The following is a 56,666-nucleotide window of genomic DNA, read 5'->3' on the forward strand; positions in this document are numbered from 1 at the left end:
ACCGGGGGCGGGTGGACGCCGGGGTGGGCGGGGGAGTGACGTCGGGTGCGGGCTCGTCCGGCCCGGTGGGCTCCTCCCGCCCAGTGGGCTCGTCCGGTGTCTCGGCCGTCTCCGCCGGAGCCTCGGTGCGTTCCGCCGATGCCGATGCCGATGCCGATGCCGATGCCGGTCGCGGTTCTGGCGCCGGTAGCGGTGCCGGCACCGGCGCGCGTTCCGGGGCATCGCTGGCCGGCTTCGCGCCCTGGGTGCGCGCCCGCTGACGGGCCGCCACCGCGAGGATCCACAGCCGGTGCAGCTCCAGCCTCTCCTCGGGGGTCGCCGCGCACAGCGCCGCGAACCGCTCCACGGGCGCGAAGTCGAGCGGGACGGCCTCACCGGCGCAGTAGCGGTGCAGCGTGGAGGTGTTCATCGCGAGACGGCGGGCGAGCTGACCGTAGCTGCGGTCGGTGCGTTCCTTGAGCCGTCTGAGCAGCGCCGCGAACTCCTGGACGTCGTCCCGCACTTCCGACACCGTTCCCCCGTGTCCTGTCCGTCCCGGGACGGCATCCCAGGCACTCCCTGTATGTGCACGTCACAGGGGCTGGGATGGTTCCACCGTCGCGGATCGGCGTCCGGCGCTTGCGGCCGCCCGCTGTGACGGCTGATGCTTCTGGTGCCGCACCGACCGGGCCGCGACGACCGAACGGCGTCGGGGGCGGCCTCTTCCGCGGTCGTCACGCACCGACTCATCCCACGGGGGGACACCCATGTCCAGGACCATCCGCACCGGCGTGCTCGCCGTGCTCGCCGTCGCGGGCCTCACCGCCGGCTCCGCGCTCACCGCCGCACCCGCCGGCGCCGCGCCCAAGAAGCCCGCGCCGAAGTTCCTCTCGGCGTCCCAGCTGCCGCCGCACCCCACCGGCTGGACCGCGGGACCGGTCTCCGACGGGGTGCCGGAGGAACTGGAGTTCTGCTTCGGCGAGGCGCTGCTCGCCTACGACATCCGCCACCGCGACTTCCGCACCGACCTGGAGACCAACGCCCAGCAGATCGTCGTCGTGGTCGGCGACAACGCCAAGGCGAAGGCCCTCGCCCAGCGGCTCGACCAGGAGGTCCGGCGCTGCGCGCTGCGCGCCGACGCCGACCCCGAGATCAAGGCCGAGTACCGCGCGTACGGCACCCTGCCGGTGGAGGAGGGGGCCCGGGTGCACGGGGTGCACACCCGGACGGCGTGGGGCGCGACGGACATCGACCTGACGTCGGTCGGCCGGGACGGCGGCACCGTCACCCTCGTCCGGTGGGGGCAGATGGGGGGCTTCGCGGACGCGCCGGTGAAGGCGTTCAAGAAGACGACCACCACCGCGGTCGACAAGCTGTACTGACCGCACGGCCGGCCCGTCACGGGGGCCGCCCTCCCGCACGGGGGTCGGGCGGGCGGCCCCGGCGGGCGCGGGCCGGCGTCCCGTTTCAGCCACTTTCCCAGGACGGGGGCGTCGGCGCCGAGGGGTCTCGGCCGCCGACGCCCCCGTCCACCCGTGTGTCCGCACCGGCTACGCCGTCTTCGGCAGGGACGGGTCGGCGTTCCGTGTGATCCCGCCCGGTTCCGCCGCCCTCGCGCCCCTCGGCGCGGCGGCCGCGCGCCGGGGCGCCGTACGGCCCTCTCCTGCCCGCACCGGAGGACGGCCCCGCCTCACGCCGCCGCAAACCCCGTCGCGTCCCGACCTGGACGTGCGGCGGGTGACGGTCGCGGCCCGGCCGTCCCGCCGGACGGCCGCCGTGCCGTCTTCGGCCCTTCACCCACCTGTGAGGACCGGCCGCCGATGGCCGAACACCTGGCCGTCGCCGAGGGGACATGACTGTTCGCCACCGGGACCGGGGAATGGTTCCCGTGAACGTGTTCGAGCCAGGAGGGGAACCGACATCGGCACGCAGGCGGGGGTCATGAAGAGGCAGGCACGGGGAGGCGGTCCCACGGCGTACGGGGCCTCCTCGGCGAAGACGGTGGAGGACGGGACCGCGGGCGCCGGGGAACACACGCGGACCTCCCAGCTCAGGCGCAGACTCGGCCGGGCCGACCTGCGGGCGGTACCGGAGGCGCGCAGGGCGCTGCGCGAACTGCTGCGGCAGTGCGGCTCGACCGGCGGCTCCGACACCGCCGAACTGCTCACCAGCGAACTCGTCACCAACGCTCTCGTGCACACCGACCGGGACGCGGTCCTGACCGCCACCGTGGGACCGCACGGACTGCGCGTGGAGGTACGGGACTTCACGTCCCGGCGCCCCAGGATGCGCGTACCGGACGCCGACACCGGTACGAGCGGCCGCGGCCTGCTGCTCGTCCAGTCCCTGGCGGACGCCTGGGGCGTGTGCGTGCACGGCGTGGGCAAGGTGGTGTGGTTCGAGCTCGGCGCGGACGTGTGACGCCCGGCGAGACGGGAAGGGGCGCGACCCGTGCCGTGGGTCGCGCCCCTTCCCGTGGTCAGGACCGGCTCAGCCGAACTGCTGCTCCAGGTCCTTGAGCTTGCGCTCCAGCGAGTCCAGCCGCGGCAGCGCCATCGTGTCGTCCTCCGCGGTCAGGTCCACGGTCACCGGCTCCGAACCGGTGCGTACAGGCTCAAGAGAAGGGCGCGTGCGCACGGGAAGCGGTTCCGGCGCCGATATGGCAGGCTCCGCGGTGACCTGGGAGGAGGCCGGCTCCAGGGCCTGCGGCTCGCCCTGCCGGCCGGTGCCGCGGCCGATGAACCCGCGGTGGCCGCGGCTGATGGCCTTGAGCTGGGCGCGCTCCATGCGCTCCTGCTCGCGGCGGCGCAGCCGGGCCGCATCCTTCTGCCGCTTGTCCTCGCGGACCTCGTCGACCGCCTCGTCCAGGCTGCGCACGTTCTCCAGCAGCATGAGCGACCACGCCCTGTACGTCTCGCGCGGGGCCCGCAGCCAGCGCACGATACGGATCTGCGGCAGCGGGCGGGGCACCAGACCCTGCTCGCGCAGCGCCGCCCGGCGGGTCTGCTTGAGGGCGCGGTCGAACAGCACGGCCGCCGACAGGGACATGCCGGCGAAGAAGTGCGGGGCGCCGGCGTGGCTCAGACCACGGGGCGCGTGGACCCAGTTGAACCAGGCCGCGGCACCCGCGAACGTCCACACGAGTATCCGGGAGCCGAGCGCCGCGTCACCGTGGCTGGCCTCGCGCACGGCGAGCACGGAGCAGAACATCGCCGCGCCGTCGAGACCGAACGGCACGAGGTACTGCCAGCCGTCGCTGAGGCCCAGGTTCTGCTCGCCGAAGCCGACCAGGCCCTTGAAGGAGAGCGCGGCGGCGACGGCGGCACAGCAGAAGAGCAGCACATAGGAGGCCGTGCCGTAGATGGCCTCCTTGCGCCTGCGGCGCTCCTCGCTGCGCTCCCAGGAGTCCTCGGCCGCGTGCTCCCCGGACCGCTTGCCGCGCGCGAGCACCGCCACCGCCGCCAGCATGCCCAGGAGCAGCACGGCGCCCGGAAGCAGCCAGTTCAGCGATATGTCGGTCAATCTCATCTGGGGTCCCTTGCATTGGGATAGGGCGTAACGCCCGCCATAGTGGCCCAATCCCGCTGGCCCTCAGGGGGTTTCGGGGCAAGAGGCCGCCAAGGAGGTGCAAGGGGATGCCCAGGGCGGCGTTCTGCTCGAACTGCCGCTTGAGGGGCGGGAGTTGAGTTCGAACAACACTACCCGTGCGGGTGGTTCCACGGAAAGTTCCCGCGCGAAGTGAGGGAGCTGTGAAGCGAGTGTGACCGACGCGGGGGTGCCGTCCGTCGGTGATCTTAAGGCACGCGGCGGTGGAACCGCTCCCGAGGGGGCGTCAGTTCCCCTTCGGGGGGCGGGAATCGGGCTCCGCGCGCCCGCTCAGGCCGTCGTCGCCAGGAGCTTGGCGAGGCGGTCGGCGTCACAGGTGCGCGGGCAGGTCGCACACGTGTCCTCGGGGCGCAGCGTGTAGAACATGCAGCAGCTCGCCCGGTCGCGGGTGGGCAGGGACTCGCCGTCCGGACCGGTCAGCTCACGGAAGGCGGCCGAGCCCACGTACGGCGTCGTCGCCCCCGGCAGCAGCAGCTCCAGCTCGTGGCGGGCCCGCTCCTGCTCGCCGTCCCCGAACAGGTGCGCCACGTACCACAGGCCCTCGACCACCTCGTCCGTCGCCATGCCCCACAGGGCGCGCCCGCGCCGCCGCATCCGGGGGCCGAAGCCGCCGAGGACCGGCTCCAGGTGCTCGGCGACAGCCGCGCGCACCTCGGCCCGCAGGGCCTCCTCGTCGGGGACCACGCGCGCGCCGGGCAGGCCGGCCGCCGGGTCGCCGGGCAGGCAGGCGAAGGAGGCGGGGCGCGCCGCCAGGCGGCCCAGGGGCGCGCCGGGGTCGGTGCGGTCGTACGAGACATGCGTCACGGGGAAGCGCGGGACGCGGCGCAGCAGGAACCACGGCACGGTGATCAGCAGGCACGCCGGCCAGGCGTAGCGGTGCAGCCCGAAGCTGGCGACGACGTCCGGGCGGGCGGACTGCCCGTAGTCCCTCAGCACCTGGGCGTCGTCCCAGGCGAGGAACGCGTCGAGCCCGGCGCCGCCCTCCGCCAGCGCGCTCGCGGTGACCCAGCCGCCGTGCCGGGGCAGCGCCGCGTCGGTGACGGGCTGGGTGATGTCGAGCCCCGGGAGGACCTCGGCGAGACGGGCGTAGGCGTGCGCGAGGGCTGAGGAGGGCACGGGCATCGGAGCCGCCAATCCGCGAGGCATTGAAGGTAAGGCTTACCTTACCCCTAGCTCGGTGAGGTTTGAACTGTCGCGTTCTCCGCCTAAGGTGCTTGACGGGTGAGTAACAAGCCGCCGTAATACCCCACGTACCGACCGTCCCGGAGGAGGACCCGTGAAGCAGGGCGCGCGAAGCTCCGCGACGACGGGGACCCCGGGGACGCCGCACGTCCAGGAGGCCGCGGCGGCCGCGCCGGAACCCCGTGTCCCGGCACAGGGCACGCCGTCCGCCGCCGTGCGCGGCGAGCACACCCACAGCGAGCGGCCCATCCCCGCCCCGCGCCCGGTCGTGCAGCGCGCCTCCGTGCGGGGGCAGATCCTCGACGCCCTGCGCACCGCGCTCGTCACCGGTGAGCTGGCGCCCGGCGCCGTCTACTCGGCCCCCGCCCTCGGCGAACGCTTCGGCGTCTCGGCGACCCCGGTGCGGGAAGCCATGCAGCAGCTCGCCCTTGAAGGCGCCGTCGAGGTGGTGCCCAACCGCGGTTTCCGGGTCGTCGAACGCGGCGCCCGGGACCTGGCCGACCTCGCCGAGGTCCGGGCGCTCGTCGAAGTCCCCGTCATGCTCCGGCTCGCCCGCGCCGTCCCCGCCGAACGCTGGGCCGAGATGCGCCCGCTGGCCGAGGCGACCGTCCGCGCGGCGGCCACCGGATGCCGGGCCACCTACGCGGAGTCCGACCGCACCTTCCACCGAGCCGTGCTGTCCCTCGCGGGCAACGCCCAGCTCGTGCGCATCGCCGACGACCTGCACCGCCGCGCCCAGTGGCCGCTGACCGGCCCGTCCCGCCCGCAGGGCCGCGGCCACGCCGACCTGTTGGCCGACGCAGCCGAGCACACCGCCCTCCTCGACGCCCTGATCGCCCGCGACCTGGAGGTCGTGCGGGCCCTGGTCGACGAGCACTTCACCGGCGCCCGCTGAGAACGCCCCTCACGCCCCCGGGCAGGGCGCCCTCAAGCCCCCTCAGGTCGTCGCCGCCGGTGGCAACGGGGCCAGTTGGTCCGCCAGCCAGGTGGGGACTCCGCCGAGGAGGCGGAACAGGCGGCGGGCCTCCTCGCGGAGGCGGGACGCCTCCGGTTCGGTCTCCGTGTCGGCCAGGGACGCCAGGGCCGGGGCGGTGCCGACCAGATAGCCCAGTTCCTCGCGGATGCGCAGGGATTCGGCGAAGCCGTGCCGTGCCTCGGCCAGTTCCCCGTCGCGCAGCGCCAGCCCGGCCAGATGCCGCCAGGTGAACGACAGCAGCAGCGGGTCGGCGTGCGCCGTGGCGCCCGCGTGCGCCCGGCGGTAGGCCGCGCGGGCCGCCTGCGGCGAGCGCGCCAGGTTCTCCGCGAGGAGGCCGCGGCGGAAGTCCAGCAGGGCCCGGCCCGGCGCCCCCGGCGCGATCAGGGCCGCCGCCCGGCCCAGCGCCGCCCGCGCCTCGTCGGCCCGGTCGCGCACGGAGTGCAGCGTCGCCGCGTACGCGAGCTGCCCCCGTTCACAAGCGGCCGCGCCGCGTTCGTCGTCGGTGTGGGCCAGCGCCTCGGCCGTACGGAGCGCGTCCTCGGCCTCCTCCCAGCCCCGCTCGGTGTACAGGCACCGTTCCACCAGCAGGGCCGCGCGCTGGAGCGCGGCCGGTGCGGTGACCGGCTGGAGCAGGGCCGCCGCGTCCGCCCAGCACGCGCGCGAGCGCAGCCGCCATACCGCGGTCTGGAGTGGATCGTCGCCGGCGGTCGTTCCGTTACCAGACATGGCGGTATACGCCACCTCGCCCTCCCCGAGCACGCCATCGAGCTGTTGAGTGGTGGCGGCATCTCAGCACGAATCATCGCGCCCGGCCAAGAGGGTGGGTGAAGGATTTCACAAAGTCGTGGGACACGAGCGGCACTTGGTGCCACCCCGTGCGCCCCCGCGCCGGGTTCAGCTCATCCGCAACGCCAGGAAGAAATCGAGCTTGTCCTCCAGCCGGGACAGGTCCCGGCCCGTCAACTGCTCGATCCTGCCCACGCGGTAGCGCAGCGTGTTGACGTGCAGGTGCAGCCGGGTCGCGCACCGCGTCCAGGAGCCGTCGCAGTCGAGGAACGCCTCCAGCGTCGGGATCAGCTCCGCGCGGTGCCGGCGGTCGTAGTCCCGCAGCGGGTCCAGCAGCCGGGCCGTGAACGCCCGCCGGACGTCGTCGGGCACGAACGGCAGCAGCAGGACGTGCGAGGCGAGCTCCTGATGCCCTGCCGCGCACACCCGCCCCACCCTGGCCGCCGCGACCCGGCGCGCGTGCCGGGCCTCCTCCAGGGCGCCGCGCAGCCCCTCCGCCGAGTGCACCGCCGCGCTCACCCCGAGCGTGATCCGGCCGTCGTCGCCGAGCCCCGCCGACAGGGGCTCGGCCACCGCGTCCAGCAGCGCGTCCGCGAGGACGCCGGCCTCCGAGCCGTCGTGCTCGGCGGAGACCGCGGGCAGCGGCACCAGCGCGATCGCCTCCTCGCCCGTGTGCGCCACCGCGATGCGGTCCGACGGCTCGGGGCCGGTCGCGCGGGGATCCACCAGGATCTCCTCCAGCAGGGCCTGCGCGGCCGGACCGGGCTCGATGGCGCCGTCCGCCCACTCGACCCGGGCGACCACCACCTGCCAGTGCGGGGCCGCCCCGAGGCCGGGCAACAGCACCGGGGCCGCCACCCGCAGCCGGGCGGCGATCTCGGCGGGCGCCGCGCCCGTCTGGACCAGTTCCAGGACCTCCTGCGCGAGCCGGCGCCGTACCGTGCGGGCGGCGTCCCGGCGGTCGCGCTCCACCGCGATCAGCTGGGTGACGCCCTGCAGCAGGTCCAGCCGCTCCGCGGGCCAGTCGCCGGCGTCCGCCTCCACGGCCAGCAGCCACTCGGACAGCACCGTCTCGCGGATGTCCCCGGCCGGGCGCCCGCCGCCGCGGACCGGGAAGAGCGAGTACACCGTCGTCCCCAGCGTCACCCGGTGCGGGCCGCGGCGGCCCGAGCGGGCGGCCGCCAGATGCCCGGCCGCCAGCCGTGCGCACAGGTCGGGGGGCAGCGCAGGACCCGCCGCCTTGGAACCGGCGATCAGCCGTCCCGCGGGCGACAGCACCCAGGCCCGCAGGTCCAGGTCGGAGCCGAGCAGGTCCAGGACCACGTCCGGGCCGCCGCCCGCCGGGCCCGACGTCATCAGCCGGCGGTGCCGGTCGACCACGGCCGCCAGGTCCCCGGCCCGCTCGCCGCTGACCTGCCGGACGACATGCTCGGTGACCGTAGCGAACGCCACCGACTCGTGCACGGCGAACAGCGGCAGCCGGTGCCGGGCACACGCCACCACCAGATCCTCGGGGATGTCGCCGAGCTCGGCCTCACCGGCCGCCAGGGCCGCCACACCGGCCTGCACGAGGATGCGCACGAAAGGATCGGAGTCCGCGGCGTCCCGGCGCCACGCCAGCCCGGTGAGCACCAGCTCGCCGCCGGAGAGATAGCGGCTGGGGTCCCTCAGATCCGTGGTCATCACACCGCGCACCGTGCGGTCGAGCTCGTCCTCGCCGCCGAGCAGCTTCAGGCCCAGCGCATCAGTGTCCAGCAGTGCGCGCAGCCGCATTCTCGTCGCCGCCGTTCCTTGTCTCGAAAACTACGATGGATCATGAGGGGTCCGTGGCAGGCCCGGTCACGGGCGGCGAGCGGCCCCCCACGGGCGGCGCGCTCGTCGTCTTTCGGACGGTGTCCCAGGTCACAGAGCCGTGCCGGATGTTTCCCCGGGAAAGCAGGGAGGTTACGGGTGTCCTCCGTTCATACGAATCTACAAGATGCCCGCCGTGGCCAGCCAACTCCTTCATGGTTTCCGTGACTGACCCCGCTGGAGCACGGGCCTGTGTACTGAGGCCATTCCGCGTGAACAGCACATGAACGAGCCGGGACCGCCGCACCCGATCTGGCTCGATCCGTTCGACCCACGAGACGAAGAAGAGAGCCGGTCATGGACTTCCTTCGCCCCGCCAGCTGGGAGGAGGCGCTCGCCGCGAAGGCCGAGCACCCCACCGCTGTGCCGATTGCGGGCGGCACCGATGTGATGGTCGAGATCAACTTCGACCACCGCCGGCCCGAGTACCTCCTCGACCTGAACCGGATCGAGGACCTCTCCGCGTGGGAGGTCGGTGAGGACAGCGTGCGGCTCGGCGCCTCGGTGCCGTACACCAGGATCATGGAGGACCTGCGGGCAGAGCTGCCGGGCCTCGCCCTGGCCTCGCACACCGTCGCCTCCCCGCAGATCCGCAACCGCGGCGGCGTCGGCGGCAACCTCGGCACCGCGTCCCCGGCCGGTGACGCCCACCCCGCCCTCCTCGCCGCCGGCGCCGAGGTCGAGGCCGAGTCGGTGCGCGGCAGCCGCCGTATCCCGATCGACGACTTCTACACCGGCGTGAAGCGCAACGCGCTCGCGCCCGACGAGCTGATCCGCGCCGTGCACATCAAGAAGGCGGACGGGCCCCAGCAGTACTCGAAGGTCGGCACCCGCAACGCCATGGTCATCGCGGTGTGCGCCTTCGGCCTCGCCCTGCACCCCGAGACCCGGACCGTGCGCACCGGCATCGGCTCCGCCGCGCCGACGCCCGTCCGGGCGAAGGCCGCCGAGGAGTTCCTGAACGCCGCGCTGGAGGAGGGCGGCTTCTGGGACAACGGCAAGATCATCACCCCGTCGGTCGCCAAGCAGTTCGCGGACCTGTGCGCCGCCGCCTGCAACCCGATCGACGACGTCCGCGGCACCGCGAGCTACCGCCGGCACGCGGTCGGCGTCATGGCCCGCCGCACCCTGACCTGGACCTGGGAGTCCTACCGCCGCGCCGACGGCACGACCGATCAGGAAGGGAGTGTCGCCTGATGCGCGTCAACTTCACCGTCAACGGACGCCCGCAGGAAGCCGACGACGTGTGGGAGGGCGAGTCCCTGCTCTACGTCCTGCGCGAGCGGCTCGGCCTGCCCGGCTCCAAGAACGCCTGCGAGCAGGGCGAGTGCGGCTCCTGCACGGTCCGCCTGGACGGCGTCCCGGTGTGCTCGTGCCTCGTCGCGGCCGGACAGGTCGAGGGCCGTGACGTCGTCACCGTCGAGGGCCTCGCGGACCACGCCCGGCAGCGGTCCTGCGGCGGCTCCTCGGGCAACTCGCTGGACGAGGCGAAGGCCTGGCAGGCCAAGGGCACCGACTCGCAGACCGGCGAGGGCACCGAACTCGCCCCGATCCAGCAGGCCTTCATCGACGCCGGCGCCGTCCAGTGCGGCTTCTGCACCCCCGGACTGCTCGTCGCCGCCGACGAGATGCTGGAGCGCAACCCCAACCCGACCGACGCGGACATCCGCGAGGCCCTCTCGGGCAACCTGTGCCGGTGCACCGGCTACGAGAAGATCATGGACGCGGTCCGCCTCGCGGCCGCCCGGCAGGGAGAGGCGGTCTGACGATGGCGTCCCCCAGCGGAACCCCCACGAAGATCACCCAGGGCGCGCAGACCAAGGGCGGCATCGGCGAGTCCACGCTCCGCCCCGACGGCACCCTCAAGGTCACCGGCGAGTTCGCGTACTCGTCCGACATGTGGCACGAGGACATGCTCTGGGGCCAGATCCTGCGCTCCACCGTCGCGCATGCCGAGATCGTGTCCATCGACACCGCCGAGGCCCTGGCCACCCCGGGCGTGTACGCCGTCCTGACCTACGACGACCTGCCGACGGAGGTGCGCAACTACGGCCTGGAGATCCAGGACACCCCGGTCCTCGCCCACGGCAAGGTCCGCCATCACGGCGAGCCCGTCGCCCTCGTGGCCGCCGACCACCCGGAGACCGCGCGGCGCGCAGCCGCCAAGATCAAGGTCGAGTACCGGGACCTGCCCGTCATCACCGACGAGGCGTCCGCGACCGCCCCCGACGCGATCCTCGTCCACGAGAACCGCGACGACCACCACGCCGGGCACGTGCCGCACCCGAACATCGTGCACCGGCAGCCGATCGTCCGCGGCGACGCGGCCCGCGCCGCCGGACGGGCCGACGTGATCGTCACCGGCGAGTACACCTTCGGCATGCAGGACCAGGCGTTCCTCGGCCCCGAGTCCGGCCTCGCCGTGCCCGAGGAGGACGGCGGCGTCCACCTCTACATCGCGACCCAGTGGCTGCACAGCGACCTGCGCCAGATCGCGCCCGTCCTCGGCCTGCCCGAGAGCAAGGTCCGGATGACGCTGTCCGGTGTGGGCGGGGCCTTCGGCGGCCGCGAGGACCTGTCCATGCAGATCCACGCCTGCCTGCTCGCGCTGCGCACCGGCAAGCCCGTCAAGATCGTCTACAACCGGTTCGAGTCCTTCTTCGGGCACGTCCACCGCCACCCCGCCAAGCTGTACTACGAGCACGGCGCGACCCGCGACGGCAGGCTGACCCACGTCAAGTGCCGGATCGTGCTCGACGGCGGCGCGTACGCCTCCGCCTCCCCGGCCGTCGTCGGCAACGCGTCCTCGCTGTCCATCGGCCCCTACGTCGTCGACGACGTCGACATCGAGGCCATCGCGCTCTACACCAACAACCCGCCCTGCGGCGCCATGCGCGGCTTCGGCGCGGTCCAGGCGTGCTTCGCCTACGAGGCGCAGATGGACAAGCTGGCCAAGGAACTCGGCCTGGACCCGGTGGAGTTCCGGCAGCGCAACGCCATGGAGCAGGGCACGATCATGCCGACGGGCCAGCCCGTCGACTCGCCGGCGCCGGTCGCCGAGCTGCTGCGCCGCGTCAAGGCCATGCCGCTGCCGCCGGAGCGCCAGTGGGAGTCCAGCGAGGGCGCCGACGTACGGCAGCTGCCCGGCGGCCTGTCCAACACCACGCACGGCGAGGGCGTCGTCCGGGGCATCGGCTACGCCGTCGGCATCAAGAACGTCGGCTTCTCCGAGGGCTTCGACGACTACTCGACGGCCAAGGTGCGCATGGAGGTCGTCGGCGGCGAGCCCGTCGCCACCGTGCACACGGCGATGGCGGAGGTCGGCCAGGGCGGCGTCACCGTCCACGCGCAGATCGCCCGCTCCGAGCTCGGCGTCGCCCAGGTGACGATCCACCCGGCGGACACCCAGGTCGGCTCGGCCGGCTCCACCTCGGCCTCCCGGCAGACGTACGTCACCGGCGGCGCCGTGAAGAACTCCTGCGAGCTGGTCCGCGAGAAGGTGCTGGAGATCGGGCGGCGCAAGTTCGGCTCGTACCACCCGGCCTGGGCCACCGCCGAACTCCTCCTGGAGGGCGGCAAGGTCGTCACCGACGGCGGCGAGGTCCTCGCCGACCTCGTGGACGTCCTGGAGGACGAGAGCGTCGAGGTCGAGGCCGAGTGGCGGCACCGCCCCACCGAGCCCTTCGACCTGCGCACCGGGCAGGGCAACGGCCACGTCCAGTACTCGTTCGCCGCGCACCGCGCCGTCGTCGAGGTCGACACCGAGCTCGGCCTGGTGAAGGTGATCGAGCTGGCCTGCGCCCAGGACGTCGGCAAGGCGCTCAACCCGCTGTCCGTCATCGGCCAGATCCAGGGCGGCACCACCCAGGGACTGGGTGTGGCCGTCATGGAGGAGATCATCGTCGACCCGAAGACGGCGAAGGTGCGCAACCCCTCCTTCACGGACTACCTGATCCCCACGATCCTCGACACGCCGACCATCCCCGTCGACGTGCTCGAACTCGCCGACGACCACGCGCCGTACGGGCTGCGCGGCGTCGGCGAGGCCCCCACCCTGTCGTCCACCCCGGCCGTCCTCGCGGCGATCCGGGACGCGACGGGGCTGGAGCTCGACCGCACGCCGGTCCGTCCGGAACACCTCACCGGCACCTGATCCTCCGGGGGCGAACCGGCTGTCTCCTGGGGGGATCCGTCCCCCCAGGACCACCCCACATGTTCGTCTCGGGCCGTCCCCCGGGTCGTGCACCTCCCCAAATCCCGTGCTCCACCGCCGCCGGCGGCCGCGGGTGCCCCTTTGAACCTTGGGAGCAGGCCCACATGACCCAGCAGTCCCTCAAGCCCACGGTCACCGCCGACGACGCGGGTGAAGGAACCCGCGTCCCGGCCGGCCGGTCGTGGCTCGACCGGTACTTCCACATATCCCACCGAGGATCCACGGTGGCGCGCGAGGTGCGCGGTGGCGTCACGACCTTCATGGCGATGGCGTACATCCTCCTGCTCAACCCCCTGATCCTGTCCGGCAAGGACGCGGCGGGGAACACCCTCGCGCAGCAGGCGCTCATCACCGCGACCGCGTTCGCCGCGGCCTTCTCCACGCTGCTGATGGGCTTCTTCGGCAAGGTGCCGCTCGCCCTCGCCGCCGGCCTCTCCGTCTCGGGCGTGCTCGCCTCGCAGGTCGTCCCGCAGATGACCTGGCCGCAGGCCATGGGCATGTGCGTGATGTACGGCGTCGTCATCATGCTGCTGGTCGTCACCGGCCTCCGCGAGATGATCATGAACGCGATCCCGCTCGCCCTCAAACACGCCATCACCATGGGCATCGGCCTGTTCGTCGCCCTGATCGGCTTCTACAAGGCCGGCTTCGTGCACCAGGGCGAGGCCACCCCGGTCACCCTCGGCCCCGCCGGTGAACTGGCCGGCTGGCCGGTGCTGCTGTTCGCCGTCACCCTCCTCGCCATCTTCATGCTCCAGGCGCGCGGCGTCCCGGGCGCCATCCTCATCGGCATCGTCGGCGGCACGGTCCTCGCCGTCGCCTTGAACGCGCTCGACGTCGTCGACCCGAAGCAGTGGGCGGGTGGCGCCCCCGAACTGCACGGCGGCGCGGTGTCCATGCCGGACTTCTCCCTCTTCGGACACGTCGAGTTCGGCGGCTGGGGCGAGGTCGGCGCGATGACCGTCGGCATGATCGTGTTCACGCTGGTGCTCGCCGGGTTCTTCGACGCGATGGCCACCATCATCGGCGTGGGCACCGAGGCCAAGCTCGCCGACGACAAGGGCCGGATGCCGGGCCTGTCCAAGGCGCTGTTCATCGACGGCGCGGGCGGCGCGATCGGCGGGGCGGCCGGCGCCTCGGGCCAGACCGTGTTCGTCGAGTCGGCGACCGGCGTCGGGGAGGGCGCCCGCACGGGCCTGTCCTCCGTGGTCACCGGGCTGTTCTTCGCCGCCTGCCTGTTCTTCACCCCGCTCACGGCGATCGTGCCGGGCGAGGTGGCGGCGGCCGCCCTGGTCGTGATCGGCGCCATGATGATGATGAACGCCCGGCACGTCGACTGGTCCGACCGGGGCACCGCGATCCCGGTCTTCCTCACCGTCGTGATCATGCCGTTCACGTACTCGATCACGGCCGGCGTCGCCGCCGGCGTCATCTCCTACGTCGCCATCCGCGTCGCCCAGGGCAAGGCCCGCGAGATCGGCGCCTTCATGTGGGGCCTGACCGCGGTCTTCCTGGTCTACTTCGCCCTCAATCCCATCGAGAGCTGGATGGGCGTGCACTAGCCGGCGCCCGCACGCCCCCCTCCCCGCAACCGCCTTGAGGAGACTGACAGATGCTGGACATCGCCGAGGAACTGCACCGGTGGGTCGAGCAGGGACGTGACTTCGCCGTGGCCACCGTGGTGGCGGTCGGCGGCAGCGCCCCCCGCCGGCCCGGCGCCGCGCTCGCGGTGGACGCCGACGGCACGGCGATCGGCTCGGTCTCCGGTGGTTGCGTGGAGGGCGCGGTGTACGAGCTGTGCGAGCAGGCGCTGCGGGACGGCGAGACCGTCCTGGAGCGCTTCGGCTACAGCGACGAGGACGCCTTCGCGGTCGGCCTGACCTGCGGCGGGGTCATCGACATCCTGGTCACCCCGGTCCGGTCCCAGGACCCGGTCCGCCCTGTGGTGGCGGCGGCGCTGGCCGCCGCCGCGGCCGGTGAGGCGGCCGCCGTCGCCCGGATCGTCTCCGGGCCCGCCGAACTCGTGGGCCGCGCGCTGCTCATACGCCCCGACGGCGGCCACGAGGGCGGCTACGGCGGCCACCCCGAGCTGGACCGCACGGTGGCGGCGGAGGCGGCCGCGTTCCTCGACGCCGGACGCACCGGCACCCTGCAACTGGGTGAACAGGGCTCGCGCTGCGGGGAGCCGCTGACCGTGCTGATGGAGTCCTCGGTGCCGCCGCCCCGCATGATCGTCTTCGGCGCGATCGACTTCGCCTCGGCGCTGGTCCGTGTGGGCGCGTTCCTCGGCTACCGCGTCACGGTGTGCGACGCCCGCCCGGTCTTCGCGACGAAGGCCCGTTTCCCGGAGGCCGACGAGGTCGTCGTGGAGTGGCCGCACCGGTATCTGGAGCGCACCGGGACCGACGCGCGCACGGTCCTGTGCGTGCTCACCCACGACGCCAAGTTCGACGTGCCCCTGCTGCGGCTCGCCCTGCGCCTGCCGGTCGCCTACGTCGGCGCGATGGGCTCGCGCCGCACCCACCTGGACCGCAACGAGCGCCTGCGGGAAGTCGGCGTCACCGAACTGGAACTGGCCCGGCTGCGCTCCCCGATCGGCCTGGACCTCGGCGCGCGCACCCCCGAGGAGACGGCCCTGTCCATCGCGGCGGAGATCGTCGCGAACCGGCGCGGCGGCAGCGGGGTGTCACTGACCGGGGCGCACACGCCGATCCATCACGACGCCGCCTCCGCCTCCGCGCCCGCCGGAAGGATCGGCTCGGTGGCCTGAGTCCGGGGCACCGGCTGGTCGGGCCAGGCGACGGCGTACGCCGGGTCGCCGCCGCGCACGATCCGTACATGGCGCAGGAGTTCGCGCACGATGCCCGCGCCGCCCATCGCCCAGCCGCACTCCGGTTCGAGGTCGCTCGCCGTGGCGCGGTGCTCGACGTTGGACCAGCGCGCGCCGTCGGCGTCCCGTACGGCGTTCGCGGCGAGCGCGGCCACGAGCGTACGGGCGAAGCCGGGGGAGTCGCCCTGCTCGGCGATCCGGTCGCCGGCGAGGGCCAGGACGCCCGCCGTGCCGCAGCAGCGCCCGTGGTTGTCCCAGAAGCCGGGGCGCAGCCGGCTCGGCAGCCCGGAGCGGGTGACGGTGTGCCAGCAGCGGTCGGCCAGCGCCGCCCACGCGGGGTCGCCGGTGACGTCCCGCAGCAGCCGGAAGACCTGTGCGTCGCCTGCCGGTCCGTGGCACCAGCCGTAGCTGTAGCGCGGGGTGACGTCGGGGCGGTGCGGCGGGTCGGAGTGCGGGACGAGGAAGCCGTCGGGCCCGTCCTCGTCGCGGGCGACCACGTCGGCGGCCCCGGCGAGGGCGAGGCCGAGCAGATCGGACCGCCCGGTCGCCCCGCCGACCGCGGCCAGTCCGTACACGACACCGAGGGTGCCGTGCGACACGTGGTGCATACGGCCCTCGACGCCGGGACGGAACGGCCACCGCACGCCGGCCGCCGTCGGCTCGGCCGTACGCGCGTACGGCTCCACGGCGAGCACGGCCAGGTCGTCCTGCCCGGCGAGGAGCGCGCCGAGGCCGATGCCCGCGTTGCCGCCCATCAGTTCGTACAGCTCGCCCCAGCGCTCCCCGTCGAAGGCCGCCCGCACGCCCTCCAGGGCCCGCTCGGCGGCGGATCCGGCCCGGGCGTCTCCCAGTTCGCGGTGGACCGCCCGCAGGGCGAGCGCGATGCCGGTGCGGCCGAAGTACAGGGAGTGGTCCTCCCACGATCCGGCGAACTCCTCCAAGGCGCGGGCCGCGCGCACGGCGGTGTCCGCGTAGACGTCGTCCCCGAAGTGCCGCCACGCCTCCAGCAGGGTGGGGACGACACCGGCCGTGCCGTTGTAGAGCATCGGGTCGACCGCCTCGTCCGAGGGCCGGACCGGCCATCCCAGCCCGTCGCCGCCGTCCGTCTTCCGCCCGGCACCGATCAGCCAGCGCAAGCCGTCCACGGCGAGCGCCTCGGCCTCGTCGGCCGTCGGCGCCTCCACGTCCGCAGTGGTCATGCCCGCGTCCCCCCCGTCGTCTCCGCCGAACGCCAACCCTACGCAACGGCGCGGGCGTCGGGCCGGGTCAGGGGGTGCGCAGCAGCCGGTTCATCGCCTGTCCGAACAGGTACCGGCCGGCCAGCCCCACCACACCGTCCAGGGGGCGCGGCACGAACCGGACACGGACCTCCTCGTGCCACACCGCCCGGGTACGGCCGCCGGGTCCCGGGCCCACCTCGATCTCCGCCCAGCCGGTGATCACCCGGCCCCGCTTCTCCAGCCTGCACCGGCCCGGAGCGGTGGCGCCGGGCGGCTCCCACCGGGTGACGTCCATCGGGTCGTCGAAGCCGAGCGGGCCGAGGCCGGTGCGGGCGACGAAGCGGGTGCCCTCCCGGGTGGGCCCGGCGGTGACGACGCGGATCCGGGTGAACGGGACGACGTCGCCGTGGCGGTGCCACTCCGTCAGGCGGCGCCACGCCTCGTCGAGGGGGAGCGGGACCGTGCGCTGGAGGAGGAAGGTGGCCACGGGGCGATCCTACGGAACGTCCTCGCCCGATCGGCGCTGGTCACGCCCGGCTCACCGGTACACCTTGCCGGGCTCCGCCTGTCCCGGGGCGAGCAGCTGGGGAACGGTGACGAACGAGTATCCGCGCTTCTTCAGGCCCTCGATGATCCCGGGGACCGCCGGCACGGTGCCGTCGTAGAGGTCGTGCAGCAGGATGATCCCGTCGCGTTCGGTCTGTTCGAGGACGCGCTTCTGGATGAGGGCGGAGTCGTCGGTGCTGTAGTCCTTGGCCGTCACGCTCCACAGGACCTCCGACATCCCGAGCTCGCGGCAGATCTCGTGCACGGTGTTGTTCGTGCGCCCCTGCGGCGGGCGCATCAGGGTGGGGCGCCGCCCGACGAGCGCCGCTATCTCCTTGTTGGGCCGCTCTATCTCCTCGCGTATCTCGTCGGCTCCCATGTCCGTGAGCCGCTTGTGGTCCCAGGTGTGGTTGGCCAGCTCGTGGCCCTCGTCCGCCATCCGCCGTACCAGGTCCGGGTACGTGTCGATGTGGCGCTTGCCGAGGAGGAAGAAGGTCGCCGGGACCTTCTCCTCCTTGAGGATGTCCAGCAGCCGCGCGGAGTGCTCGCTGGGCCCGGCGTCGAAGGTCAGCGCGACGCACTTGGCCTCACGGCAGTCGACGCTGCCGAACGAGGCGTGGGCGGCGCTCCGCGAGCGGGCCGTGGCGGGTGACGTGGTGTCCAGGCGTACGTACTGGTTGAAGGCCACGAGACAGGCCGCCGCCGTCACGACGGCGGTGGCGGACAACCAGATCCAGGTTTTTCTCATCTTCTGGGGCAGTAGGCGCATGCCCGGACTATACATAGCGTGTATACGCCCGGTGTATAGGGGGTCCTCGTAGCCTCTGGGCAGACGTTTCGCCGCCGCCTCGGAGCGGGGCGGCGGCGAAAGGACCGAAGGGTCTCAGGCTGAGAGGCTGCTGACGCGCCCGGCTTCCTGCGGGGCGGTGGGAGCGCAGGCGGTCTGCTCGGCCGGGACCGGCTTGCGCAGGAGCAGCAGGGCCGCGTCGTCGTGCAGATGCCCGCCGACGTGGTGCAGCAGCTCGTCGTGCAGCGCGGTGACGGTCCGCGCCGGATCGTCGCAGATGTGCCGCGCGAGGCCCTCGGCCAGCGGATAGAACTCGCGGTCGTGGTCGCGCGCCTCGGTGACGCCGTCGGTGTAGAGCAGCAGCTGGTCGCCGTCGGCGAAGGGCAGCACGTGCAGCTCGGGCGTCTCGCCGGACAGGGCGCGCAGCCCGAGGGGCGGCGCCGGCCGGTCCGGCTCCACCGGTACGACGGCCGAGTCCCGCACCAGCAGCGGCGGGGCGTGCCCGCAGTTGACCACTTCCAGTTCCCCGGGCCGGGGGTGTCCGGCGACCACGGCGGTCACGAAGTCGTCCGGCCCCAGGTTCCTGGCCAGGCTGCGCTCGATGCGGGCGACCACGTCCAGCAGGTCGGGCTCGTCGTGCGCGGCCTCCCGGAACACCCCGACGACCAGGGCCGCCGTGCCCACGGCCGGCAGACCTTTGCCGCGGACGTCGCCGACGATCAGCCGGACCCCGTGCGGTGTGGACACCAGGGCGTACAGGTCGCCGCCGATCCGGGCCTCCGCCGCCGCGGCGCTGTAGCGCACCGCCACCTGGAACGGGCCGACCGTCGAGGGGACCGGCTGGAGCAGAGCGTGCTGCGCGGCCTCGGCGACGGAGCGCACCGCCTCCAGCACCCGCTCACGGCGTCCGCCCAGCACGGTGGTCAGTCCGCACGCCAGGGTGACGACCGCGAGGGACGCCAGCGTCATGCCCAGGACGCGGCCCGGGGCGTCGTGATGGAAGGCGAGGGCCAGCCCGAGAGCGCCGGCGAAGAGCCCTCCGCACAGGACCGTGCGAGGGCCGCCGGCGGTGGCGGCGAGCGCCGGCACCGTGGCGAGCAGGGGCACCCAGGCCGTCCTGGAGCCGCCGAGCAGGTCGGCGAGGGCGAGCCCGGTGACGATCAGTATCAGCAGTACGGCCACGGCGACGACCCATCGCCGCGACCAGTGGTCAGGTCCGTGCTCGGGGGCCTGGCTCATTCTTGTCCGCTGTCCTCGTTCTGTGCGTCCGGAGCCGAAGATCACCCCGGGAACCTGATATGTCCTATTTATTAGGAAACGGGTGCGAGGTGTGTCAGGGCAAGCGGCGGGATTTCAGATAGTGAGCGACAGGCTCCGCGTCACCCGGTCCGCCGTCGGCATCAGCAGCGCGGTGACGTCCTCCAGACGCCGGCGCCGGTCCGCCCGCAGCGACACCCCCAGCGAGCCCAGCGTGCCGCCGCTGTACACGGGCACCGCCACACAGACCGTGCCGAGCGCGTACTCCTCCATGTCCGTGACCGCGGGGGCCAGCGGCGAGGTGTCCAGCCGCCGCAGCAGCTCGGGCGGGTCCGTGATCGTCCTCGGCGTCAGATCGGCCAGGTGGTGCCGGGACAGGTACTCCCGCCGCGCCTCCTCGTCCAGCTCGCGCAGCACCGACTTGCCGAGCGCCGTGGCGTGCCCGGCGTCCTCGAACCCCACCCACAGGTCGACGCGCGGGGCCCGCGGACCGTCGACGATCTCGGCGACCCGGATCTCCCCGTCCTCGTAGAACGTCAGGTAGGCGGCGCTCGACAGCTCGTCCCGCAGCGCGGCGAGCGCCGGACGCACCCGGCTGAGCAGCGTCTGCGCCCGGCCCGAGGAGGTCCGCAGCGTCCCCAGCCGGTCGCCCAGCACGAACGCGCCGTCGTCGAGCTTGCGCGCATAGCCGTCGTGCACCAGCGTCCGCAGCAGGTGGTAGGCCGTCGCCAGCGGCAGCTCCGTCTCCCGCGCCAGCTGCTTGGCGGGCGCGCCGTTGTCGTGGGCGCTCATCGCCTCCAGCAGCCGGAAGGCCCGCTGTACGGAGCCGATGAGGGTGGGACCGTTCGGAGCGTCACCCATACGGACCAGGGTGCGCCCCGCAGCCGCCCCGGGCAAGGCGGCTCCGGGGCCGCGATCACACCATCCGCGCCACGAGCAGCGCCACGTCGTCGTGGTCGTCGGGATGGCGCAGGCCGTACAGGAGCAGGTCGCAGGTCTCCTCCAGGGGCCGGCGCGGCTCGTCCAGGAAGCCGAGCATCACGTCCAGCCGGTCGTCGATGGAGTGGTGCCGCGTCTCCACCAGCCCGTCCGTGTACAGGACCAGCAGATCGCCCGGCACCAGCTCGACCGTGGTCGTCTCGAACGGCACACCCCCCACCCCCAGCGGCGCCCCCGACGGCAGCCGCAGCAGACGCGGCTTCCGGCCCGGACGGGACAGCGCGGGCGGCATGTGCCCGGCGTTCGCGACCTGGAGCTGCCGGGTGCGCGGATCGTAGACCGCGTACAGGCACGTCACGATGTAGTGCTCCAGATCGCAGGTGATCTTGTCCAGATGGTGGAGCACCGCGCCGGGATCGAGGTCGAGGTCCGCGTAGGCGCAGGTCGCCGTGCGCAGCCGGCCCATCGTGGCGGCCGCGTCGATGCCGTTCCCCATCACGTCCCCCACGACCAGCGCCGTCTTGTCGTCCTCCAGCGGCAGCACGTCGTACCAGTCGCCGCCGACCTCGCTGGTCGCCTGCGCCGGCTGGTAGCGGGAGGCCAGCTCCAAGCCCGTGTGGTGCGGCGCGTGGTCGGGCAGCAGGCTGCGCTGCAGGGTCAGCGCCGTGTTGCGCACGCTCTGGAACCAGCGCGCGTTGTCGATGGCCACGGCGGCCCGCCCCGCCAGCTCGCCGGCGAGCACCACGTCGTCCTCGTCGAACGGCACCGGATTGCGCGTCCGCTTCAGGTCCAGCGCCCCGAGCACCTCGCCGTGCGCGATCAGCGGCACCGCCAGGTACGAGTGCACGCCCGCCCGCGCCAGCAGCTCCGTGGCCTGTGCGTCCCGCCCGATGCGCGGCAGATCCGCCTCGCCCACGTGCCGCACCAGGACCGGCCGCGCCGTGTGCACGCACAGCGTGACCAGCCGGTCCCCCTCGTACGCGGCGAGATCACCGGGCGGGTCGGCGGCCCGCAGCGCGGCGCTCGGATACGCCGACTTCAGGGCGAGGGCGCGGAACAGCTCCGGGCCGTTCTCCGGCCTGCGGGTGCGCCGGCATGCCAGCGCCGCGTCCAGCACGTCCACGGCGACCACGTCGGCCAGCTCGGGCGTGGCCACGTCCGCCAGCTCGTCGGCGGTCCGCTCCACCTCCAGCGAGGTGCCGACCCGCGTGGACGCCTCCGCGATCAGCGCCAGCCGGCGCCGGGCCCGGTCGGCCGCGGCGGCGGCCCGGTGCCGCTCGGTGACGTCGACGAACGAGATGGCGGCGCCCAGCACCCGCCCGCCCGAGTCCTCCAGCCGGTAGAAGGACAGCGACCAGGCCCGCTCACGGTCCGTTTCGTCCGGCGGACGGCCCACGTGGTACTGGTCGAGCAGCGGCGTCCCGGTGGTGATCACCTGACGCACGCACGCCTCGATGGTGTCGAGGTCGGACAGCGGCAGCGTCTCCCGCAGCCGGCGGCCCACGTGCTCACCGGCCGGCGTGTTGTCGACGCGCTCCAGCGCCGGGTTGACCAGCAGGAACCGCAGATCCGGGCCGACCAGCGCGATTCCGATGGGGGACTGGTTGATCAGCCGCTCGCACAGCGCCAGATCCGTCTCGACCCGCTGGAGCAGCGAGTGGTCGGCCGCGATGCCCAGGGCGTACACGTCCCCGAGGTCGTCCAGCAGCCGCATGTTGCGGAACTCCGTCATGCGCGTACTGCCGTCCTTGTGCCGCACCGGGAACGTGCCGGCCCAGCTCTGGCCGGTCCGCAGCACCTCGGCGAACAGCTTCGTCACCGACGGCAGATGCTCGGGGTGGATGAAGAGCCGGGCCGCGTGCGTGCCCAGCGCCTCCTCGGAGGAGTACCCGAACAGCTCCTCGGCCTGCGGGGTCCAGAAGACGATGCGCCCGTCGGCGTCCAGCACCACCGCGGCCACGCTCAGCACGTCGAGCAGTCCGGTCGGCCGCGGCGGCTGGGCACCGTGACCACCCGCATCGGACTCCAGGGATCCGGCTGTCATCGCGGCGCCTCCTCCACCCCCGGACGGGCTCACCGGCCACCCTCGGCACGGCGAGTACGGGGCCGGCACCTCCATGCTCTCTCCACCACGCTCGGCGCGCACCGGACGGCCGTCCCGTGCGCGCGGGAGACGCAAGCAGGAACATGGGTCCTGTGAGCACGGGACCCACAGACGCTGCGTGAGGAGCCATGGACGCTCCGCGAGACACCCCGGACACCCCCGGAGCCGAGGCCCGGCGGGAGCCCCTCGACGCGGCCGGCGACGCCGCCGCCGTCGTCTCCGCGGGCGGGCAGGTGCTCGCCTGGACCCGGGCCGCGGAGGAACTCCTCGGACTCCCGGCGGCCGACGTCGTCGGCACCCCGGGGCTGGCCCTGCTGGCGACGCCCGGCGACCGCGCGCGGGCGGTCGCCGTCGCCGAGCGCTGCCGGTCCGGCTCGGGCTGGAGCGGCCGGTTCCCGGTCCGGCACCGCGACGGGCACACCGTCGACGTCGACGTACGGGTCTCCCCGGGCTTCCGCGTCGGTCAGGAGGAGTGCTACCTGGTCTCGGCGCGGGACCGGCTCCCGCCGTGGGTCGTCGGCGAGTCGGTCCTCAACGGATTCCTGACCCGCTCACCGGTCGGCATGGCCGTCGTGGACCGCGGGCTGCGCTACGTCTGGCTGAACGACACCCTGGAGCGCCTCGGCGGGGTCCCGCGCGGGCAGCGGCTCGGCCGCCGGCTCGGCGACCTGCTGCCCGGCCTCGAGGCGGAGACCATCGAGGGCCTGATGAGCAAGGTCCTGGAGACCGGCGTCCCGGTCACCGACTACGAGTACGTCGGCTGGAGCTGGTCCGACCCGCACCGCCAGCGCGCGTACTCGACGTCGTTCTTCCCGCTCGTCGACCCCGACGACACGGTCAGCGGGGTCTGCTACATGGTCGTGGACGTCACCGAGCGCTGGACCGCCCGCCGGCTGCTGACCCTGGTCAACGAGGCCGGCACCCGTATCGGCACCACCCTCGACGTGCTGTCGACCGCACAGGAACTCGCCGACTTCGCCGTGCCCGCGTTCGCGGACTTCGTCGCCGTGGACCTGCTGGAACCGGTGCTCAGCACCGAGGGGCACGGCGCCTGGCTCACCGACGCGGGACCGGCCCTCGTCGGCGCGGCGATGCGCCGGGCCGGTCTGCGGTCGGTCCGCGACGGCTGCCCCGAGGCCGTCGCGCGCGTGGGCGACCCGGTCGACTTCGTACCGCCGCCGCACGACGAGCACCTGCTCGGCGAGGGCGGCCCCGTCCTCATCCCGGTCCTCGACCCCTTCGACTCCCGGTGGGCGGCCGAACAGCCGCGCCGGGCGGCCAGCATGCGCGCCTACGGGCTGCACTCGCTGATCTGCGTGCCCATGCGGGCCCGGGACACCGCGCTCGGCCTCGCCACGTTCATCCGCTCGCGCAACCCCGCCTCCTTCCGCCCCGACGACGTCCTCGTCGCCCAGGAACTGGTGGCCCGCGCGGCCCTCTGCGTCGACAACGCCCGCCGCTACACCCGGGAGCACACCGCGGCCGTCACCCTCCAGCGCAGTCTGCTGCCGCAGGCGCTGTCCGGCGGCACGGCCCTGGAGGTCGCCTCCGCCTACCGTCCGGCCGACCCCACGGACGGCGTCGGCGGCGACTGGTTCGACGTCATCCCGCTGTCGGGCGCCCGGGTCGGGCTCGTCGTCGGCGACGTCGTCGGGCACGGCATAGCCGCCGCGGCCGCCATGGGACGGCTGCGCACCGCGGTGCAGACCCTCGCCGACATGGAGCTGCCGCCCGACGAACTCCTCGCGCACCTCGACGACCTGGTCCTGCGGCTCAGCGAGGGGCAGCACGACGCGGGCGGGGCCGGTTTCCTCGGCGCGACGTGCCTGTACGCGGTGTACGACCCCGTCACCCGGCGCTGCACGATGGCCCGCGCCGGACACCCGCCGCCCGTCGTCGTGGCGCCCGACGGGCAGGTGTCCTACCCCGAACCGCCCGCCGGGCCGCCGCTCGGGCTGGGCGGCCTCGCCTTCGAGTCCGCCGAGATCGAACTCGCCGAGCACAGCCTGCTCGGGCTCTACACCAACGGCCTCGTCGAGAGCGAGAGCGCCGACGTCGACAGCGGCATGGCCCGGCTGGGCGACCTGCTCTCCCGGCGCGACCGCGACCTCGACACCCTCTGCGCGTCCGCCGTGCGCGACCTCGTGCCCGAGCAGCAGCCCGACGACGTCGCCCTGCTGCTGGCCCGCACCCGGGCCCTGGACCCCGGGGACGTCGTCTCCTGGGACGTGCCCGTCGACCCGGCCGCCGTCGCCGAGGCCCGCGCCCGCGCCACCCGGCAGATGGCCGCCTGGCACCTCGACGACCTCGCCATGACCACCGAACTGATCGTCAGCGAGCTGGTCACCAACGCGATCCGCTACGCCGAACCCCCGGTGCGCCTGCGGCTCCTGCGCGACACCCGGCTGACCTGCGAGGTCGCCGACGCCAGCAGCACCGCCCCCCGGCTGCGCCACGCCCGCAGCACGGACGAGGGCGGCCGGGGCCTGTTCCTGGTGGCCCAGCTCGCACACCGCTGGGGCGCCCGCTACACACCCGGCGGGAAGATCATCTGGGCCGAGCAGGAACTGCCCTGACGTTCAGCGCGGTGATGACGGCGCCGATGGTGAGCGCCGGGCTGCGGCACAGCCACCTAAAGGGATGTTTCCGACCAGGACGGGTAGGGCGCCGAAACGCGGAACGGCCGGCCCCGGGGGTCCGGGTCCGGCCGTTCGCAGGGCATCGCTCAGCGCGTCAGCCCCAGCTCACTCGTCATGGCCTTCGTGCCCTTCGTTGCCTTCGTGCCCTCCCTTGCCCTTGTGCTCACCCTTGCTGGGCTTGTCGGGGTGGGCCGGCTTGGAGGGGTGGTCGGGCTTCGCGGGCTTGCTGGGGTACGCGGGCTTGCTCGGGTGGTCGGGCTTGGCGGGCTTGCTGGGGTACGCGGGCTTGCTCGGGTGGTCGGGCTTGGCGGGCTTGCTCGGGTACGCCGGCTTGGACGGCCGCTCGGGCTTGGCGGGCTTGGCCGGGTAGGCGGGCTTCGACGGCTGCTCCGGCTTGGCGGGCTTGGCCGGGTACGCGGGCTTGGACGGCTGCTCGGGCTTGGCGGGCTTGGCCGGGTAGGCGGGCTTGCTCGGCTTGCTGGGGTACGCGGGCTTCGCCGGGTACTCAGGCTTCGACGGCTTGGCGGGGTACGCAGGCTTGCTGGGAAGTTCGGGCTTCGCGGGCTTCGCGGGCTTCGCGGGCTTCGCCGGGTACGCCGGCTTGGCCGGGTATTCAGGCTTGGCGGGCTTCGCCGGGTACGCCGGCTTGCTCGGGTGCTCAGGCTTCCCGGGCTTGGCCGGGTACTCGGGCTTGGCGGGCTTCGCCGGATACGCGGGCTTGCTGGGGTATTCGGGCTTGGCGGGCTTGGCCGGGTACGCGGGCTTGCTCGGGTACTCAGGCTTCGCGGGCTGTTCCGGCTTGGCAGGCTTCTCGGGGTACGCCGGCTTCACCGGGTATGCCGGCTTCGCGGGCTGCTCCGGCTTTGCCGGCTTCTCCGGGTACGCAGGCTTCACCGGCTTGGCCGGGTACGCCGGCTTCTCCGGGCGGGCCGGCTTCGCCGGGTGCGCCGGGTACTCGGGCTTGACCGGTTTCGCCGGGTGCTCGGGCTTGGCGGGGTGCGCCGGCTGTTCCGGCTTCGCCGGGTGGTCCGGTTTGGCGGGGTGTACCGGCTGTTCCGGCTTCGCCGGGTGACCGGGCTTCGCCGGGTGGCCGGGCTTCGCCGGGTACGCGGGCTGGGGCCCGTGGGCCGGGGCCTGAGCCGGGTGGGCCGGGTACGACGGGTGCGGCGTGGCGTGGTCATCGGCATGGGCGGAGCCCGTGCTCGCCAGGGCGGCTGCGGCGAGCGCGGCTGCCATGGCGGCGGGCGCCAGGACGGATCGCCATCTCGGCGGTGTCCTCATCTTCCACTCTCCTCGACTGGGTTCAGGGCCTCGTGACGGCGGGTCAGCACCAAGAGCCGGATAGTGGAATGAATAGGAAATCGGTTGATTTGAATAACGCCGGGACGGTCAAAGGCCACCGAATGACGTAGCCCGGCACCGCCGGTCGGCCCGGCCCCGAGCTCCCGTAATAGGACACGACCTGTCCTCGATCCTCCGTACCCTGCGGAGCATGAAGCGGACCTCCACCACGACGAAGGCGGCGAGGACGATGAGCGGCACGGATCCGGTCCTGACCACTCGCGCCCTCAACCGCGCCACCCTGGAACGGCAGTTGCTGCTGCGCCGCTCCCCGCTCACCGCCCCGGAGACGGTCGCGCACCTCGTCGGCCTCCAGGCGCAGGAGGTGAAGCCGCCGTACTATGCGCTCGCCGCCCGCCTGGACGGGTTCACGCCCGACGCGCTCGCCGCACCGCTCGGCGACCGGTCGCTCGTCCGCATGGTCACCATGCGCTCCACGATCCATCTGCACACCGCCGACGACGGCCTGACGCTCCGTCCGCTGGTGCAGCCCGCCCGCGAACGCGAGATCACCTACTTCCGCAAGGGCCTCGTGGGCGTCGACCTCGACCGGCTCGCCGTGCTCGCCCGCGAGCTCGTCGAGGAGGCGCCCCGCACGATGAAGCAGCTGCGCGAGGCGCTGAGCGCCGAGTGGCCGGACGCCGACCCGCAGTCGCTCGCCGTGGCCGCCCGCTGCCGGCTCCCGCTGGTGCAGATCACCCCGCGCGGCCAGTGGGGCCGCAGCGCCCAGGTGTCCCTGACAACCCTCGAACACTGGCTGGGGCGCCCGGCCGAGCCGGCCGCCTCCGCCGACGACACGGTCCGGCGCTATCTGGCCGCCTTCGGTCCGGCGTCCGTGAAGGACATGCAGACCTGGGCCGGTCTCACCCGGATGCGCGCCGTCTTCGAGCGGCTGCGGCCCGAGCTGGTCACCTTCCGGGACGAGAACGGCGTCGAGCTGTTCGACCTGCCCGACGCCCCGCGACCCGACCCGGACACCCCGGCACCGCCGCGCCTGCTGCCCGAGTTCGACAACCTCCTGCTCTCCCACGCCGACCGCGGCCGGGTCATTCCGCCCGCGCACCGCGGCCGTACCTGGCAGGCCAACACCTTCTACTGCCCGCTGCTGGTCGACGGCTTCCTCGCGGGCGTCTGGCGCCTCATCGGCGACGCCCTCGTCATCGAACCGTTCTCCGTCCTCGGCCGGGCCGAGCGCGCCGACGTGACCGAGGAGGCGGAGCGGGTCCTCGGCGTGCTGTACCCGCAGGAGTCCTACGACGTCCGCTTCGGCACCGTCATCGCCTGACCGGCACGCGGACGCCCCCGGTCCTCCCTTCCCGGCGGGCGGGGCGGGGGAGCGGGAGCGCCTGTGTTCCGGTCAGGGGCGCGCGGCGGGGGCGGTCAGCCGCGCCGTGAGCAGGTGGGAGTCGAGCAGGGACAGATCGGCGGTGCGGTCGGCGCGGGCGTAACCGGCGAGCATCCGCTTGGTGAGGACGAGCGCCTCCGGCTGTCTGCGCAGGAGCGGCTTCACCCAGGACCGGACGATCTGGTCGAGGGTGTCGGCGGGGGACGTCCGGTGCACGAGGCCGAGCCGCTGGGCGGTGGCCGCGTCGAACAGGTCGCACGTGAGCATCAGTTCACGGATCCGGGCCGCGCCGGCCTCGGCGACGAGACGGCCCATGGCCCCGCCCCAGGCGGGCGGCAGGCCCAGCCCCACCTCGGGCATACGGAACCGGGTGGTGTCGGCGGCGGCGCGCAGATCGCAGTAGGAGGCGAGGGCGAGGCCCGCGCCGACGACCTTGCCGTGCAGCCGGGCGATCGTGACGACGTGGGCCGTCTCCAGCGCCTGGCACAGCCGCTGCGCCTTGTCCGCGACGCGCCGCAGGTCGCCGCCGGTGGGGTCGGCGGCCAGGGATTCCTGGTACTCCGTGCGGTCGGCGCCCAGGCAGAAGTCCTCGCCGTCGGACGACAGGACGAGGACGCGCAGGTCGGGCCGTTCGTGCAGGCCGTCGAGGACGGCCAGCAGATCGTCGAGGGCGGCGACACCGAGCGTGTCCTCACCCTGCTCGGGGTTGAGGCGTACGTGCAGGACCGGGCCGTCCTCGTCGACGGCCACGGCCTTGAGCGCGCGATGGGTGAGGGGGGAGGGGGTCTCGGTCATGCGAGGGCGACGTCCAGGTTCGACAGGCGCCTGAAGGCCACCCGGGGCTCCCACGTGGGGCGCCGGGCGAGCGTGAGGCGGGGCAGACGGCTGATCATGTGGTGGAGGAGGGTCTGGGCTTCCAGCCGGGCGAGGGGCGCGCCGAGGCAGTAGTGGATGCCGTTGCTGAAGGCGAGGTGGTCGGAGCGGGGCCGTTCGGGGTCGAAGCGGTCCGGGTCGGCGTGCCGGGCCGGATCGCGGTGCGCGGCGCCCACCATCAGGTGCACCATGGCGTCCTTGGGGACCTCGACGCCTCCGACAACGGTGTCGTCGGCCGCGACACGGCTGATCACATGGGTGGGCGGGTCGTGGCGCAGCGTCTCCTCGACGAAGGCGGGCACCAGCGTCGGGTCGGCGGCGAGCAGATCCCGGCGCAGCGGTTGCTCCAGTAACCGCAGGGCCATCGTGGACAGCAGGGTGGACGTGGTCTCCAGCGCCGCCAGCAGCACGAAGAGGGCGAGGAAGTACACCGATTCGTCGGCCTGGTCCCGGTCGGGTTCCAGGGTGTCGAAGGTGTGGATCCACAGGGACACCGGGTCGTCGCCCGGCTGTGCGCGGCGCCGGCGGACCAGGTCCATGAAGTACGCCCGCAGTTCGGCCGTCGCGGCGTCGGACCGGGCCAGCTGGCTGGCCGTCGGCAGGAGTTCCTGGGTGAAGACCTGCTCGTGGGTGAGTTCGCGCAGCCGGGGCCAGTCGGCGGCGGGCAGGCCGAGCCAGTCGCCGATGGTGGCGACGGGCAGTTCCTCGCTCACGAGGGACACGAAGTCCACCATGCCGTCGTGCAGTTGCTCGGTGAGGGACAGCAGGAGGTGGTCGGTGGTACGGCCGACCGTGCGTCCGATCCGCTCCAGGGTCTTGCGGCCGAACGTTCCTGCTGCCCTGCGTATTCGGGTGTGGTCGGGAGGATTGAGCGCGGGCAGGGTGTTGCTCATCTCCTGGGAGGAGGGGGCGTTCCAGCGGGTGCCCGCCCCCTGCCGCGCGCGCCAGTGCTTGTCCGGTTCGAGCCAGTCACGCGAGCGCAGGATCTGGTCGCACAGGTCGAAACCGGTGACGAGCACATTGCCCCAAGGGGCGGGTGTGACAGGGCCCATGGCTCTGAGCCGTGCGTAGTAGGGAAAAGGATCGGCCTGCCCCTCCGCCGTCCGCAGACGGGCGAAGAGGCTGACAGCTGAACGACGGTCGTGTGACGGGCGAGCGTCCACCACCACGATGGCGGCTCCTTCCTGGGAGATCAGCCGCCATACGTACCCATGCGGTGCTTGAAGCATCCACTTGTGGAGGCCAGGTGAGGGTTACCTTCGTCACTCGCCGCCGAGCCAGGCCCGGAAGCGGGAGAACAGGCCACGCGAGTGGGCCGGTTGGGCGGTTGGCTGGGAATGTGCGGTCGCCGTGGGCCGGGGGGCCGACGCGGCCGGCTGCGGCGCGGCCGAGCGAGCGGTTTCGGCCGGGGACGGCCCGGCCGGGCGCGGCGTGAAACGCACCGGCAGTGACGCCAGCGAACGGCTCCACGGCCCCTCACCCCAGATGAGGTCCTTGAAGGGGACGCGCATCTCGAGGTCGGGCAGCCCGTTGAGCAGGCACTCGACGGCACTCACCGCGATCATGAAGGCCGGGTCCTTGGCGGGGCACGCGTGCGGACCGGCGCCGAACGCCAAGTGTGCCTTGGCGCTGAGCTGTTCACGGTGCTGCGCCAGCTTGGGATCGGTGTTCGCCGCCGCGAACGAGATCAGGACGGGGTCGCCCGCCCGGAGGATTCTGCCGCCCAGCTGCACGTCGTGCGTGGGGTAGTGGCCGGCGTAGTTGGCGATCGGCGCGAAGTTCCACAGCGTCTGCGCGACCGCGTCCTCGACGGGCAGCGCCGCCTGCGCGTCCTCGCTCAGATACAGGGCCGTGCTGGTGGCGATGGCGGCGGCCAGCGGGGCGGTGCCGCCGGACAGCAGGGTGACCAGCTGGTGCAGGACCTCCTCGTCGCTCAGCCGCGCCGGGTGCTGCATCAGCTTCGTCGTCAGGTCCTCGCCGGGCCGACGGTGCTTGAGGGCGATCAGCTCGGCCAGTGCCGCCCCGAGCACCTCGTCGGCGCCCGGCGTGCCCTGGAAGATGCCGCTGATGCCGGCGATGACCCGGTCACCGAGCTCGGGCGGACAGCCGAACAGCTCGCTGAAGACCAGCAGCGGCAGCGGCATCGCGTACGCGGCCATCAGCTCGCCGTGTCCGAACGCGTCCGAGCCGAACTGGCTGATCAGGTAGTCCGCCGACTGCTGCACCTTGCGGCGCAGATGCAGCTCGTTGACGGTGGCGAGGCTGTCGACGACCGCCTGCCGCAGCCGCGCGTGCGCCGCCCCGTCGCTGAACAGGGCGTTCGGGCGGTAGCCCATCATGGGCAGCGCCGGGCTGTCGGCGGGCACCCGCCCCTCGTTCAGGGCGTTCCAGCGGCGCGAGTCACGGACGAACGACGCCGGGTTCTGCAGGATGAACAGCGCGGCGTCGTAGCTGGTGACCAGCTCGACCTCGACGCCCGGCGCTATGTCGACGGGCGCGCTCGGGCCGAGGGAGCGCAGATGGCCGTACGTGGCGTCGGGGTCGGCGGCGAACTCGGGGCCGTACAGCTGCGCGTTGCCGTGCGCGGGGCACCCGGCGGGTATGCCCCGCGTGGCGTGGGGTTCTTGCATGGCGAGCTCCTAGTCGAGCAGGGACATGAGGTGCTGCACGAGGGCGATCAGGGCCTGGAGCGCGGACTTCTGGTCGCGGACGTCACAGGCCACGACAGGGGTGTCCGGGTGCAGGTTCAGCGCCTCGCGGACTTCGTCGAGGGGGTAGGTGGTCGTCCCCTCGAAGTGGTTCACGCCGACGGCGTAGGTCAGGCCGAAGCGCTCGACCAGGTCCAGGACCGGGAAGGACTCGTCCAGGCGCTCCGGGTCGACGATGAGGAGCGCGCCGAGCGCTCCGCGGGACAGCTCCTCCCACATCTCCTTGAAACGCTCCTGACCGGGCGTTCCGAAGACGTAGAGGACCAGCTCGTCGCTGAGCGTGAGCCGGCCGAAGTCCATGGCGACCGTGGTGGTGGTCTTCTCGGGTGTGCGCGACAGGTCGTCGTAGCCCACACTCGCCTCGGTGATCTCCTCCTCGGTCTGCAGGGGCTCGATCTCGGAGATGTTGCCGATGTAGGTGGTCTTCCCGACTCCGAAGGGCCCTACGACGAGGACTTTCACCGAGCGCACGTCGTCTGCGTCCAGGTACACGGGTTACGCTCCGATGTTCTTCAGGCCTTCGAGGACGGCACTGAGCAGTTCTCGGTCTTTGCTGTCGGCCCGGGGGGCGGGCTTGCGGACGAGGACCAGACCGCTCTCCTCCAGCTGTGCCAGGAGGATGCGCACGATGCCGAGCGGCAGGTGCGTGCGGCCGGCGATCTCGGCCACGGCCAGCATGCGGTTGGCGACCAGATCCATGATCGCCTGCTCCTCCGGGGCGAGGGTGCGGGCCGTGGCGGCGGTGTCCTGGTGCGCGGTCACCAGGGCGGTGCGCTCGTACTGCTGGTCGGGCGGCAGGGCGCGGCCGTTGGTGATCACGAAGAACGGGACTAACGCGGACGTCAGTTCCACTTCCGGGTCGGAGTCGTGTGCGTCAGACATCGCTCGGCGCCTCCCGTCGCGGTACGCGCTCCTCGGTCAGCCGGGGCACCACCTCGCCCAGCCGCGTGGTGAACTCCTCGATGTCGGTGTCGTGTTCGGCCGCCGCGGCCAGCAGGCGGCCGTGGTCACCGGCGATCAGGAAGATCCAGCCGTGCTGGAACTCGATGACGGTCTGCCGCCACTCCGCGCCCGCCTGGACCCCGGCGAACTGGGACGTGACCCGGCTGTAGGCGTGGATGCCCATCATGGCGGCGGAGATGGTGTCGACCAGGTCCCGGTCGATCCCGCTGGTCGCCCCGAGGGGCAGGCCCTCCGCGCCGAGCAGCACGGCGTGCCGGGCCCCGTGCACGCCGGAGATCACCTCGTCGAGGTCGGCGAGCACCGTGCCGGTACGGCCGCCCGCGTCCGCCCCGCCGGAGGCGCCCGCCCCGTGCAGGGACGGTTCCTCGGCGTCGACGCGCGGCGGGGTCGTCAGGTTGTTGCCCAGACGCGCCACGAGCCGGTGCATCCGGAAGGAGATCTGCTGGATGTCGACGTCGAGTTCCGCCGCGGCGGCCAGATAGGCCCCCTGACCGGCCCCGATGAGGAAGATCCACCCGTGCGAGAACTCGATGATCGTCTGGTGCCACTGCGGATCCTGCACCGGCTCGATGAACCGGGACGCGGCACGGCTCAGTGCCTGCATGCCGGCCATGGCGGCCGAGATCGTCCTCAGGTCGTCGTCGACGAGACCCTGGGTGGCCCCCCGCGAGATGCCGTCGGCGGAGAGCAAGACGGCGTGCCGTGCCTTGGGCACGTTGGTCACGATGTCTTCGAGCATCCACGACAGGTCGGTGGTCATGCGTCTTGGGGCCCTTCAGTGGCTGCGGAATCGAACGTGCGGCCCGAGATGGTGCCTCGTTGCAGGGCGCCCAGGGCGCCGCGGCTGCGTCCGGAGACGCGTCCGGTGTCCTGGGCCGTCCGGGACGGCTGCCGCTGGTCGTCCGGGGCGGTCGCCCGGGAGACGCGCTTGGGCAGGCCGTGCACCGTGCGCGGCCGGCTCGGCGCGGACTGCTCGTCGCGCACGATGCTCACCGGGGCCGGAGCCTCCTGCACGGGGGCCGGCTGCTCCTCCGTCCACAGCTCCTCGGGCAGCAGGACGACGGCACGGACACCGCCGTACCGGGAGATGCCCGTGACGTCGACCCGGAAGCCGTACTGGCGCGCGAGCAGGCCGATCAGCGGGAAGCCGAACTTCGGCTGGTTGCCGAGCTGGGAGAGCCGGGGGACGAAGTCGCCGGACAGCAGGGCGGTGGCCCGCTGGCGCTCCTCGTCGTTCATGCCGACACCGGCGTCGTCGATGACGATGCACAGGTTCTTCTGGATCCGCTGGAACGTCACTTCGATCGGTGCGTCCTGCTGGGAGAAGCTGGCAGCGTTGTCGAGGAGCTCCGCCACGGCGAGCGCGACCGGCGAGACGGCCGACGCCTTCAGCGCGAAACCGGTCTGCTGCATGATCTCGACCCGGCGGAAGTTGCGGATCTGCGACTGCGCGTTGCGCACCACGTCGTACACGCTGCCCGGCCGGTTGCGGCGGCCGGCCGGCGCGCCGCACAGCACGGCGATGCCCTGGGCCTTGCGCTGCATCTGCGCGTTGGCGTGCGTGACTTCGAGGAGTTCGGCGAGGACCGGGTGGTTGCCGTACTTGCCCTGGATGCCCTCCAGGACGGTCATCTGCTCGGCGGCCAGGCTCTGCAGGAAGCGGGCGGAGCCCTTGAGGACCGCCTTGGTGCTGTCCTCGGCCGCCTCCTCCGCCTGCCGGATCGTGGTGTCGAACTGGTGCTTGTACCGGGCCAACTCGGCCTGCACCGAGGTGAGGTGGCCCTGCGCGGTCGCGAGCTCCGCCTTCAGCGCCTCCTCGGCCTGCTGCTTTCTCCTCCCCAGGGCTCTGTTGCGGACGACGAGTGCCACGATCGCTGCGACGGCTATGGCCGTCATCGCAACCAGGCACCACGCAAGCGCGTCTCGAGACATGGAAACCTTTCCCGGCGCATGAAATGCGGACGTAGACGGATAACTCCCCCGCGAGTACGCACCCACGACAAACCATGCCGCCTACCCGAGCTCTGTGGCTGCTGAGCGTGCGGACCTCAAGTCAATGCTTGAAGTAAGTGGATCAAGGTCGCAGATGCGGGGATGCTATCACCGGCGTGAGGGCGCCCGAGAGCGCGCCACCGTTCCTCCGCAAGGCCAACACGCCTTCTGTGGACGGATGTTGCCTGCTGTTCAGCGAGGCGGGTTCAGCGGTGGGGGAGTACGCCGGCCTGCGGGGTGGCGACGGTCCGGCAGCCGGGTTCCTTCCGGGGCCGTCGGCTCGCCCGCCCATCGGGCCGGGTGCACGGGTCCACAGCGACTCCTTCGCGATGGGGTCCTGGAGGCGACTGTCCCCCCGCGCGCGGCATGACGCCGCGTCAGTCTGCCGAAAGTACGATGATCGTAACAGGTCTCACGCTGTGTGCGTGCCCGGGCACAAGGGCTGGGAAAAGCCCATCGGGGAGCGGCAGTTCGCGCGCTCCGCCGACCGGCCGAGCGGGCTGCCGGGCACCTGGCGGCGGCGCCGGGCTCAGTCCGCGCGGCCCGTGACCGCGACCGTCACGCCGAGGCCGATCATCGTGCAGCCGCCCGCACCGCCGATCAGGGACAGGCGGCGGTCGGAGCGGGCGAACCAGGTGCGGGCGGCGGAGGCCGTCAGGCCCCACAGGGTGTCCGTGACCAGGCCGATGGTGATGGGGACGAGGCCGAGCACCAGCATCTGCAACGGCACATGACCCGCCGCGTGGTCCACGAACTGGGGGAGCACCGCGGCGAAGAACACCACGCCCTTGGGGTTGGTGACGCCGACGAGCACGCCGTCCAGCAGCGTGCGCAGATCACCGCGCGCCGGCTCCCGCGCCCCGGTGCCGATCGCCGACGCCTTCAACTCCTTGCGGTGCCGGAACGCCTGCACGCCGAGCCAGACCAGATAGGCGGCGCCGGCCAGCTTCACCGTCAGGTAGACGGTCACCGACCGCTCCACGAGGGAGCCGATCCCGACCGCGACGGCGACCACCAGCAGGTACGAGCCGACGACATTGCCCAGCGCGGTCGCCACGGCGGTGCGGCGCCCGTGCGCGAGGGCGCGGCCTATGACGAACAGGACGCTGGGCCCCGGAATCACGATCACCAGCAGCGACATCGCCGCGAACGCCGGCATCCGGTCGGTGGACACCATGACCTCACCCCCACATCACTGTCGGTGGCCCATTCAAACAGGAGCCACCGACGACGGACAGGGAGCGGAGAGGCGGGAGATGGACAGGGGGCGTTGCGGGCCGCTCGTGGAGGCCCGCAACGCCCCCTGGTCTGTGGTTCCCGGCTAGGACCGGACCTGGTCGGTCACCTCGTCCGAGAACGTGGTCAGCCGGGTGTACACACCCGGGTACCCCGCCTGGGCGCAGCCCTCGCCCCAGGACGTTATCCCTGCCAGGACGCCCCCGATGAGCAGGGGACCGCCGCTGTCGCCCTGGCAGGAGTCGACGCCGCCGGACGTCTTCCCGGCGCAGACCATGTCGGAGGCGACGTAGTCCGAGCCGTAGGAGCCGGCGCAACTCGAGTCGGACACCGTGGGCACGGTGGCCGTCCGCAACTGGTCGGAGGAACTGCCGCCCGACGACGTCGTGCCCCAGCCGAGGATGCGGGCGCTGGTTCCGGCCGCGTACACCCCCGTGTCCGAGGAGCCTACGTATCCCGCGGTGGCGTACGGCATCGACGTCGACAGGGTCAGCACGGCCACGTCGTCACCCTTGGTGGCCGTGGTGTAGTCGGGGTGGACCCAGATGCCGGCGACCTTCGCGACGGTGCCGTCGGTACCGTTCAGGTAGGTACGGCCGCCGACGACCCGGACGTCACCGGGGCTCTCGCCGGCCATGCAGTGGGCGGCCGTGACGACCTTGGTGGGGGAGACCAGCGTCCCGCCGCAGAACTGGTTCTGCGAGGCGTCCGTGATCTGCATCATGAAGGGATACGCGGACGTCGTGGTCGTGGTCCCGCCGACGATGCGGGTGGACGCGGCCTCAGCGGTGGGGGCGCTGAGCAGTGCGGCCGCCGCGGCGGCCGCCGCCGTGACGACGGCGGTCCTTCTGGCACGGGTGAGCCCGGACAAGGAGACTCCTCGGTGGGGGATGGCCGGTGGGGGGTTCGCGCGGGCACTGGGTCTCGGTGGGGCCGAGGGACCGACCCCGTGTGCCCGGCGAGCGGCACACCCACAAGGTAGGTCCCGGCTGATCCCCTGCCCAATGAGGGAACCCCCTAAGGGAGTTGGGCAGGGAAAACCCTCGGTCGTGCCGCGTAAACCGGGGCACACCGACGCGATGGGGTGAACTCCGCCCGAACGCACCGCCGAACCCGTGCCGTACGCCGGGCCCGACACCCCCTAGAGCTCGCGCCTCACGGCGCCCGGCGCCCCGCCGCCAGGCGGACGATGTCGACCCGGGAACGGATGCCGAGCTTGCGGTAGACCCGGGTCAGCGTCGCCTCCACGGTCTTGACGCTGATGAACAGGCGCGCGGCGATCTCCCGGTTCGTCGCGCCCTCCATGACCAGGCCCGCGACCTGACGCTCCATCGAGGCCAGCCCGTCCAGGCCCGCAAGGCCGCCCGGCGCCGGTCCGGGCGGGGGCAGCGTCGCCGCCGTGCGCTCCGCGGCCGCCGCCTCGACCTTCCGCAGCCACGGCAGCGCCCGGCAGCGGCGGAACAGCCGGGCCGCCTCCTCGTAGGCGGCCGGGCCCGCCTCGGGACGCAGCCGGGCCAGCGCGAAGGCGGCGCGGGCCGCCTCCAGGCCGTATCCGAGGGCCCCCAGCCGGTCCTGAGCGGCCGTCAGCTGTGCCACCGCCCCCTCCCGGTCGCCGCGCGCGGCGCGCAGCACCGCCTCGGCCCGGTCCAGCACACCCAGCACGCTGTCCCGGTCCAGCCGCAGCGCCTGCCCCCGGGCGACGTCGATGAGGTCCTGCGCCTCCGCCAGCTCACCGGTGCCCACCAGCGCCTCGGCGAGGTCGCCGTGCCACCGTCCGCGCGCGGGGTCCGTGATCCCGAGGCCCTGCTCGACCTCCCGCACCCGGCGCAGCGACCGCACCGCCGCCGGCAGGTCGCCCGCCACCAGCTCGGCGTGCCCCAGCGCGGCCAGCGCACGGGAGACGTACATCTGGTCGCCGTCCTCCTCGGCGTGCTCCACGGCCTCCCGGGCCAGGGACAGCGCCCGGTCCACCTGCCCGCCCGCCGCCTCCGCGAGGGACGTCAGCACCGCCGACGCCACCTCGCCGATCCCGGTGTCCCGGGCCAGCCGCAGGCTCTCGCGGGCCAGGTCGAGGGCCCGCCCGCACTGACCGGAGTGCAGTTCGGTCTCCGCAACCCCGCGCAGGAAGTGCACCTCGCTCTCCACCCAGCCGTGCCGGCGCACCTCGCGCAGCAGCCCGGTGACGGCCGCCCGGGCCTCCGGCAGCTGGTCGCTCATGATCAGCCAGCGGAAGCGGGAGTACCCGGCGCCGTTGTGGTGGCAGGCCACGCGCGGATCCTGCGGCTCCTCCAGGGCGCGCCTGATGGTCGCGGGCGCGTCCCGATGCCCCATCAGCGTCTCGATCTGGGCCTGGAAGGCGAGCGCCATCAGCTCGGTGTAGCGGTCGCCGGCCCGCGCCGCGAGCTCGGCGGCGTACGCGACCTCCTCGCGGGCCTCGTCGAAGTCGCCCTTGACCAGCACGGCCCGCCAGGTCAGCTGGTAGTGGACCAGGGCGAGCAGCCGCGGATCGTCACCGGCGTCGGCCAGGGCCTGCGGGAAGATCGCGTCGACCTCCGACATGGCGTGGCCCGCGGTCTCGATCACCGCGATCCAGGCCCGCACCCGCTCCGCGGGCACCGACGTACGGGACAGCACCTCGCGGGCGATGTCCCGGGCGAGGTCCAGCTCGCCCGCCGTGATCGCGTCCTCGGTGGCCTTCAGCCGCAGCGCGTCCGGGCTCGGGTCGCCGTCCGCCGGGGTGTGCCGGGCGGCCAGCAGGCACAGCTGGGCGGCGACCGACGGCGCGCCCCGGTCGCGGGCCAGCGCGGCGGCCTCCGCCAGCCGGGCGGCGACCTCCGGGTCGGTGCCGCTGGTGGCGAGGGCCAGGTGCCGGGCGCGTTCGATCGGGTCGGAGGCGGCCGTGGACAGGGCGGCGTGGACGGCCCGGCGCTCCTGCGCGGGCGCCTCCGCGTACAGCGCGGCCGAGATCATGGGGTGCGCGAACCGCACGGCCGGCCCCTCCGGCTCGGTCGCCAGCAGCCCGAGGGCGGCGGCCTGGGCCGTCTCGGCCTCGGCGTTGGCCCGCCCGGCCGCGTGCAGCAGGGCCAGGGTGGGGCGGGCGCCCGCGCTGGCCACGAGGAGGGTGCGACGGGCCTCCTCCGACAGCATCTCCAGCCGGTTCAGCACGAGGGCGCGCAGCGAGGTCGGCACCGGCAGCGGTTCGCCGGGGCGGGGCGGGGTGGCGTTCTCGGCGAGGGCCCGGCTCAGTTCGAGCGCGAACAGGGCGTTGCCGCCGCTGGTGCGGTGGATGTCACGGACGGTGGAGCGGGGCAGACCGGTGTAGCCGCGGCGGTCGAGCAGGACGGAGAGCTGGGCCCGGGACAGCGGGCCCAGACGTATCGCGAGGGTGTCGGGCGGGGAGGCACGCAGGATCTGGTCGTACTCCTCGCCCTCGGTGCGCACCGCGCACAGCATCCGCACCGGGGTCTCGCCGAGCCGGCGGGCCGCGAAGCCGAGGAGTTCGGCGCTGGCCGGATCCAGCCACTGGGCGTCGTCGGCGACGATCAGCACGGGCCCGGCGTCGGCCAGGGCGCGCAGCGCGGACAGGACGGCGAGCCGCAGGGCCAGCCCGTCCCGCTGGAGCGTGGACTCGCCGCGACCGGTGAGCGCCGCCTCCAGGGCCGTGCGCTGGGCCGCGGGCAGCCGCCCGGACACCTCGTCGAGGACGAGGCCGAGGAGGTCGGCCAGGGCCAGGAAGGGAAGGTGGGATTCGGACTCGGTGGGGGAGCAGCGCAAGACGGTTCGTGCCTCTTGGCCGTATTCCGCGGCCAATGCCCGCAGGACCGTCGACTTCCCAATTCCAGCCGGACCGTGAAGCAGGACGCTCCCGCCCCGCGCGAGCTGCTCGCGTGCCGAGGTGACCAGTTCGGCCCGCCCGATGACCTGGTCGGAGCGGCAGCCGGCAGGCTCCTTGAAGTCCCGTGGCACGGTCACCGCTCCCCTCCGTGTGTCGTGTTCGGGCCAATATTAGGCAACGGTTCTTTGAAATTCGGAGCCGCGGGGAGGTGAGCCGAATAACAGCCGGCCCGCATGGAGAAATTCACGGCGTCGATGAATGAATGGTGAGTCGTCCCGAGCGGCACGTCCACCCCCGCGCGGCCCCGCCCCGCGGGACCGGGGCCGCCCCCGTCCGGGGCCGCCCGCCGCACCCACCGGTCCGTGTCCACGGCTACGGCAGCAGCCCCGCCCGGCGCGCCGCCACCACGGCCTCCCCGCGCGTGTGGGCGCCCAGCTTGCGCATGGCCGACCGCAGATAGCCCTTCACCGTCTCCGCGCGCAGGCCCAGTCGTGCCGCGGCCGCCGCGTTCGTGGCGCCCGCGGCCACACACGCCAGCACGTCCACCTCGCGCGGCGCCAGCTCCACGCTCCGCTGCCCCGCCCCCGCCGCCAGCAGACCGGCCGCCTCCAGCAGCTCCGCGCGCAGCGCCGGATCGCCGATGCGCGGCGCCAGCGCCCGCAGCGCCGCGTGCGCCTCCCGGACCTGCTCCCAGGCGGCACCCCCCTCGGGCGGCGCGGTCCGCGGCCGGGCCGTCTCCAGCAGCCCCTGCACCTCGTCCCGCACCACCAGGGCCTGCTCCACGTCCCGCGCCGCGTCCACCGCGGCCGTCAGGGTGCGGTCGCCCAGCGGCTGGGCCGTGCGCAGGGCGCCGTACAGGACACCGCGCACCCGGCGCCGTACGACCACCGGGACCGCCACCACCGCGCACAGGCCCTCGGCGGCGACGACGGCGTCGTACTCGTGGCTGATCTGCCGGGAGGCCGAGTAGTCGGTGACCGCGCAGGGGCGGGCCAGCGCCACGGCCTTGCCGCCGAGGCCGTTGCCCGCGACGACGGCGAGCCGGCGCAGGGCGTCCGTGGCGGTGCCGTTCAGCTCGCTGATGCGCACGCGCGGGCGGCCCGGCTCCAGCAGGCCGCCGAAGGCGACCGGGAGCCCGGTCGAGCGGCGCAGACGCACCAGCCCACGCCCGATCTCCACCGCTGCGGCCGCTTCCACTGCCACCCTGCTCGCCCCTTCACCCGCCGCGTCCCGAGCGCACACCCCCGTTCGGGGGTAGTGAGACCCACGTCACGGATTACACGATGGCAGAGGGCCGCCCGGCAAGGTCCGGTAACCAGGAGGACGCATGAAGACGGGGACGGAGCTGTTCCGCGGGGCGCGGGACTTCCTGCTCGAACACCGCGAGGACTACGCCACGGCGTACGAGGGCTTCACCTGGCCCCGGCCGGAGCGGTTCAACTGGGCGCTCGACTGGTTCGACGCCGTCGCGGCCGGGAACGACCGGATCGCGCTGCACATCGTGGAGGAGGACGGCACCGAGGTACGGCTGACGTTCGCCGAGACGGCCGAACGCTCCGCCCGCGTCGCCACCTGGCTGCGCGAGACGGGCGTACGCGCCGGGGACCGCGTGCTCGTCATGCTCGGCAACCAGGCCGAACTGTGGGAGACCGCCCTGGCCGCCATGAAGCTGCGCGCCGTCGTCATCCCGGCCACCCCGCTGCTCGGCCCGGCCGACCTGCGCGACCGCGCGGAGCGCGGAGACGTCCGGCACGTCCTGGTCCGCTCGGAGGACACCGGCAAGTTCGACGACGTGCCCGGCGACTACACCCGGATCGCCGTCGGCGGCGCACGCGCGGGCTGGCTGGCGTACGAGGACGCCTACGACGCCTCCGCCGCGTTCACCCCCGACGGGCCGACCGGCGCCGACGACCCCCTGATGCTCTACTTCACCTCCGGCACCACCGCCCGCCCCAAGCTGGTCGAGCACACCCACACCTCGTACCCGATCGGGCATCTGGCCACCATGTACTGGATCGGCCTCAAGCCGGGGGACGTGCACCTGAACATCTCGTCGCCCGGCTGGGCCAAGCACGCCTGGTCCAACCTGTTCGCGCCGTGGAACGCCGAGGCGACCGTCTTCATCCACAACTACACGCGCTTCGACGCGGCCCGTCTGATGGCCGAGATGGACCGGGTCGGCGTCACCACCTTCTGCGCCCCGCCGACGGTGTGGCGCATGCTCATCCAGGCCGACCTGGGCGCGCTGCGCACCCCGCCCCGCGAGGTCGTCGCCGCCGGTGAACCGCTCAACCCCGAGGTCATCGAGCAGGTGCGGCGCGCCTGGGGGGTGACCATCCGGGACGGCTTCGGGCAGACCGAGACGGCCGTGCAGGTCTCCAACAGCCCCGGCCAGCCCCTGAAGACGGGCTCCATGGGCCGGCCCAGCCCCGGCTTCCGCGTCGAACTGCTCGATCCGGTCACCGGCGCCCCCGGCGCCGACGAGGGGGAGATCGCCCTCGACCTCTCCGCCCGGCCGGTCGGTGTGATGACGGGCTACCACGGCGACCCGGAGCGTACGGCGGAGGCGATGGCGGGCGGCTACTACCGCACCGGCGACATCGGCTCCCGCGACGCCGACGGCTACATCACCTATGTGGGCCGGTCCGACGACGTCTTCAAGGCCAGCGACTACAAGATCAGCCCGTTCGAGCTGGAGAGCGCCCTGCTGGAGCACGAGGCGGTCGCCGAGGCCGCCGTCGTGCCCGCGCCCGACACACTGCGGCTCGCGGTCCCCAAGGCGTACGTCGTCCTCGCGGAGGGCTGGGAGCCCGGACCCGACACCGCCAAGGTGCTCTTCGAGCACTCCCGGCAGGTCCTGGCGCCCTACAAAAGGCTGCGCCGCCTGGAGTTCGGGCCGCTGCCCAAGACCGTGTCGGGCAAGATCCGCCGTATCGAACTGCGCGAGGCCACCGCCGCGGGGTCGGACGCCGAGTACCGCGAGGAGGACTTCCGGTGAACTCCTACACCCACGGAACCGGGGACACGCCCCTGCTGGGGGACACGATCGGGGCGAACCTGGACCGGGCCGTCGCCGCCTGGCCGGACCGGGAGGCGCTGGTCGACGTGGCGTCGGGGCGGCGCTGGACGTACGCGGAGTTCGCCGCCGACGTCGACCGGCTGGCGTACGCGCTGCTGGCGAGCGGTGTCGCCAAGGGCGACCGCGTGGGCATCTGGGCCGTCAACTGCCCTGAGTGGGTCCTCGTCCAGTACGCCACGGCCCGCATCGGCGCCGTCATGGTGAACATCAACCCGGCGTACCGCACCCACGAGCTGGAGTACGTCCTCAACCAGGCCGGCGTCTCGCTGCTGTTCGCCTCGCTCAGTCACAAGTCGAGCGACTACCGGGCGATGGTCGAGGAGGTGCGCGGCCGGTGCCCGGCGCTGCGGGAGACCGCCTACATCGGCGATCTGAGCTGGGACGCGCTGATCGCGCGCGGCACACCCGCCCCGTTCCCGGAGCTGTCCTGCGACGACCCCATCAACATCCAGTACACCTCGGGCACGACCGGCTTCCCCAAGGGCGCCACGCTCTCCCACCACAACATCCTGAACAACGGCTACTTCGTGGGGGAGTTGATCGCCTACAGCGAGCAGGACCGGGTGTGCATCCCGGTGCCCTTCTACCACTGCTTCGGTATGGTGATGGGGAATCTGGCCGCCACGTCCCACGGCGCCTGCGTCGTCATCCCGGCCCCGTCCTTCGACCCGAGGGCCACCCTGGAGGCCGTGCAGCAGGAGCGGTGCACCTCGCTGTACGGCGTGCCGACGATGTTCATCGCCGAGCTGAACCTCCCCGACTTCGCCGGCTACGACCTCTCCACCCTGCGCACCGGCATCATGGCGGGCTCGCCGTGCCCGGTGGAGGTGATGAAGCGGGTGGTCGCCGAGATGCACATGGAGCAGGTCTCCATCTGCTACGGCATGACGGAGACCTCCCCGGTGTCCCTCCAGACCCGCATGGACGACGACCTGGAGCACCGCACCGGCACCGTCGGCCGCGTCCTGCCGCACATCGAGGTGAAGATCGTCGACCCGGCGACCGGCGTGACCGTGGAACGCGGCACGTCGGGCGAGCTGTGCACCCGGGGCTACAGCGTGATGCTCGGCTACTGGGACGAGCCGGAGAAGACGGCCGAGGCGATCGACCAGGGCCGCTGGATGCACACCGGCGACCTGGCGATGATGCGGGACGACGGGTACGTGGAGATCGTCGGCCGGATCAAGGACATGATCATCCGGGGCGGCGAGAACATCTACCCGCGCGAGATCGAGGAGTTCCTCTACGCCCACCCCAAGATCGCCGACGTCCAGGTGGTCGGCGTGCCGCACGAGCGGTACGGCGAGGAGGTGCTGGCCTGCGTCATCCCGCGCGACCCGGCCGACCCGCTGACGCTGGAGGAACTGCGCGCCTTCTGCGACGGACAGCTCGCGCACTACAAGATCCCGAGCCGCCTGACCCTCCTCGACGCGTTCCCGATGACGGTGTCCGGCAAGGTGCGCAAGGTGGAACTGCGCAAGCGGTACGCGACCGGCTAGCCGCGCCGCATGCACACGCGCGGCCACCGATCCAGACCGAGCTCCGCCTCCCGGGCGCGGATCGCCCGCAGCCCGGGGGTGAGCCGGTCCTCCGGCACGACGTGGAACCCCAGCCGCCCGTAGTACGGCGCGTTCCACGGGACGTCCGCGAAGGTGGTCAGCGTCAGCCCGCTCAGCCCCTCCTCACGGGCGCGCTCCCCGGCGTACGCGAGGAGGGCCCGTCCCACACCCCGGCGCGCCGCGTCGGGGTGCACGGACACCTGCTCGACGTGCAGGCCCCCGTCGGCGGGTTCGGCGACCAGGTACCCCACCGGCCGGCCCTCCTCGTCACAGGCCACCCAGTTCCGCCCCGCCCTCCGGTACCGCTCCAGCACGTCCACCGGGAACGGCTCGTCGTCGGCGATCTCCGCCATACCGATCTCACGGAAGACCTCCCCGGCGGCCCGCTCGATGTCCTGGAGGACCGGCAGCTCGCTGGGGAGGACGGGACGTATGCGCATGGGGTGAGTGTCGGCCTGGTTCCGGCCGGCGCGCCAGCGGATTTCGCGCTCACCCCGCCCCCGTCGCGTCCAGTTCGTCGGCCTGGCTGTTGACCGGCTGGGGGGTGCCCGTGAGGTCGAGGACGAACAAGGGGACGTGGAGGGAGTCGGCGCGGACGCGGGCGTCCGGGGTGTAGCCGGCGAGGGAGAAGTAGACGCAGTGCGTCGACTCCGTCATGGCCGTCAGCCACAGGCACTCCACGTCCCGGCGGGATGCCGGGTTCACCGTCGGGTCGACCTGGGCGAGGAGGCCGTGCGCGGCGAGGCCGATGCCGGAGGTCGGTCGCTGGTCGGCGCGGCGGATGTCCCGGTAGCCGAGCCAGCGCAAGTAGACGGCGGCCGCGGTGACGGCGTCCCGCGCGGTGCGGATCGTCACGGGCTGGAAGGCGCGGCGGGGGGCGGGGGGCTGCCGGGGCTCGGCGGAGAGAGCCAGCAGGGGGATCCGCAGGACCGTGCCGCAGGGGCAGCCCAGTTCCGGGCGGGGCCACTCGCTCTCCCGGCCGCACGCGGAGCAGCCCACGGTGACCCACTCGTCGTCCCAGGCCCGGTGGGTGACGGCGGTGGCGGTCCCGTCCGGGTCGAGCCGGGGTGCTAGGGGCGCCCCGCACGCGCACGGATAGACGGGTGCCTCGTAGTGGTGCTCGTTCCGGCAGGCCGGGCAGCACACCGGCACGCTCTCGGACATGGCCCGCTCCAGGACGGTTCGCATCGGACAGCGGCCCCATCGTCCTCCTGCCGGGGGCCGCTTGTCCCCCTCTTGACGGTCTCCGGCGCCCCACTTACATTGCTTCCAGATAGTAGAAAACAAATTCCGTCATGCGGAAAGTTTGACGGTGGAACTCATCACGGACTTGCTCACCGCGGGGCGCGACGGGAGTGCGAATCCGACGGCCGAAGCAGGAGACCTCAATGGCTCGTATGACCGCTGCCCGTGCGGCAGTCGAGATCCTCAAGCGCGAGGGCGTCCATGACGCGTTCGGTGTGCCCGGCGCGGCGATCAACCCCTTCTACGCGGCGCTCAAGGCGTCCGGCGGCATCCACCACACCCTCGCCCGCCATGTCGAGGGCGCCTCGCACATGGCCGAGGGCTACACCCGCGCGCACCCCGGCAACATCGGCGTCTGCATCGGCACGTCCGGCCCCGCCGGGACCGACATGATCACCGGTCTGTACTCCGCGACCGGCGACTCCATCCCGATCCTGTGCATCACGGGCCAGGCGCCGACCGCCGTGATCCACAAGGAGGACTTCCAGGCCGTCGACATCGCCGCGATCGCGGGGCCGGTCACGAAGATGGCGGTCACCGTCCTGGAGGCCGCGCAGGTCCCCGGTGTCTTCCAGCAGGCCTTCCATCTGATGCGCTCCGGCCGCCCCGGCCCCGTCCTCATCGACCTGCCGATCGACGTCCAGCTCACCGAGATCGAGTTCGACCCGGACACGTACGCGCCGCTGCCCGTCTACAAGCCCGCCGCCACCCGCGCCCAGATCGAGAAGGCGCTCGGCATGCTGAACGCCGCCGAGCGGCCGCTGATCGTCGCGGGCGGCGGTGTCGTCAACGCGGACGCCGCCGACCTCCTCGTCGAGTTCGCCGAGCTGACCGGCACCCCGGTCGTCCCCACCCTGATGGGCTGGGGCGTGCTCCCCGACGACCACGAGCTGAACGCCGGCATGGTGGGCCTGCAGACCTCGCACCGCTACGGCAACGCCACCTTCCTGGAGTCCGACTTCGTCCTCGGCATCGGCAACCGCTGGGCCAACCGCCACACCGGAAAGCTGGACGTCTACACGGCCGGCCGCACCTTCGTGCACGTCGACGTCGAGCCCACCCAGATCGGCCGGATCTTCGCCCCGGACTACGGCATCGCCTCCGACGCCGGGGCCGCCCTGGAGCTGTTCGTCGAGGTGGCGAAGGAGCTGAAGGCCGAGGGCCGGCTGCCCGACCGCGGCGCCTGGGCCGCCTCCGCCCAGGAGCGCCGGGCCACCCTCCAGCGGCGGACGCACTTCGACGACATCCCGATCAAGCCGCAGCGCGTCTACGAGGAGATGAACAAGGCCTTCGGCCCGGAGACCCGGTACGTCTCCACGATCGGACTGTCTCAGATCGCCGGTGCGCAGATGCTGCACGTGTACCGGCCCCGGCACTGGATCAACTGCGGCCAGGCCGGCCCCCTCGGCTGGACCGTCCCGGCCGCGCTGGGCGTCGCCAAGGCCGACCCGGAGGCCCCCGTCGTCGCGCTGTCCGGCGACTACGACTTCCAGTTCATGATCGAGGAGCTGGCCGTCGGGGCGCAGCACCGGATTCCGTACGTCCACGTGCTGGTCAACAACGCCTACCTGGGCCTGATCCGCCAGGCGCAGCGGGCCTTCGACATCGACTTCCAGGTCAACCTGGAGTTCGAGAACGTCAACTCGCCGGAGCTCGGCGTCTACGGCGTGGACCACGTCAAGGTCGCCGAGGGCCTCGGCTGCAAGGCGATCCGCGTCACCGACCCGGCCGAGCTGGGCGCGGCCTTCGAGCAGGCGAAGAAGCTGGCACAGGAGTACCGGGTCCCGGTCGTCGTCGAGGCGATCCTGGAGCGCGTCACCAACATCTCCATGTCGACGACCAACGACATCGGCAACGTCGTGGAGTTCGAGGAGATCGCGACCGAGCCGGGCCACGCGCCGACGTCGGTGAGGCCGCTCGAGGTCTGACCCCGACCGACCCGGGGGCGTCCACCCCCCCCACCGACCGCGAAGGGCGGTCCGGCCGACAGCCGGACCGCCCTCTTCGTGCTCCCCCGTGGATGTGCTCCCCCGTGGTGTGCACCCCCGTGCCTACCCCGTGTCACGGGACCCGCTGCCCCCGTGCCGGCGGGCCCCGTGTGACGACAATCTGCCCTGCCCCGGGGGTGTTCGAAGCCCCTTGAACGAAGTTCAGAGCTTGATTTGAGCATGACGTAGACGTCCTACGCCGCCGGCTGTACGCGGCCGGTCAGCCCTCCTCGTGGTGCTCCGACAGGCCCGGCCAGTCGTCGGGGCCGCCGCCCTGCCAGTCGATGAAGTCGCTCTCCGCCACGTCGGTGACGTAGTGGTCGGCGAGCCGCAGGATCTCGCTGACGTCGTCCACGTGCGTGGCGATGCCCAGCGTCTCGTCGCCCTCGGTGACCCGCCGGGAGCCGTCCAGCCCGGGAGGGTGCACCACGACGTGCGGATGCTCGGTCGGTCGTGCCGTCATGCCTTCAGACTGCTGCGAAAGGCCCCGCTCCGCACCCCGGCGCGGCACCCGCGCCGGCCCACCCGCACATGCGGACGGCGCCGGGCACGGGAGTCTCCGTACCCGGCGCCGCGTGGCTGTCCGGTGGTGGCCGTCCGACGGCGCGAGGCTGGGCGCGACAGTACGTTCGCGCCGCCGGACGGCGTTCTGGGGGCGGTGTCCGCCATACGTGCCGGGACCGCGGCGGGAGCGACGGAACCCTGGCCCGCCTCCCCTCAGGTCGAAGGAGGCGGCCGGGACCTTCACCACCGCACTGGCTCGCTCGCCGCCGCGGTCCACACGCGGCCCGCGCCCCCCTCCGGGCGGCCACCCCTCATCCGGGCCGGCCGGCGAGGGGGCGCGGGCGGTGCGTCCGGCTCATGACCTCCCGTCAGGAGCCGGACGCCGTCTCGAATCCGCCGGAGGTGTGCCGGCGGGGTGTCCGGGCGGTGCCGGTGCCTGGGCGCGACAGGACATGTGTCGGCGCCGGCACCGCCCGGAGGTCTCAGGAGGAGGCGCCGGACAGGCGCTCCACGGACCGCAGCAGGGCCGAGTGGTCCAGGCCGCCGTCGCCCTGGGCGCGCAGGGACGCCACGAGCTGGGCGACCACGGCGCCGACCGGCAGGGCCGCGCCGACGCTGCGGGCGGCGTCCGTGACGATGCCCATGTCCTTGTGGTGCAGGTCGATGCGGAAGCCCGGCTTGAAGTCCCGGTTCAGGAAGTTGTCCTTCTTGCGGGTCAGCACGGTCGAGCCGGCCAGGCCGCCGTTCAGCACGTCCAGGGCCGCCTCGAGGTCCACGCCGGACTTCTCCAGGAAGACCACGGCCTCGGCGCACGCCTGGATGTTCACGGCGACGATCAGCTGGTTGGCGGCCTTCACGGTCTGGCCCGAGCCGTGCGGACCGCACAGCACGACGGTTCGGCCGAGCGCGTCGAAGATCGGCCTGGCCTCGTCGAAGTCGGCCTGCTCGCCGCCGACCATGATCGACAGCACGGCCTCGATCGCGCCGGCCTCGCCGCCGGACACCGGGGCGTCCAGCACCCGGATGCCCTTGTCCCCGGCGGCCTTCGCCAGGTCCACGGAGGTCTGGGGGGTGATCGAGGACATGTCGATCAGCAGCGCGCCGGAGCGCGCGTTCTCCAGGATGCCGTCGGGGCCGTACGCGATCGCCTCGACCTGCGGGGACGCCGGGACCATGGTGATCACGACGTCGGCGTCCCGCACGGCCTCGGCGATGGAGCCGGCGGCGGTGCCGCCCGCCGCGGCGAGCCGGTCCAGCTTGTCCTTCTCCAGCGTGTAGCCGGTGACCTGGTAGCCCGCCTTGATCAGGTTCTCGGACATGGGGGAGCCCATGATGCCGAGGCCGATCCAGGCGATCGCCGGGCGGGTCGGGTGGGAGGAATCCGCAAGGGCGTTGCTCATGATGGGGTGCCTTTCGGTAACGGGTCAGCGGGGCAGCCAGTCGAAGGCCTCGGCGCTCGGGCGGTCGCCCGGCTTGTACTCGAGGCCGACCCAGCCGTCGTAGCCCGCCTTCTGCAGCTGGTCGAGGAGGTCTTCCAGGGGGAGCGAACCGGTGCCCGGGGCGCCGCGGCCCGGGTTGTCGGCGATCTGCACGTGGCCGGTCTGCGCCGCGTACCGCTCGATCACCGCCGGCAGGTCCTCGCCGTTCATGGACAGGTGGTAGAGGTCCATGAGGAACTTCGCGTTGCCCAGTCCGGTCGCCGCGTTCACCTTGTCCACGACGCCCACCGCGGCGGGCGCGCTGACCAGCGGGTAGCGCGGCGACTCCGGCTCGTTGAGGGCCTCGATCAGCAGGATCGCGCCGATCCGGTCGGCCGCCCGCGCCGCGAGGACCAGGTTCTCCAGCGCGAGCGCGTCCTGCTCGGCCGGGTCCACGCCGTCGACGCGGTTGCCGTAGAGGGCGTTGAGCGCCCCGCAGCCGAGGGACCCGGCGAACTCCGCCGCGACCTCCACGTTGGCGCGGAACCGCTCCGACTCCTCGCCGGGCAGCGACAGGGCGCCTCGGTCGGGACCGGGCAGCCGCCCGGCGTAGAAGTTCAGCCCGGTGAGCCGTACGCCCGCGTCCTCGACCGCCTTCCGCAGGGCGTCGAGCTCGGACCGCTCGGGGGTGGGGGAGTCGATCCAGGGCCACCACAGCTCGACCGCGGTGAAGCCGGCCGCGGCGGCGGCCGCGGGACGCTCCAGGAGCGGGAGTTCCGTGAAGAGGATCGACAGGTTGACGTTGAAGCGCTGCTCTGCGAATCCCATCGGGGCCGGCGCTCCCTTCCGTGGTTGCTATTCCGTATAGCGGAAGTTTGTTTCTGCTTATTGGAAGACTGCCGTCGGCCGCCGGAGGTTGTCAAGAGGGCTCGGCGGATGACCGTGGTGCGCGTTAGGTTGTGCGCGTGCGATTGAGAGTGGAGTTCACGACCGAGCCCTTCGACCTCGACGAGGCGCCCGCGCACGCCGTGGCGGCCCGCGAGGTCATCGAGGCGGCCGACCTGGACGCGGTGGACGTCGGCCCGTTCGGCAACACGGCGGAAGGCCGCCCGGACGCGGTGCTCGCCGCCGTGGACGCCCTGCTGCGCAAGAGCCTCGACGCGGGCGCCACCCGCATCTCGCTCCAGGTCAACGTGATCGAGGAGGGCGGGGCGTGACCGGCGACGGGGACGACGCCTTCATCGCGGCCGTCAAGCCGCTGGTCGACGCCATGGGCGGCGAACTCCTGCCGCCCGACGAGGCCGGCTCCGAGGACGTCGTGCTCTCCTGGCGCGGCTCCGACGTCGTCGCCGTACGGCTGCCCCAGCTCGCCGACTCCCTCGACCACATCCTGGCCGCCATGGAGCGCCGCATGGGCAAGCCCCTGGCCGACCTGGACCGCAAAGCCAAGCAGGAGGTCGTCCGCACCCTGGAGGCCCGAGGCGCCTTCTCCGTGCGGCACGGGGTGGAGACCGTCGCGAGCGCCCTCGGGGTCAGCCGCTTCACCGTCTACAACTACCTGAACCGGGACAAGAACCCCTGACCGGAGCTCCCCGGTTTCGTTACCGGGAATTTTCAACAAAGTGTTGACGTGCCGTCGCCGCGAGGCGTTAGCTAACGGCACGCCCGTTCAGCACGAAGGCCGTTCGCGGCCACGGAGGCTCCCGTGACGCCGAATACCACGCCCCCGGGCCTGGCCCGGTTCAACGCCCTGGAGGAGCACACGGCGCACGCCGCGCTCCACGAGGTGTGCGCCTCCACCGCCTGGGTGCGGCGGCTGCTCGCCGGCCGCCCCTACGCCACCCCCGACGAGCTCTACCGGACCGGCGACGCCGCCACGGCCGGGCTGACCGCCGGCGACCTCGCCGAGGCCATGTCCGGCCACCCGCCGATCGGCCGCCCCCGGCCGGGCGACCCGGCCTCGGCCCGCGAGCAGCGCGGCATGGCCGGCGCGTCCGAGGAGCTCAAGGCGGAGATGCTCGAACTCAACCTGGCCTACCAGGAGAAGTTCGGTCACGTCTTCCTCATCTGCGCCACCGGCCGGACCGGCGAGCAGATGCGCGACGCGGTGAAGGAGCGGATCGGCAACGCGCCCGAGCAGGAACGCGAGATCGTCCGCGCCGAGCTGGGGAAGATCAACCGTATCCGGCTCGCCCGCCTCGTCGACGACGACTGACAAGGACGCAGACCATGAGCACCAGCACCACCGCCTCCGTGTCCACGCACATCCTGGACACCAGCGTCGGCCGGCCCGCCGAGGGCGTCGCAGTCCGTCTCTCCGCCCGCGCGGGCCGGGACGCGGACTGGCGGGAGCTCGGCGGCTCCGCGACCGACGCGGACGGGCGGTGCAAGGACCTCCCGGCCCCGCCGGAGGGCACCACCCACGTCCGGCTCGACTTCGCCGTCGAGCCGTACTTCGAGAAGAAGCAAGCCGATGCGCAGCAGGACGCCCCCGCGAATCGGGACAGCGGTGCCGTGTTCTTCCCCGAGGTGGCGATCACCTTCGCGGTGACGCCCGGGGAGCACTATCACGTACCGCTGCTGCTCAACCCGTTCGGCTACTCCGTATACCGAGGGAGCTAGCTACATGACCGCCCATTCCAGCCCTGCCCGCCCTGTGCTTCTGGGACAGAACCAGTACGGCAAGGCCGAGAACCGAGTCGTCAGGATCACGCGGGACGGCACCACCCACCACATCAAGGACCTGAACGTCTCCGTCGCGCTGTCCGGCGACATGGACGAGGTCCACCACTCCGGCTCCAACGCCAACGTCCTGCCGACCGACACCACCAAGAACACGGTGTTCGCGTTCGCCAAGGAGCACGGCATCGAGTCCGCCGAGCAGTTCGGCATCCACCTCGCCCGGCACTTCGTCACCAGCCAGGAGCCCATCCACCGGGCGCGCATCCGCATCGAGGAGTACTCCTGGGAGCGGATCGAGGGCACCGGCGCCGACGGCGAGGAGATCAAGCACTCCTTCGTCCGCCAGGGCCAGGAGACCCGCCTCACCCAGATCACCTTCGACGGCGAGAGCTGGGAGGTCGTCTCGGGCCTGAAGGACCTCGTCGTGCTGAACTCGACGAACTCCGAATTCTGGGGGTACGTCAAGGACAAGTACACGACGCTCCAGGAGACCCACGACCGCATCCTGGCCACCGAGGTCTCCGCCCGCTGGCGCTTCAACTGGACCGACGGCGAGCAGCCCGCGCCCGACTGGGACGAGTCCTACGAGCAGACGAGGCAGCACATGCTCCGCGCCTTCGCCGAGACCTACTCGCTCTCCCTGCAGCAGACCCTGTACGAGATGGGCGCCCGCATCATCGAGAACCGCGCCGAGATCGACGAGGTCCGCTTCTCCCTGCCGAACAAGCACCACTTCCTGGTGGACCTGGAGCCGTTCGGGCTGAAGAACGACACCGCCGACGGGGCCGTGTACTTCGCCGCCGACCGCCCCTACGGCCTGATCGAGGCCACCGTCCTGCGGGACGGCAGCGAGGCCCGCATCCCCGCGGACCTCACCAACCTGTAGACCGACGCACCACCTTCGGCACCCGCGGGCGGCGGGCCGGGCCTCGCGGGCCCGCCGGCCGCGGCACTCAAACTCCCGGGGTCCTGCCGTGCCCTCTCTCCACAGCGCAAAGGACGCACCATGGCAGCAGCCCAGCGCATCGTCATCGAGAACTGTTCGATCGCGACCGTCGACGCGCACGACACCGAGTACGACACCGGACACGTCGTCCTGGCCGGCCACCGCATCGAGTCCCTCGGCGCGGGCCGCGCCCCCGAGGGCCTGGAGAACGTCGTCCGCCGGATCGACGCCACCGGGCACCTCGTCACCCCCGGCCTGGTCAACACCCACCACCACTTCTACCAGTGGATCACCCGGGGCCTGGCCACCGACCACAACCTCTTCGACTGGCTCGTCGCCCTCTACCCGACCTGGGCGCGCATCGACGAGCGGATGGTCCGCGCCGCCGCGCAGGGCTCGCTCGCGATGATGGCCCGCGGCGGTGTCACCACCGCCATGGACCACCACTACGTCTACCCGAAGGGCTCCGGCGACCTGTCCGGCGCGATCATCGGCGCCGCCCGCGACATGGGCGTGCGCTTCACCCTCGCCCGCGGCTCCATGGACCGCAGCGAGAAGGACGGCGGACTGCCCCCGGACTTCGCCGTCGAGACCCTCGAGGGCGCGCTCGCCGCGACCGAGGAGACCGTGAAGCAGTACCACGACACCTCCTTCGAGGCGATGACCCAGGTCGCCGTCGCCCCCTGCTCCCCGTTCTCCATCTCCACCGAACTGCTCCGCCAGGGCGCCGAACTCGCCCGGCGCCTGGGGGTGCGCATGCACACCCACGGCTCGGAGACCGTGGAGGAGGAGAAGTTCTGCCACGAGCTGTTCGGCATGGGCCCGACCGACTACTTCGAGTCCACCGGCTGGCTCGGTGAGGACGTGTGGATGGCGCACTGCGTCCACATGAACGACTCCGACATCGCCGCCTTCGCCCGCACGAGGACCGGTGTCGCGCACTGCCCGTCCTCCAACGCCCGCCTCGCCGCCGGGATCGCCCGCGTCCCCGACATGCTGGCCGCCGGCGTCCCGGTCGGCCTCGGCGTCGACGGCACCGCCTCCAACGAGTCCGGCGAACTGCACACCGAACTGCGCAACGCCCTGCTCATCAACCGCCTCGGCGCCCACCGCGAGTCCGCCCTCACCGCCCGGCAGGCCCTGCGGCTCGGCACCCACGGCGGAGCCCGGGTCCTCGGCCGCGCCGCCGAGATCGGCTCCCTCGAACCCGGCAAGCTCGCCGACCTCGTGCTGTGGAGGATGGACACCCTCGCCCACGCCTCCATCGCCGACCCGGTCACCGCCCTCGTGTTCGGCGCGGCCGCCCCCGTCACCGCGTCCTTCGTGAACGGCCGCCAGATCGTCGAGAACGGGCGGCTGCTCACCGCCGACGAGGACGCCATCGCCCGCTCCACGCGGGACGAGGCGCGCCGGCTCGCCGAGATCGCCGCACCGTAACGCGCCCTGTCGCAGGGCGAATGAACTCCGGCCGGGAGGGACGGCTCCCGGCCGGCGGCTCCGGACCCTCGGGTCCCGGGGCGGCCGTCGCCGGGGCGTGCGCACGCGCGCGCCCCGGACACGGTCCACCGTCCCCCCGTACGACTGGTCCCGCACGACCATGCACCACCTCCCTGAAACCCACGGCAGCCGTTCCGCGCGGCCGTGTAACCGACCGGAGGGAAGCCGCCGTGGCCGACCACCCCGTTGACGAGAAACTCCCCGCGCTCAAGATGGCGACGACCGGCCTCCAGCACGTGGCCGCCATGTACGCGGGCGTCGTCGCCCCACCCCTGATCGTCGGCGCGGCCATCGGCCTCTCCGCCACCGACCTGACCTTCCTCACCGGCGCCTGCCTGTTCACCGCGGGCCTCGCCACGTTCCTCCAGACGCTCGGCGTCTGGAAGATCGGCGCCCGGCTGCCCTTCGTCAACGGCGTCACCTTCGCCGGTGTCGCCCCGATGACCGCGATCGTCGCCTCCACCGGCGACAAGGCCGACGCCCTGCCGATCATCTTCGGCGCCGTCATCGTCGCCGGGCTCCTCGGCTTCCTCGCCGCCCCCGTCTTCTGCAAGGCGGTCCGCTTCTTCCCTCCCGTGGTCACCGGCACCGTGATCACCCTCATCGGGATCTCGCTCCTGCCGGTCGCCTTCGGCTGGGCCCAGGGTCCCGACCCGGCCGCCCACGACTACGGCTCGCCCACCAACCTGGGGCTCGCCGGCGGCACCCTGCTCATCGTGCTGCTGCTGCGCCGCTTCACCACCGGCTTCGTCAAGCAGATCGCCGTGCTGCTCGGCCTGGTCGCCGGCACCCTGCTCGCGATCCCGTTCGGCGTCACCGACTTCACTCCCGTCGCGGACGCGGACGTCGTCGGCTTCCCGACGCCGTTCCATTTCGGCGCCCCGCAGTTCCAGCTGGCCGCGATCCTCTCGATGTGCGTGGTCATGGTGGTGTCGATGACCGAGTCGACCGCCGACATGCTGGCGCTGGGCGAGATCGTGGACCGTCCGGCCGACGAGCGGACCATCGCGGCCGGGCTGCGCGCCGACACCCTCGGCTCCGCGCTCAGCCCGCTCTTCAACGGGTTCATGTGCAGCGCGTTCGCCCAGAACATCGGGCTGGTCGCCATGACACGGATCCGCAGCCGGTACGTCGTCGCGGCCGGCGGCGGCTTCCTGGTGCTGATGGGCCTGTGCCCGATGGCGGCCTCGCTGATCGCCGTCGTGCCCCGGCCGGTGCTCGGCGGCGCGGGCGTCGTCCTGTTCGGGTCCGTGGCCGCGAGCGGCATCCAGACCCTGGTCCGGGCCGGGCTGGAGAAGGACAACAACGTCCTGATCGTCGCCGTCTCGCTGGCCGTCGGCATCGTCCCCATCACGGCGCCGGAGTTCTACCACGCCTTCCCGGTGACCGCGCGGATCGTGCTCGACTCGGGCATCTCGACCGGCTGTGTGGCCGCCGTGCTGCTGAACCTGGTCTTCAACCACCTGGGCCGCGGCGGCCGTGACGCCGAGGACGTGACCCACCCGATGGAGACGGCACAGGAGCTCACCCGGGCGCCGGCGCGCTCCTGAGCCCCGGCGGAACACACCGCGCGCCCCGGCGGGACGAGGAGTCCCGCCGGGGCGCGCGGCCCTGCCGGTGCCGCATCAGCGGGTGAAGGTCACCCGGCTCTCCTTCATCAGGGAACCGCAGTTGGAGCCCGTCACCTGCACGTACACGTTCTTGATCTGGCCGCCCCAGTCCACGCAGTACCCCTTGCCGTAGACGTAGGTGGGCCCGGCGTACGAGGTGTAGAACCCGTAGTCCTCGTCGTACTCGTCGGTGCCGTTGACGTAGATCCACGCCGACATGTCCTGGGCGGTGCCCGGGGTGTTGCGGATGGTCGCCACGCAGTTCTTGCCGTTGCTGGAGTTGTACGTCAGGTACACGGTGCCGAGCGAGCCCACCGGCGCCGAGTTCACCGTCTTGTAGCCGCTGCCGCAGACCTTCTGCGGGGTGGTGTTGGGTGCCGCGGAGGCGGGTGCCGCGAGGGCGGCCGTGCCGCCGACGGTCAGCGCCGCGAGCGCCACGGTGGACAGGACAGAACGTGCGTATCGCATATTTCCCCCTGGTGTCCATTGGAGTTGGTTGCTCCTGCATGGTGTGACCCGCGGGGTATGCGAATGGTTGTGCTCGAATCTGACGTCGTGTCGACGAATCTGTTCGGTGGGGTGTCGACCGGGCGCCGTCAGATCCCGAACAGGCCGGGATCCGTGGCGAGTTCCTTGAAGTAGTCCTGCGGGTCGGCGACCATCCGGCGCTCCTTGAGGTCCAGCAGGCCGCCCACCGCGGTGAGTTCGGCGGCGACCGTGCCGTCCGTCTTCACCATGTCCTGCCGGATGCGGAACGTCTTGCCGCCCGTCCACTCGAACACGCACGTCACGTCGACCTCGTCACCGGCCAGCAGCTCGCGCCGGTAGCGGATGGTCGTCTCCAGGGCGACCGGGCCCACCCCCTTCGATATCAGCCCGGACTGGGTGATCCCGGCGGCCTGGAGCAGCGACCAGCGGGCGTGCTCGGCG

At 72.8% G+C, this 56,666-nt stretch carries 50 protein-coding genes (1 of these 50 running past the window's edge); 20 read left to right on the top strand and 30 right to left on the bottom strand.

Features of this window, described 5'->3' with window-relative positions:
- A partial coding sequence (locus ADL34_RS36645; RefSeq protein WP_234375010.1) for a helix-turn-helix domain-containing protein occupies positions 1 to 511 on the bottom strand: 511 nt, incomplete at its 3' end.
- A gap of 235 nt (positions 512 to 746) precedes the next feature.
- Between ADL34_RS36645 and ADL34_RS13685 the strand changes: the two genes are divergently transcribed.
- Entirely contained in the window at positions 747 to 1,361 is a 615-nt protein-coding gene (locus tag ADL34_RS13685) for a hypothetical protein (protein ID WP_062666830.1), read from the top strand.
- Positions 1,362 to 1,920: 559 nt separating this feature from the next.
- On the top strand, positions 1,921 to 2,400 hold the full coding sequence (locus ADL34_RS13690; protein ID WP_062666832.1) for an ATP-binding protein: 480 nt from the start codon (positions 1,921 to 1,923) through the stop codon (positions 2,398 to 2,400).
- Between the two features lie 69 nt (positions 2,401 to 2,469).
- Here ADL34_RS13690 and ADL34_RS13695 read toward each other — a convergent pair whose 3' ends face one another.
- Together ADL34_RS13695 and ADL34_RS13700 are read right to left on the bottom strand one after the other, a co-directional pair.
- Positions 2,470 to 3,507, bottom strand: coding sequence for a DUF2637 domain-containing protein (locus tag ADL34_RS13695; RefSeq protein ID WP_062666834.1), 1,038 nt, complete (start codon positions 3,505 to 3,507; stop codon positions 2,470 to 2,472).
- A gap of 348 nt (positions 3,508 to 3,855) precedes the next feature.
- On the bottom strand, positions 3,856 to 4,707 hold the full coding sequence (locus ADL34_RS13700) for a (2Fe-2S)-binding protein (RefSeq protein WP_062666836.1): 852 nt from the start codon (positions 4,705 to 4,707) through the stop codon (positions 3,856 to 3,858).
- A 154-nt stretch (positions 4,708 to 4,861) separates the two neighbouring features.
- Here ADL34_RS13700 and ADL34_RS13705 point away from each other — a divergent pair, with 154 nt between their 5' ends.
- On the top strand, positions 4,862 to 5,662 hold the full coding sequence (locus ADL34_RS13705; RefSeq protein WP_062666837.1) for a GntR family transcriptional regulator: 801 nt from the start codon (positions 4,862 to 4,864) through the stop codon (positions 5,660 to 5,662).
- Positions 5,663 to 5,704: 42 nt separating this feature from the next.
- Here ADL34_RS13705 and ADL34_RS13710 read toward each other — a convergent pair whose 3' ends face one another.
- Positions 5,705 to 6,469, bottom strand: a complete 765-nt coding sequence (locus ADL34_RS13710) for a hypothetical protein (RefSeq protein WP_234375011.1) — start codon at positions 6,467 to 6,469, stop codon at positions 5,705 to 5,707.
- 168 nt (positions 6,470 to 6,637) lie between these two features.
- Complete coding sequence (locus ADL34_RS13715) at positions 6,638 to 8,302, bottom strand: PucR family transcriptional regulator (RefSeq protein ID WP_062666839.1); 1,665 nt, start codon at positions 8,300 to 8,302, stop codon at positions 6,638 to 6,640.
- 375 nt (positions 8,303 to 8,677) lie between these two features.
- Between ADL34_RS13715 and ADL34_RS13720 the strand changes: the two genes are divergently transcribed.
- The 5 genes from ADL34_RS13720 (at position 8,678) to ADL34_RS13740 (ending at position 15,363) form a co-directional block, all read left to right on the top strand.
- A complete protein-coding gene (locus ADL34_RS13720) occupies positions 8,678 to 9,577 on the top strand; it encodes an FAD binding domain-containing protein (protein WP_062666840.1) in 900 nt (299 codons plus the stop codon).
- On the top strand, positions 9,577 to 10,146 hold the full coding sequence (locus ADL34_RS13725; protein WP_062666842.1) for a (2Fe-2S)-binding protein: 570 nt from the start codon (positions 9,577 to 9,579) through the stop codon (positions 10,144 to 10,146). The genes ADL34_RS13720 and ADL34_RS13725 overlap by 1 nt, the downstream gene beginning before the upstream one ends.
- A 2-nt stretch (positions 10,147 to 10,148) precedes the next feature.
- Positions 10,149 to 12,533 (top strand): xanthine dehydrogenase family protein molybdopterin-binding subunit, encoded by a 2,385-nt coding sequence (locus tag ADL34_RS13730; RefSeq protein WP_062666843.1) that lies wholly within the window; start codon positions 10,149 to 10,151, stop codon positions 12,531 to 12,533.
- A 164-nt stretch (positions 12,534 to 12,697) separates the two neighbouring features.
- Positions 12,698 to 14,155, top strand: coding sequence for an NCS2 family permease (locus ADL34_RS13735; RefSeq protein WP_062666846.1), 1,458 nt, complete (start codon positions 12,698 to 12,700; stop codon positions 14,153 to 14,155).
- A gap of 50 nt (positions 14,156 to 14,205) precedes the next feature.
- Positions 14,206 to 15,363, top strand: coding sequence for an XdhC family protein (locus tag ADL34_RS13740; protein ID WP_062666848.1), 1,158 nt, complete (start codon positions 14,206 to 14,208; stop codon positions 15,361 to 15,363).
- On the opposite strand, the gene ADL34_RS13745 is transcribed toward ADL34_RS13740, so the two are convergent.
- From ADL34_RS13745 to ADL34_RS13770, 6 genes are all read right to left on the bottom strand, one after another.
- Positions 15,309 to 16,622: a lanthionine synthetase LanC family protein gene (locus ADL34_RS13745; RefSeq protein WP_062666850.1), complete on the bottom strand. Its 1,314-nt coding sequence runs from the start codon at positions 16,620 to 16,622 to the stop codon at positions 15,309 to 15,311. The two genes, ADL34_RS13740 and ADL34_RS13745, sit on opposite strands and share 55 nt — an antisense overlap.
- Before the next feature lie 67 nt (positions 16,623 to 16,689).
- The gene (locus ADL34_RS13750; RefSeq protein WP_062666852.1) at positions 16,690 to 17,130 is read right to left on the bottom strand and encodes a hypothetical protein; all 441 of its coding nucleotides are present in this window, start codon (positions 17,128 to 17,130) and stop codon (positions 16,690 to 16,692) included.
- A 51-nt stretch (positions 17,131 to 17,181) separates the two neighbouring features.
- Positions 17,182 to 17,958, bottom strand: a complete 777-nt coding sequence (locus tag ADL34_RS13755) for a polysaccharide deacetylase family protein (protein ID WP_234375012.1) — start codon at positions 17,956 to 17,958, stop codon at positions 17,182 to 17,184.
- Positions 17,959 to 18,072: 114 nt separating this feature from the next.
- Complete coding sequence (locus ADL34_RS13760; protein WP_063892289.1) at positions 18,073 to 19,215, bottom strand: PP2C family protein-serine/threonine phosphatase; 1,143 nt, start codon at positions 19,213 to 19,215, stop codon at positions 18,073 to 18,075.
- 114 nt (positions 19,216 to 19,329) lie between these two features.
- Positions 19,330 to 20,094, bottom strand: coding sequence for an IclR family transcriptional regulator (locus ADL34_RS13765; protein WP_062666856.1), 765 nt, complete (start codon positions 20,092 to 20,094; stop codon positions 19,330 to 19,332).
- A gap of 55 nt (positions 20,095 to 20,149) precedes the next feature.
- Positions 20,150 to 22,216: a SpoIIE family protein phosphatase gene (locus ADL34_RS13770; RefSeq protein ID WP_062666859.1), complete on the bottom strand. Its 2,067-nt coding sequence runs from the start codon at positions 22,214 to 22,216 to the stop codon at positions 20,150 to 20,152.
- 188 nt (positions 22,217 to 22,404) lie between these two features.
- Between ADL34_RS13770 and ADL34_RS13775 the strand changes: the two genes are divergently transcribed.
- Positions 22,405 to 24,852: a SpoIIE family protein phosphatase gene (locus ADL34_RS13775; protein ID WP_062666861.1), complete on the top strand. Its 2,448-nt coding sequence runs from the start codon at positions 22,405 to 22,407 to the stop codon at positions 24,850 to 24,852.
- Between the two features lie 168 nt (positions 24,853 to 25,020).
- On the opposite strand, the gene ADL34_RS36650 is transcribed toward ADL34_RS13775, so the two are convergent.
- Entirely contained in the window at positions 25,021 to 26,196 is a 1,176-nt protein-coding gene (locus ADL34_RS36650; RefSeq protein ID WP_234375013.1) for a hypothetical protein, read from the bottom strand.
- A gap of 211 nt (positions 26,197 to 26,407) precedes the next feature.
- Here ADL34_RS36650 and ADL34_RS13785 point away from each other — a divergent pair, with 211 nt between their 5' ends.
- On the top strand, positions 26,408 to 27,541 hold the full coding sequence (locus tag ADL34_RS13785) for a winged helix DNA-binding domain-containing protein (RefSeq protein ID WP_234375014.1): 1,134 nt from the start codon (positions 26,408 to 26,410) through the stop codon (positions 27,539 to 27,541).
- 72 nt (positions 27,542 to 27,613) lie between these two features.
- Here the strand turns inward: ADL34_RS13785 and ADL34_RS13790 are convergent, their stop codons facing one another.
- The 11 genes from ADL34_RS13790 to ADL34_RS13840 form a co-directional block, all read right to left on the bottom strand.
- Positions 27,614 to 28,396: an enoyl-CoA hydratase/isomerase family protein gene (locus tag ADL34_RS13790; protein WP_062666867.1), complete on the bottom strand. Its 783-nt coding sequence runs from the start codon at positions 28,394 to 28,396 to the stop codon at positions 27,614 to 27,616.
- Complete coding sequence (locus tag ADL34_RS13795; RefSeq protein ID WP_062666869.1) at positions 28,393 to 29,643, bottom strand: cytochrome P450; 1,251 nt, start codon at positions 29,641 to 29,643, stop codon at positions 28,393 to 28,395. The genes ADL34_RS13790 and ADL34_RS13795 overlap by 4 nt, the downstream gene beginning before the upstream one ends.
- Positions 29,644 to 29,736: 93 nt before the next feature.
- Positions 29,737 to 31,104, bottom strand: a complete 1,368-nt coding sequence (locus ADL34_RS13800; RefSeq protein ID WP_062666871.1) for a cytochrome P450 — start codon at positions 31,102 to 31,104, stop codon at positions 29,737 to 29,739.
- 9 nt (positions 31,105 to 31,113) lie between these two features.
- Positions 31,114 to 31,674, bottom strand: a complete 561-nt coding sequence (locus ADL34_RS13805) for a GTP-binding protein (RefSeq protein ID WP_062666872.1) — start codon at positions 31,672 to 31,674, stop codon at positions 31,114 to 31,116.
- Between the two features lie 3 nt (positions 31,675 to 31,677).
- Positions 31,678 to 32,064, bottom strand: a complete 387-nt coding sequence (locus tag ADL34_RS13810) for a DUF742 domain-containing protein (RefSeq protein WP_062666874.1) — start codon at positions 32,062 to 32,064, stop codon at positions 31,678 to 31,680.
- Positions 32,057 to 32,905 (bottom strand): roadblock/LC7 domain-containing protein, encoded by an 849-nt coding sequence (locus ADL34_RS13815; RefSeq protein ID WP_179199403.1) that lies wholly within the window; start codon positions 32,903 to 32,905, stop codon positions 32,057 to 32,059. The genes ADL34_RS13810 and ADL34_RS13815 overlap by 8 nt, the downstream gene beginning before the upstream one ends.
- Complete coding sequence (locus ADL34_RS13820; RefSeq protein WP_062666876.1) at positions 32,902 to 34,041, bottom strand: ATP-binding protein; 1,140 nt, start codon at positions 34,039 to 34,041, stop codon at positions 32,902 to 32,904. The genes ADL34_RS13815 and ADL34_RS13820 overlap by 4 nt, the downstream gene beginning before the upstream one ends.
- Before the next feature lie 625 nt (positions 34,042 to 34,666).
- On the bottom strand, positions 34,667 to 35,314 hold the full coding sequence (locus ADL34_RS13825) for a LysE family translocator (protein ID WP_062666877.1): 648 nt from the start codon (positions 35,312 to 35,314) through the stop codon (positions 34,667 to 34,669).
- 144 nt (positions 35,315 to 35,458) lie between these two features.
- Positions 35,459 to 36,244: a S1 family peptidase gene (locus tag ADL34_RS13830; RefSeq protein ID WP_062666879.1), complete on the bottom strand. Its 786-nt coding sequence runs from the start codon at positions 36,242 to 36,244 to the stop codon at positions 35,459 to 35,461.
- 284 nt (positions 36,245 to 36,528) lie between these two features.
- Positions 36,529 to 39,345, bottom strand: a complete 2,817-nt coding sequence (locus ADL34_RS13835; protein ID WP_062666881.1) for a helix-turn-helix transcriptional regulator — start codon at positions 39,343 to 39,345, stop codon at positions 36,529 to 36,531.
- Positions 39,346 to 39,580: 235 nt separating this feature from the next.
- Positions 39,581 to 40,411, bottom strand: a complete 831-nt coding sequence (locus ADL34_RS13840; RefSeq protein ID WP_062666883.1) for a helix-turn-helix transcriptional regulator — start codon at positions 40,409 to 40,411, stop codon at positions 39,581 to 39,583.
- Between the two features lie 124 nt (positions 40,412 to 40,535).
- Between ADL34_RS13840 and ADL34_RS13845 the strand changes: the two genes are divergently transcribed.
- Positions 40,536 to 42,206, top strand: coding sequence for an AMP-binding protein (locus tag ADL34_RS13845; RefSeq protein WP_062666885.1), 1,671 nt, complete (start codon positions 40,536 to 40,538; stop codon positions 42,204 to 42,206).
- Positions 42,203 to 43,786 carry an AMP-binding protein gene (locus ADL34_RS13850; protein ID WP_062666886.1) on the top strand — a complete coding sequence of 528 codons (1,584 nt, stop codon included), beginning with the start codon at positions 42,203 to 42,205 and terminating at the stop codon, positions 43,784 to 43,786. Before ADL34_RS13845 ends, ADL34_RS13850 begins: the two co-directional genes overlap by 4 nt.
- Here ADL34_RS13850 and ADL34_RS13855 read toward each other — a convergent pair.
- The gene (locus tag ADL34_RS13855; protein ID WP_062666888.1) at positions 43,783 to 44,286 is read right to left on the bottom strand and encodes a GNAT family N-acetyltransferase; all 504 of its coding nucleotides are present in this window, start codon (positions 44,284 to 44,286) and stop codon (positions 43,783 to 43,785) included. The two genes, ADL34_RS13850 and ADL34_RS13855, sit on opposite strands and share 4 nt — an antisense overlap.
- Before the next feature lie 49 nt (positions 44,287 to 44,335).
- Positions 44,336 to 45,010 carry a hypothetical protein gene (locus ADL34_RS13860; RefSeq protein WP_062667157.1) on the bottom strand — a complete coding sequence of 225 codons (675 nt, stop codon included), beginning with the start codon at positions 45,008 to 45,010 and terminating at the stop codon, positions 44,336 to 44,338.
- Between the two features lie 224 nt (positions 45,011 to 45,234).
- On the opposite strand from ADL34_RS13860, the gene gcl reads away from it, so the two are divergent.
- Positions 45,235 to 47,019, top strand: a complete 1,785-nt coding sequence (gcl, locus tag ADL34_RS13865) for a glyoxylate carboligase (RefSeq protein WP_062666890.1) — start codon at positions 45,235 to 45,237, stop codon at positions 47,017 to 47,019.
- 280 nt (positions 47,020 to 47,299) lie between these two features.
- Here gcl and ADL34_RS13870 read toward each other — a convergent pair whose 3' ends face one another.
- The 3 genes from ADL34_RS13870 to ADL34_RS13880 form a co-directional block, all read right to left on the bottom strand.
- A complete protein-coding gene (locus ADL34_RS13870) occupies positions 47,300 to 47,542 on the bottom strand; it encodes a hypothetical protein (protein ID WP_062666892.1) in 243 nt (80 codons plus the stop codon).
- A 523-nt stretch (positions 47,543 to 48,065) separates the two neighbouring features.
- Complete coding sequence (locus tag ADL34_RS13875) at positions 48,066 to 48,983, bottom strand: 2-hydroxy-3-oxopropionate reductase (protein WP_062666894.1); 918 nt, start codon at positions 48,981 to 48,983, stop codon at positions 48,066 to 48,068.
- 24 nt (positions 48,984 to 49,007) lie between these two features.
- Entirely contained in the window at positions 49,008 to 49,829 is an 822-nt protein-coding gene (locus ADL34_RS13880; RefSeq protein WP_062666896.1) for a TIM barrel protein, read from the bottom strand.
- A gap of 137 nt (positions 49,830 to 49,966) precedes the next feature.
- Here ADL34_RS13880 and ADL34_RS13885 point away from each other — a divergent pair, with 137 nt between their 5' ends.
- The 7 genes from ADL34_RS13885 to ADL34_RS13915 all read left to right on the top strand — a co-directional run bounded on the left by ADL34_RS13885 (position 49,967) and on the right by ADL34_RS13915 (position 55,676).
- Positions 49,967 to 50,218: a hypothetical protein gene (locus ADL34_RS13885; RefSeq protein WP_062667159.1), complete on the top strand. Its 252-nt coding sequence runs from the start codon at positions 49,967 to 49,969 to the stop codon at positions 50,216 to 50,218.
- A complete protein-coding gene (locus ADL34_RS13890) occupies positions 50,215 to 50,583 on the top strand; it encodes a helix-turn-helix domain-containing protein (RefSeq protein ID WP_062666898.1) in 369 nt (122 codons plus the stop codon). The genes ADL34_RS13885 and ADL34_RS13890 overlap by 4 nt, the downstream gene beginning before the upstream one ends.
- Positions 50,584 to 50,706: 123 nt before the next feature.
- On the top strand, positions 50,707 to 51,216 hold the full coding sequence (uraD, locus tag ADL34_RS13895) for a 2-oxo-4-hydroxy-4-carboxy-5-ureidoimidazoline decarboxylase (protein WP_062666900.1): 510 nt from the start codon (positions 50,707 to 50,709) through the stop codon (positions 51,214 to 51,216).
- 14 nt (positions 51,217 to 51,230) lie between these two features.
- Entirely contained in the window at positions 51,231 to 51,623 is a 393-nt protein-coding gene (gene uraH, locus ADL34_RS13900) for a hydroxyisourate hydrolase (protein WP_062666902.1), read from the top strand.
- A 4-nt stretch (positions 51,624 to 51,627) separates the two neighbouring features.
- Positions 51,628 to 52,569: a factor-independent urate hydroxylase gene (pucL, locus tag ADL34_RS13905; RefSeq protein WP_062666904.1), complete on the top strand. Its 942-nt coding sequence runs from the start codon at positions 51,628 to 51,630 to the stop codon at positions 52,567 to 52,569.
- A gap of 120 nt (positions 52,570 to 52,689) precedes the next feature.
- Positions 52,690 to 54,066, top strand: coding sequence for an 8-oxoguanine deaminase (locus ADL34_RS13910; protein WP_062666906.1), 1,377 nt, complete (start codon positions 52,690 to 52,692; stop codon positions 54,064 to 54,066).
- 230 nt (positions 54,067 to 54,296) lie between these two features.
- Positions 54,297 to 55,676, top strand: a complete 1,380-nt coding sequence (locus ADL34_RS13915; protein WP_062666908.1) for a nucleobase:cation symporter-2 family protein — start codon at positions 54,297 to 54,299, stop codon at positions 55,674 to 55,676.
- Positions 55,677 to 55,751: 75 nt separating this feature from the next.
- Here the strand turns inward: ADL34_RS13915 and ADL34_RS13920 are convergent, their stop codons facing one another.
- On the bottom strand, positions 55,752 to 56,204 hold the full coding sequence (locus ADL34_RS13920; protein ID WP_062666910.1) for a hypothetical protein: 453 nt from the start codon (positions 56,202 to 56,204) through the stop codon (positions 55,752 to 55,754).
- Positions 56,205 to 56,332: 128 nt separating this feature from the next.
- Positions 56,333 to 56,666, bottom strand: partial view of an acyl-CoA thioesterase gene (locus ADL34_RS13925; protein WP_062666912.1) — the 3' portion only. It continues 89 nt past the right edge of the window; 334 of the gene's 423 nt are visible here — the last part of the coding sequence; its start codon lies beyond the right edge, outside the window; the stop codon is at positions 56,333 to 56,335.

Source organism: Streptomyces sp. NRRL WC-3605, assembly GCF_001509795.1.
Classification (GTDB): Bacteria; Actinomycetota; Actinomycetes; order Streptomycetales; family Streptomycetaceae; genus Streptomyces; species Streptomyces viridochromogenes.

What these genes read in the sequence shown, in the direction of transcription:
- ADL34_RS13880 (WP_062666896.1), bottom strand. Translation starts at nt 49,829, where the DNA reads ATGGGATTCGCAGAGCAGCGCTTCAACGTCAACCTGTCGATCCTCTTC.
- ADL34_RS13725 (WP_062666842.1), top strand. Translation starts at nt 9,577, where the DNA reads ATGCGCGTCAACTTCACCGTCAACGGACGCCCGCAGGAAGCCGACGAC.
- ADL34_RS13745 (WP_062666850.1), bottom strand. Translation starts at nt 16,622, where the DNA reads ATGACCACTGCGGACGTGGAGGCGCCGACGGCCGACGAGGCCGAGGCG.
- ADL34_RS13700 (WP_062666836.1), bottom strand. Translation starts at nt 4,707, where the DNA reads ATGCCCGTGCCCTCCTCAGCCCTCGCGCACGCCTACGCCCGTCTCGCC.
- ADL34_RS13820 (WP_062666876.1), bottom strand. Translation starts at nt 34,041, where the DNA reads ATGACGGCCATAGCCGTCGCAGCGATCGTGGCACTCGTCGTCCGCAAC.
- ADL34_RS13710 (WP_234375011.1), bottom strand. Translation starts at nt 6,469, where the DNA reads ATGTCTGGTAACGGAACGACCGCCGGCGACGATCCACTCCAGACCGCG.
- ADL34_RS13690 (WP_062666832.1), top strand. Translation starts at nt 1,921, where the DNA reads ATGAAGAGGCAGGCACGGGGAGGCGGTCCCACGGCGTACGGGGCCTCC.
- ADL34_RS13860 (WP_062667157.1), bottom strand. Translation starts at nt 45,010, where the DNA reads ATGTCCGAGAGCGTGCCGGTGTGCTGCCCGGCCTGCCGGAACGAGCAC.
- ADL34_RS13740 (WP_062666848.1), top strand. Translation starts at nt 14,206, where the DNA reads ATGCTGGACATCGCCGAGGAACTGCACCGGTGGGTCGAGCAGGGACGT.
- ADL34_RS13855 (WP_062666888.1), bottom strand. Translation starts at nt 44,286, where the DNA reads ATGCGCATACGTCCCGTCCTCCCCAGCGAGCTGCCGGTCCTCCAGGAC.
- ADL34_RS13800 (WP_062666871.1), bottom strand. Translation starts at nt 31,104, where the DNA reads ATGCAAGAACCCCACGCCACGCGGGGCATACCCGCCGGGTGCCCCGCG.
- ADL34_RS13735 (WP_062666846.1), top strand. Translation starts at nt 12,698, where the DNA reads ATGACCCAGCAGTCCCTCAAGCCCACGGTCACCGCCGACGACGCGGGT.
- ADL34_RS13730 (WP_062666843.1), top strand. Translation starts at nt 10,149, where the DNA reads ATGGCGTCCCCCAGCGGAACCCCCACGAAGATCACCCAGGGCGCGCAG.
- ADL34_RS13845 (WP_062666885.1), top strand. Translation starts at nt 40,536, where the DNA reads ATGAAGACGGGGACGGAGCTGTTCCGCGGGGCGCGGGACTTCCTGCTC.
- ADL34_RS13720 (WP_062666840.1), top strand. Translation starts at nt 8,678, where the DNA reads ATGGACTTCCTTCGCCCCGCCAGCTGGGAGGAGGCGCTCGCCGCGAAG.
- ADL34_RS13775 (WP_062666861.1), top strand. Translation starts at nt 22,405, where the DNA reads ATGGACGCTCCGCGAGACACCCCGGACACCCCCGGAGCCGAGGCCCGG.
- ADL34_RS13870 (WP_062666892.1), bottom strand. Translation starts at nt 47,542, where the DNA reads ATGACGGCACGACCGACCGAGCATCCGCACGTCGTGGTGCACCCTCCC.
- ADL34_RS13790 (WP_062666867.1), bottom strand. Translation starts at nt 28,396, where the DNA reads ATGACCGAGACCCCCTCCCCCCTCACCCATCGCGCGCTCAAGGCCGTG.
- ADL34_RS13695 (WP_062666834.1), bottom strand. Translation starts at nt 3,507, where the DNA reads ATGAGATTGACCGACATATCGCTGAACTGGCTGCTTCCGGGCGCCGTG.
- pucL (WP_062666904.1), top strand. Translation starts at nt 51,628, where the DNA reads ATGACCGCCCATTCCAGCCCTGCCCGCCCTGTGCTTCTGGGACAGAAC.
- uraH (WP_062666902.1), top strand. Translation starts at nt 51,231, where the DNA reads ATGAGCACCAGCACCACCGCCTCCGTGTCCACGCACATCCTGGACACC.
- ADL34_RS13920 (WP_062666910.1), bottom strand. Translation starts at nt 56,204, where the DNA reads ATGCGATACGCACGTTCTGTCCTGTCCACCGTGGCGCTCGCGGCGCTG.
- ADL34_RS13685 (WP_062666830.1), top strand. Translation starts at nt 747, where the DNA reads ATGTCCAGGACCATCCGCACCGGCGTGCTCGCCGTGCTCGCCGTCGCG.
- ADL34_RS13765 (WP_062666856.1), bottom strand. Translation starts at nt 20,094, where the DNA reads ATGGGTGACGCTCCGAACGGTCCCACCCTCATCGGCTCCGTACAGCGG.
- ADL34_RS13910 (WP_062666906.1), top strand. Translation starts at nt 52,690, where the DNA reads ATGGCAGCAGCCCAGCGCATCGTCATCGAGAACTGTTCGATCGCGACC.
- ADL34_RS13810 (WP_062666874.1), bottom strand. Translation starts at nt 32,064, where the DNA reads ATGTCTGACGCACACGACTCCGACCCGGAAGTGGAACTGACGTCCGCG.
- ADL34_RS13770 (WP_062666859.1), bottom strand. Translation starts at nt 22,216, where the DNA reads ATGACAGCCGGATCCCTGGAGTCCGATGCGGGTGGTCACGGTGCCCAG.
- ADL34_RS13755 (WP_234375012.1), bottom strand. Translation starts at nt 17,958, where the DNA reads ATGCGCCTACTGCCCCAGAAGATGAGAAAAACCTGGATCTGGTTGTCC.
- ADL34_RS13785 (WP_234375014.1), top strand. Translation starts at nt 26,408, where the DNA reads ATGAAGCGGACCTCCACCACGACGAAGGCGGCGAGGACGATGAGCGGC.
- ADL34_RS13875 (WP_062666894.1), bottom strand. Translation starts at nt 48,983, where the DNA reads ATGAGCAACGCCCTTGCGGATTCCTCCCACCCGACCCGCCCGGCGATC.
- ADL34_RS13760 (WP_063892289.1), bottom strand. Translation starts at nt 19,215, where the DNA reads ATGAGCCAGGCCCCCGAGCACGGACCTGACCACTGGTCGCGGCGATGG.
- ADL34_RS36650 (WP_234375013.1), bottom strand. Translation starts at nt 26,196, where the DNA reads ATGAGGACACCGCCGAGATGGCGATCCGTCCTGGCGCCCGCCGCCATG.
- ADL34_RS13715 (WP_062666839.1), bottom strand. Translation starts at nt 8,302, where the DNA reads ATGCGGCTGCGCGCACTGCTGGACACTGATGCGCTGGGCCTGAAGCTG.
- ADL34_RS13825 (WP_062666877.1), bottom strand. Translation starts at nt 35,314, where the DNA reads ATGGTGTCCACCGACCGGATGCCGGCGTTCGCGGCGATGTCGCTGCTG.
- ADL34_RS13815 (WP_179199403.1), bottom strand. Translation starts at nt 32,905, where the DNA reads ATGACCACCGACCTGTCGTGGATGCTCGAAGACATCGTGACCAACGTG.
- gcl (WP_062666890.1), top strand. Translation starts at nt 45,235, where the DNA reads ATGGCTCGTATGACCGCTGCCCGTGCGGCAGTCGAGATCCTCAAGCGC.